Genomic DNA, 57,671 nt, shown 5'->3' on the forward strand with positions numbered 1-57,671 from the left:
TCTTTTATCTTGGATTGACTATATCTCTTTGTTTGTGATTTATTCTTGGTATCTTAAAAACAATGGTTGTTATATTGAACACGATATAGACTTCAACACAGATAAAAATGCAAGTGCAATGTGGAAAAAAATGGGAGCTCTTGATACATTTGAAATATTAGACGAGAAATCCTTACAGTTCCGATATAAAAAATATAAACATAAGCCTCTCTTTGCTTTGAGGAATGATGAAAACAATAAAGATTTTAAAAAAATATTAAATGAGACCGTAGAGTATACCAATAGCTTTGATATATCTTATATAAAAACATTAAGGTATGTACTAAGTGAATTAATGTATAACACCCTTGAGCATGGTTCTGTATACAATAGAAATATCCCAGGACTCGTTCAGACCAATTGGTACAGAAAAAAAGAAGTCATCAATTTTATTATATAGTCAGTTCAAAATAAAACTGTTATGGTTAGGACAAACATCATAAAACAATTTGGATAAGTCGTTTTCCATCCAGCCTTGGCGTAGAAACTTCACCTGAGCCCATTTCTTTTCAATAGGGTTCAAGTCTGGGCTGTAAGGCGGCAGCCATAATATACGATGACCATGTCTGTTGAGTAGTTTTTGGATACGTCTGCTTTTATGAAACCGAGCGTTATCCATGACAATCACACATCTGGTTTTAAGGCTTGGGATGAGGGTTTGTTTGCACCAGCCGTAGAATATGCTGCTGTTAATGTTGTACTTAAAATAATCAAGCGCAAACAACATCTTCTCATAAAGAGCAGCAATGACATTGGTTCGCTTTTTACCTTGCCAGTTGTAGCGATCAATACAAGGTTTGCCTATCGGTGCATAGCCATGAGAGCGGATGGTTTCAGCCTCAAAGCCACTCTCATCCATATAAATAATGGGATAGCCTTGCTGCTTAAAATGATCAAGCTTACTGTGATATATCGCTCTTTTTATCGGACATGCCTTTGGATGCTCTAAGGTCTTTTTTTTGACTGATACCTAGGCGCTTTAGGGCATGATAAATGCCTGTTTTACTACAGTTTAGACGACGTGCTCGCTCATACTGGTAATCATCAGGATGCTCTTTGACATCATTAAGTAGCACGTCATCTGGTATTTTATAGGGCTTGGTTTGCCTGGTTGTTTTGCTATGAACACGCCGCTTCCAGTTCTGTATGGTGGTTGGGCTCAGATTGTAAAACTCAGCCGCCTCGGCAAAGGTCATACCCTCGTCTATACTTTTAAGAACTTGTTTACGAAAATCTAGGGAGTAAGTCATGGTTTTTATAATAACTATTAAGTTTGATAATTAGTTTATAACACTTTTACTTGGACTTTGCTATAGTAGACTTAGGCATAGGAATTAAGGAACACCTACAACAAGCTTATCCATCAATAGAAACAGACGAAGAAGCCATAAAGATAGCTATTGAGCCTGAAAGATCTGGAACGTTTAACAGTAACAAAAATGCTTATTCCGCTAAAAACAATGCAGGTATGGGATTATTTTTATCATCCAACATTATTCGTAGATTGAAAGGGGATTTATATATAATCTCTGGAAACGGACAAGTTCATGTTTCTCCTACAGATACAACATCTAAAACTCTAAAAAACAAATGGAATGGTACGATAGCTTTTTTATCCATAAGGATTGGGAAAAACAGTAAAGCAGACTTACACTCAATATTGCAAGATCTTAGAAGTGAAGCAGAAAGTGAAAGAAACATACGTGATAACAAGATAGAACAAGAGAACTTTGAATTAAATATGAATGATTATTTTGGCGATTACGCTGAAATAAAGCAGGAAGCTATTAATTTTAGAGATAAATATTTACTACCTAAATTAGCTGAAGGTAAGAAAATAACTATTAACTGTAAAGATATTAAGAGTGCGCCTCATAGCTTTCTAAATGCCTTACTCGCTACTCCTATTCAAAATCTTGGTCTTGCTGCGTACAAGAGAATAAAAATAGTGAATGCGAACCCTAACATTAGAGAAACTATAGACTTTATTTTTGAAGATAATACCTAGCAATCTTTGAATAAGATTTTCACTATAGTTAATTGATGATATATGTACAAGATACATTGTGCTTTATCAACTAATGCAATTTAGCTTTACCATCATAACCGTAACACAAAGACAGAATAAAACGACGGAGGTCATGTGCACTATACCGCAATCATCAAAGACGGTGGTTTGTTTATCCCAAACGTATTTTCAGACCTAAACGATGGTGGCTCGCATATCGTACAAGTCGAGGTTGATATTGCAGCGGTGCGTCAGCAGTTAGGTGTAGACGAAGCACCAAAGACAACGGTCGCCAAAAAAAGCGTGGCAAAAGCAGCCAAAAAGCCAGTATCGAGAGCGGCTAAAAAAGACACAAAAATAGCAGCGGAAGAGTCTGATGTAAGTACCCTACGCAAAAGCGCGCTTGATGAATTAGAAGCACTCGATGATAGTGAGCTGAGCGAGATATTCAAAGCCTATATGAATGACGGGCAAGAGTCTTCACAGATATCACTAGAGAACCTCTAATCTAAAAATCTATCAACCAAAAATTTGTAATATAATCACATCAAATCCATTTAAATCAATAACTGTAACAATGATAAAGGTAGTCCCATGACTTACTCGATTTTTTCTCAAACGCCAAACAATGCGCTAAAAGAGCCGATGTTCTTTGGTCAGCCCGTCAACGTGGCGCGCTATGACCAACAAAAGCACCCAATCTTTGAGCAATTGATTGAAAAGCAGCTGTCGTTTTTTTGGCGTCCAGAAGAAGTCGATGTATCACGTGATCGTATCGACTTTAGCAACCTGTCATCGCATGAGCAGCATATATTTTTGAGCAATCTTAAATACCAGACGCTACTTGACTCTATCCAAGGTCGTAGTCCCAACGTGGTGCTACTGCCGCTGGTGTCTATTCCTGAGCTTGAGACGTGGATTGAGACGTGGTCGTTTAGCGAGACCATTCACTCGCGCAGTTATACCCACATCATTCGTAATATCGTCAATGACCCCAATATTATCTTTGATGACATCATGCAAAACGAACACATTCTAGAGCGTGCCTCTGATATCGCTCAGTACTATGACGAGCTGTACCGCAACTCGCAGCTATATAGCTTGTACGGTGCGGGCACGCACAACATCAATGGCGTGCAAGTCACCGTCGATCTAAAGTCTCTGAAAAAACAGATGTACCTGTGCATCATGGCAGTCAACGTTTTAGAAGCCATCCGTTTTTATGTGTCGTTTGCTTGCTCGTTTGCCTTTGCTGAGCGTAAGCTGATGGAAGGCAATGCCAAGATCATCAAACTCATCGCGCGTGACGAAGCGCTACATTTGACAGGCACGCAGCATATGCTAAACCTCATGCGCAACGGCCGTGACGATCCTGAGATGGTTGAGATTGCCAATGAGTGCTACGGAGAAAGTATTGAGATCTTCCGTAAGGCCGCCGAGCAAGAAAAAGAATGGGCAGGTTATCTGTTCAAAGATGGCTCGATGATTGGTCTAAACAAAGATATTCTGTGCCAGTATATTGAGTACATCACCAACTTACGTATGGAAGCAGTCGGCTTGCCAGCGGCATTCCCGAACTCAAAATCAAACCCGATTCCATGGATCAATACCTGGTTGTCTTCTGATAACGTGCAAGTGGCGCCGCAAGAGACAGAGATTAGCTCGTACTTGGTGGGTCAGATTGACTCTGATTTATCAGACAGCGATTTTGATGACTTTGAACTATAAGAGCTTTGAATTATAAGAGCATAGGACTAACACTATGACTTGGGTAATGACCAGTAAAAAGCAATTTTACTTGCACGATGATGAAAGTCTGCTCGATGGGCTACTACGCACAGGCCACGAGGTCAATTATCAATGCCGCGAGGGCTACTGCGGTAGTTGCCGTGTCAAGCGTATTGCCAGCTCACACACCATTGATTATCCATTTGCGCCGCTTGCCATGATTGAAGAAGATGAGATCCTTCCTTGCTGTTGCCGCGTGCGAGGGGTGATTTACATCAATCATGAGCCAATTATAGAATAAGGCTAAAAACAAAAGCGCGTTATCTTAGAGATAACGCGCTTTTTTCTTGTCTATAAAACGCTCAGCGTCCTATTGATTACAACAGTCTTTATAAGGGTGCGCCATTTCTTTCAAATAACTGTAGTAGCTCTTCGCGCATACGGTCACGCTCTGCTTCTGACATCATAGGCACCTCTTGTCTCTGATCTTGTAGATTTGGTTGACCTACGCCCCCAAGCGTTTCGTCATGAATCACCACTGGCCGCTCAACAGGCTCTTGCTCTGGTCGCTCTTCTAACAAAATAGTGACCTGCTTATTTTTACCATTACGCAATACCTGAGCATCAAGTTCAGTATCTGGTGATTTACGAGCAACGTATTGGATTAGCGTATTGGCATCCGTCATCTCAACACCATCAATAGTCAAAATGATATCGCCAACTCTTAGACCACTTTTGGCAGCAGGGCCTTGCTCAATCACGTGTAGCACCTCTACACCTGTTGACGTTTCAAGTTGTGTCGGATCGCGCAATTGTGACTGTATCTCAATACCCAGCCAACCACGACTGACTCGGCCATCTTTAATTAAGGCGTTCATCACTTGTTCAACCAGTGCCGTTGGAATGGCAAAACCAATACCCATCGAGCCACCAGAGCGGGAGAATATGACGGTATTAATGCCGACCAATTCACCACGAGCATCAACCAGCGCCCCACCCGAATTACCTGGGTTAATCGCCGCATCGGTTTGAATGAAATCCTCAAACTTATTGACACCAAGTCCCGTACGCCCAGTCGCCGAGATAATACCTTGGGTCACCGTTTGACCCACACCGAAAGGATTACCAATCGCTAGGGCCAAATCACCCACACGAATAGGATTTTCACGGAAACCCAGCGGCGTTAGCCCCGTCATATCGACTTTGATGACGGCCAAATCACTATCAGGATCGGTACCAATAATACTGGCGCGGCTTTTACGGCCATCATTAAAGGCGACGGTAATCTCATCTGCCTTTTCGATGACATGAGCGTTGGTCACGATATACCCATCCTCTGACACAATCACACCAGAGCCTAAGTTAGTATTGCCCTGCTCTTGTGACGGACCACCATGAAATTCAAAAAAACGGCGTAAAACCGGATCATCCATATAAGGGTGCTCTGCCATCGTTTGCGTGGTATAGATATTCACGACCGACTGCGACGCACGGGCGACCGCATTATGATAAGAAGAGATAGGCGCTGGCGTATCAGCCACAGGCTTCGATGCTTGCTGTTCAGCAGTCGAGGTCCTCGGCGGCTCCCACGTGGCCTCCGATGTCGTCTTCATACTCGTAAACAACCAGATAAATGCTGCAACCAGTATCAGCAATAAAATCCAAGGTAACCATTTTAATAAAGACGCCTTGTTGCTGGTGTTCCGAGATGACGACATATAAAACCTCTATAAATTTGAGACAAACAGACGAAGATAAAGACGGCAAACAGCGTGTTATTGACTAAATATAACGCAACCAGTCTAACACTTAACTAAATACCTACGGTTTACCGATTTGACAGGCTCGCGCTCTTAAATTATAACGCCCCGCACGGCTAAGTGGTAACGTATCGTGTACCATTTCAGTTATTCGCTTTCTCTCCTCTTTTACAGCACCATGTTAAAATAGCGCTATAAAGACCATTCATTATGAGCAACCATCTATAATTTTTGATGTTTGCTCCAGTACCATCACAACAAGAACATAACGACAAAAAAAGGGAAAACCATGAGCGCCACTCGTATTTTAACCGAATCCACCCCTTCTACCATTAGCGTACAAGAATTAACGCGATTTTGCGACGATTACTTATCGGCTGATGCTTTTAGAGACTACGCGCCAAATGGTTTACAAGTCGATGGTGGACGCGCTATTCAGCGTATCGTCACTGGTGTCACTGCTTGTGAAGCGTTGATTGACGCGGCCATTGCCGACAAAGCAGACGCCATTATGGTGCATCATGGTTATTTTTGGAAAGGCGAACCTGCGCCCATCACCGGCATGAAAGGCCGGCGTATACGCAAACTCATGCAGCACGGTATCTCTATGATTGGCTACCACCTACCGCTTGATGCCCATCCGCTGATCGGTAACAATGCCAAACTGGCCGACATGCTAGGCATGACCATCACGGGTGCCCTATATCCTAATGAGGCGCATCCTGTTGGTAACATAGCCACTTGCCCACCGCAGAGCGCTCAAAATCTCATTGCCCACATCACCCAGGCCCTAGGACGTGTACCACTACATATTTCTGCTAACGATAGCGCCCACAACAGTACAGACGCTAACATGGAGCATAACAGACTGATCGAACGTGTGGGTATTTGTACTGGCGGGGCCCAAGACATGATTGAGCAAGCCGCATTGATGGGCTGTGATGCGTTTATCTCGGGTGAGATATCTGAGCGTACCACTCATATTGCACGAGAGCTTGGCATTGATTATTTTGCTTGTGGGCACCATGCAACAGAACGGGGCGGTATAAAGGCGCTAGGAGATCTTATTGCCCAGCAGTTTGGGTTGCCAGTGACTTTCATTGATATTGACAACCCCGCCTAACAGGACTCCCCCACACCGCTATTTTTGCCTTTATTGTTTAGATATTTACGCCAAACTTATTTAGTTTATTACCTATATTAGACAACTTTGACTGGTTTTTGCCATTTCTACTTATTAATAATAGCGCTATTTTTAACCGTCTATAGTGCTATTGTTAAGTTTTATCGCTAATTTCTTAACCACACTTGAATAATCTAGGGAGTATCCGCATATTATTACCTGAAGAAAGAATGTCTTGTCATGAGACTTCCCATTTATTACAGCCTCCGGTTATGGCGCTTAAATGATGGTAAATATCCAAAACGCCTTGTTTTAAAAGGTACAAGAGATTTTGGATTGTCTGCCAAATAGTGTGTTGTGTTTGCACAATATGTGGTTAATAGCATAGTACACCTTCGTTTTAGTAGCTCAATAACGGTATTGCATCACTTGATTGATAGCTTATTTTATAAGCATTTTTTCACTATCAAACAAGATTCCTTGCCTGCCCTTATTGCGGAACAATGCAGTGTTAGTACCTGTTTATTCAGTTATAAATGAATGAGTCGGCAGGTACTGACGTTAGCGTAGTAATGATTGAACGACTGTCTAACGAGTATGAATAAAAAATTACTGTGTCGCTCAATTTATCTACGGCTTTGTTTTGTTAACTTATTCATGACCTTACCTGTGTTTAATCTGACGTTGTTTTACTATTAGCAGTATCTACCATCGATGAAGGAATCATCTGATTTATACCCTTCGCGTTGTTTTGCACCCAAATTTTGGTATTGGTGCTTTGAGAGCCGTATTTTCGCCCTCTTAAGTGACACGCCAGTAGATAATGAGCTAATACAATACGCCACCGCTGCCTTTTATAAAGGGTTTATGAGCGGCACTAGGGTTAAACAAAGGATGTCACGCTTTTATTATGAATGAAGCAGCGTGATGTTCTCTAAAATGTAACAGTGATGTGTGTGTCTCTAGTAAACGTACACTCATTCGCATTTTACGGTAAGCAGGATGGCTAAAATCAGGAGACATCCATGCAGCGTATTACTTATCGTGTAAAAGTATCTGCGCAAGGGGCAAAACGCCGTATTTCTTATTTACTGCGTCCATCTAAGCGCCTACTGAACACTAAAAGTAACATCGTTTCATCCGTTACCCCGACGACATCGTCGCGTTTTGCCCGAACCAAAAAGCTGGCGCAGGTCTCTAGTATCGCGCTGCTTTCTCTACCTGCCCAAAGTCTCACGACAATGGGAACGCAGGTGCGAACCTATGACAATGTCATGCTACAAAACACCTTAACCGTAGCCGCGGTTCCAGGCGACAGTACTTATTTTGCCACTGATGGTTTCCAACATGGTTTTGGCTTTGATTTGGTACGTACTTATGCGGACGAGCTTGGTGTTGATATCGATCTAAAAGCTTATGCCAATGAGGAAGCGGCCCTAAAAGCCATAAGATCAGGTGAAGCAGATATGGCTTTGACCACGGCCAGTACCAAATTAAAAAGCCAGCTTAATTTGTCGTCTATTAATGTCAGTTGTGGTTATGATGCCAGCTTAACAAAGAACGGCTTGCACCCAAAGGTTAGCTGGACATTTAGCTCATCCAATGACCCACTCTCAAAAAAAGCCAGTTATTTCTTGTGTGATAGCATCAAATTACAAAACACGCAAAAGCTGGCTGCCTTCTATAATCAAAACTTATTGAAAGACGCTTACAGTCAAGATCATTTCCAAAGAACACTGACAGAAAAGCTGCCTGATTATCAGTCTTCTTTTGAAGAACAAGCCCGCAATTACAATCATGACTGGGAGTTGCTGGTCGCCATGGGCTATCAAGAGTCTCATCTTGATGCCAATGCGGTATCACCCACTGGGGTGCGCGGCTTAATGATGCTGACCAATAACACGGCCAAAGCGATGGGCGTCTCAGACCGCGTCGACCCTTATCAAAGCATCGGCGGCGGTGCGCGCTATTTAGAACAAATGAAAGGTGAGTTTGCTGATGTGCCAAAGACTGACCGTATTTGGTTTGCGCTTGCTGGCTACAATATGGGGCCAAACGCCGTAAAAAGCATTCAGCGTAAATTAAGAGATCAAGGTATCGATGATAAAAGCTGGGCCAACGTCTATGCTTATTTAGCTGACAATAGAGCCTCTAATAGCCGCTATGGTCAAGCGATGCATTATGTGAGTAACATCAGAAGCTACCTTGAGACGATAAAGACTCAAACCGTTTAATCAACAAACACTGTGACATGTTTTTAGCTAAAAAAAGCAGCTCTTATAAAGAGCCGCTTTTTTGTGCGGGTTGATTGACTATTGATCAGTTTACACTGACTATCCCCATCACGCGCTTATTAGCGATTGGGGACGGTGAGACGCTGACCACGTTGTAACATAGTATCAGCCGCTATATTGTTCATCTCAGCCAGCTCTTGCGTAGACACGCCATATTTACGCGCTAGTCCAATCAGGCTATCCCCTGAACCAACGGTATAGCTGACAGTCACTTTTGGTACTTTAAGCGTTTGTCCACGCTGTAGTTGTGCATTGGTCGCCAAGTTGTTGGTCGCAGCCAAGTCTTCTACCGAAACACCAAATTGACGTGCTAGCGCTATCAAACCATCGCCTGATTGCACTTTGTAATTTTCTGTATTGCCCAGTTTTTTGCCACTATTACTCGCTGTGCTAGCAGAGCTGCTACTGCTTTGAGTGCTACTAGATGCCACAGCAGTGCTACCACTAGCAGGAATAGTAATGGTACGACCAAGTATCAGATTGGAGTTCGTTGTTAGATTGTTTGCGGTTGCTAAATCACTTAAGCCAATATTATAGCGTTTCGCAACACCTGTTAAAGTATCCCCTGATTTTACTTTATAACTGACTTCTTTGTCATTTAGTTGACGGTCTACCAACTCTTTAGAGGCTGGTACCTTGATGGTTTGTCCACGTTGCAAGCGAGCTTTGGCACCAAAGTTGCTATTCACTGCCGCAAGCTCTGTTGGGCTGACTCCCACACTATTCGCAATTCCGATTAAGGTATCGCCTGCTTTTACTTTATAGTTGGTCGTCGCCACCGAGCCTGAATTACTCGAGCTACTCGTGCTTGTCGCCGAATTAAAGTCAACGCTAGCAGGTACTTTTAGGGTTTGACCGACGTACAATGAGTCTGTGGCACCAATTCCATTTAGACTAGCTAACGTAGCTGTGGGAACATTAAACTGACGTGCTAACGCTATCAAACCATCGCCTGCTTTTACTTTATAGTTTTTAGTGGCCGTGGTCGATTTGCTTGGTTTAGTGGACGGTGCGGCAGGTGTCGTCGCAGGCGCCGTCACTTTGCCTGGTATTAACCATAGCTTTTGCCCTCTAAGTAAGTCGGCACGGCTGCTTAAATTATTGTAGCTGGCGAGCTGAGTGACGGACAAACCAAAGCGATTCGCCGTACCAATCAGCGTATCGCCGCCTTGTACGACATAGCTATCTGGCTGCTTTGCCGCTGCATTATTGGCATTACTTAATGGCTCAATAGTTTTGGCATTATACAAATACAAGGTGCTACCAGATAACAGCTTGGCACTGGCATCTATTTGGTTCCACTCTGCGATATCACGCCAATTCACACCCGCACGACTGGCTATATTAGACAACGTATCCCCACGTTTTACCGTGTAAGTGGTACGCGTACCTTGCGGTTTTGGCTTACTTACCGATGTCTTCGCAAAGCTAAGTCTCTTCTCTTCGCCACTGGCTTCTAGAATCGACTGCTGTGTCTGTACGGCTGATAAATTGATATTACCATCCGCATTGACCACGTTGGTCTCAGACGTGTTGTTTCGAATTTGGGTGGCAATAAAGTCGCGCTCTTCTTTGCTTAGCGGCGGTTCTTGGACAATGGTATTGTTCTGTGTGATCTGCGCAGAGGTAGTCGGTAGACTGTTGCTGCTTTTAAGTTCAGCGTTGATTTTACTCGTTTCCGCCGTCGTCAATGGTGGCTCAGTACGGACCGAGGCATTGTTGCTATAAACAGAGCTGCTCGTCTGTGTGGCGGATGGTGAGATATAACTTGTCGTTTGCTGAGGTACGCTAGCGTTAGCGGCATACTCAGCCAGAGCACTACCAGTCGTTGGCAATGACGAGCTACTGTACGGTTTGCTATTGTAACTTGGCGTTGTCGTTGGGCTGCTCGTGTTACTAGACGCGAGTACATTGCCTGTACCGTTCCCTCTTAATAAGCTCAGTTTGGCGTCAGCATTGAGGCTAACATCGTTAGGAATAATAACACGCTGCGGCCCTGAAGAATCGACGCGTCCTGATGTGAGCGCTGTGTTTAATCTTTCTAGCTCATCATAAGTCACGCCAGTGAGCTGTGCCACCTCAGACAAGCTGACACCATAGTTAACTGGTACGCTACGGAAATGCTGTCGGTTGGCAATGGCTGGTAGATACACGCCATACTGTTCAGGTTTGGCAACGATTTCGGCAACAGCCAAAAAGCGCGGCACATAGTTCATGGTTTCAGTCGGTAATCTAAGTGACCAATAGTCAGTGGGTAAGCCTTGGGCTTTGTTGGCATCAATCGCCCTTTGCACACGACCTGGGCCAGCATTATAGGCGGCTAATGCCAACTCCCAACTCCCAAACTGATTGTGTAGCGCAGTTAAAAAGTCATAAGCGGCACGCGTTGATTCAATCACATCACGGCGACCATCGTAGGTACTGCTTTGATTCAAACCATAAATTCGACCAGTACTTGGAATAAATTGCCACAAACCTGCGGCGGCAGCACTACTGGTACCACTTGGATCGTAAGAGCTCTCAATCACTGGTAACAAAGCCAGCTCTGTTGGAATATTACGACGTTCAGCTTCTCGTACAGTGTGATAGATATAGCGACTGGCACGCGCAGTCAAACGGTTGAGATAGTCCTGCCTGCTGGTAAACCAACTTTTTTGTCCCTCGATACGCTGATTATAAATCGGCTGACCACCATTCATACGATACCCAGCACGCAGACGATTCCATAAATCACCGTACTGCTGAATGGCAAGTTTATTGCCTTCTACCATCGTCATGTCAGTGGCTTCTAGTAAGTCGGCCAACTCGTCCAGACTGTCCGCATCCAAAAACGCAGTCGAGTAATCATTACTACTTGACGTAGTGGCTTGAGTAGCAGGACGTTTGGTAATGACAGATGAGCTATTGGTCGCACCCTTTTTTACCGCTGACGTGTTACTACAAGCACTGATAAGTAAAGTGGATACCGCAAGCGTCAACGGCAACGCAATAAATGAGCGAGAATTTGATAGCACAGTAGACATGATATTGAAAGTTTCCTAACGACAAGAAGTGATAAGATAAAAGTGTTTGATAGTACAGTACTCAATGTAAAGCAAAGCCCAATTTAATACAAACAGATAATCGCCATCAGTTGAGTCAGCATTCTAATTACTCACCTAAGAGAACTAACGGTTCGATATATTGAGCCGATAATAACTATTGAGAGCTGCTTATTGGCTTTACGACAAGCCTTGTTAAGGGATCAACCGTGTTTAATTAATAGAAGATAAATACCGTTTTGATTAGGGCTTGATTAATATTTAATTAATCGTTACTTGTGATACCGCACGCAGTAGCACGGCATTGCCCGTTGATGCCGACAGTGTCACTCTTGATGTGGTGATAAATGAGACTTTTTGGCCATCCTTGACCCAGCTTTCATTGGTTGTGACATTGGCTTTGGCCTGCGCCCCTGTAATGACGATGTTATCTACCGAGATATCATAGCGATAATTAGAAGTGTTACTCCAGCTGTTTTGCAACAATCTCAAATAAGCATCTTTATCTAAGCTGGTAGATTTCCCTTTTCTAGACATCGAAATGAGCGCATCATCAGCCACAAGACTAGCGACTTGGTTGATATTTTGGTTATTTGCTGATGTCTTCATGGCCGCGACATAATTTTGCACCAAAGCTTCGGTCATGGTTGCAGCTTGCGCACTGATACTGACAGTACTCGCCACGGCAACTACCGCAGCCACACTAGCACTTTTCACTAATAGCGCCAAAAGCCCTTTTCCCCACAATCGTTTCATGATTATCCTTAGTGATACTGTTTTCGTTATTGTCACTCATTGTTGACACGTGCATTGTTGACACATGGTCACATCGTGACGATTAGCGCGCTTTTCTCAGTTGAGCCAGTCAGTTGAGTCAGTAGTTTACATTTTGGCCGTCATGAGCAATCGATTGAATGCTTTTACGACCATGCTACCTTAATGCTACCTTCCGTTTAAACGACAGGTTTTTAACCATCACTCTTTTAACAGTCACGATAGCTTATGTGTATCATAGAGTGAGACTATCATTCAATTCTCACAGTTATGTGACACCCTGTGTAATTATTGCGTATACCGACCCATAAGTGGTGGAGGCTCCAAAGATAGCAATAATATCCTACTTTTCTATTTACTATGGGTCATCCACGCCATTCTAAAAGTAAATGACTCTAAAACCAAGCCTACCTAAAACTTAGTATCAGCACTATTATCTTCATAGTGCTCATCATCACTGAGCTTCATGCCCAGACGCTCTACCCGTCTGTCCATCATTTGTCGAGCTAAGGCCTGCATATCTTCAACGCGATCTATTTCATCGACAATCTCAAGGCCCAATAACGTTTCAAACACATCCTCTAAAGTCACCAAACCTTTGACCTCGCCATACTCACCAACCGTAATCGCAATATGAATGCGGTTTTTTAACATAAGCTCTAATAAGTCAAACAGTTTCATTTTTGAGAATACAAACGTAATGTCGCGCTTAAACTGGGTCAAAGGCTTATGCATCGCATGATTAACTTTTGCTAATAACATGTCTGTTTTTAACACAAAGCCTGTAATATTGTCTAAATCACCATCATAAATGGGCAACCGTGAAAACGTAAGTTTGGGGCGATCCACCAGTAATTCAGCAACGGTTTTGTTCTCTTCAAACGCTAGCATGACCGAACGCGGGGTCATGATGTCCTCGACCTTAATAGCGCCAAACGCCAGTAAGTTACGAATAATACGCGATTCTAATGGGTCGATTTGACCTGACTCTTCACCAATACTAGCAAGCGCCGCAAACTCACGACGGCTAAACGTTTGTGGTTCTTTGCCGCGCACAAGCAGCTTCGTTAGCCGCTCTGAGACCCAAATGAGCGGATACAGTAGTAGAATAATACCGCGAACGAAGTAGGCAACGATACCGCTAAGCTGACGCCAATACATAGTTCCGAGTGTCTTTGGAATAATCTCGGATAAGAATAAAATAGCCAACGTCATAATCGCAGAAAACAGCCCAAACCAAGCACTCCCAAATACAATCGTAGCTTGGGCGCCCGCGCCAATAGAACCTAAGGTATGAGCCACTGTATTCAAGGTCAAAATAGCCGCTAACGACTGATCGATGTTATCAACCTTTAATTGTCTTAGCATGTTTGCTTTTTTTGGATTTTGTTCTTGCACATCAGCGATATAAGACGGTGTCATACTGAGTAGTGAGGACTCTGCTAAAGAACAGACAAACGAGATGCCGATGGCGACCACCACAAACAATATCAGTAGCAGTACACTGATAGCCGTTGGCTCTGCGAGGGCTTCTGTGGTTGCTACGCCCCCCGCTGCAAAGGCAGGATAAGGCAATAGCGTCATGAGCATGGCAAACAATGCCGCTAGCCGCGAGACGGGACTCCTACGATCAAGACGCTTGCAATGGCGCGTTGTCGGAGGAGGTTTAGCAGACGCTTCTTTATGAGCGCGCGCACGACACAAACGAGGGAAAAGCATAAAAGTGGTGAACAAGTTCGGTAACCTAAACAAATAAGAGGAAAAAGGGACAGTAGTCTAATAAACAAAGACGACTAAACACAAATAACTACTGCCATTTGATAGTAGCACTGATGCTACTATTTCACAATAAGACACTGTTTTTATGTCTTTATTTTTTGATACCCTTTATTTCCCTACGATGACCTATCAGCCTGTTAATAGGTGAAGTTTGCTCCACTTTCAGCGCTTTGCCAGTAGAAAAACATTCTCAGCCTATTATTAACAGTTACCAAGTCTGGGATTTTTTGTTACTATGCGTTTAATTTTATTATTGTCCATGACTTACTGAGAGAAACTATGAGCTTATTTATCCAAGCTGCCCATGCTGCCCCAGAAACTGCAGGTGCTGCGTCCCTATTTGGTCAAATCCTACTGCCTGTCGCTTTTTTTGCAATTTTCTATTTTTTGGTGATTCGCCCGCAGTCTAAGCGTACCAAGGAGCACCGTGCCATGGTCAACTCACTGACTGTGGGTAGTGAAATCATCTTTGCTGGTGGTTTAATGGGTCGTATTAAAGACTTAGAAGGCGACTATGCAGTGGTTAGCCTAAATAACAACACAGATGTAAAGGTACAACGTGCTTCAGTTATTTCAGTATTGCCGGCTGGCACTATCGAAAGCGTTTAATTATTACTAGCTTTTTAGTAGTGATTTTTTAACAGTCGTATCCTTAATGGATATAACGACTAAAAAATGACCGTACATTGTTTACGGTCATTTTTCGCTATTAAAGCAGTGAAGGAAAGTGGCGATAGTCAGCTTACTTTTCCAACACACTGTCCTTATCAGTTTCCTCTATAAGATTTATGGTGACTAGATAAAGATACCTCTGTATTATTTGCTTTACTGTTTTACGCGTTACTATCATCGCGGATGATCGCAATGGTGCATTACCATGAGTGCTGAATACGGCATTCGACCATCGCTATCGCTAACTTCCCATCTGCTAACGTGTGGCCCACGTCGCCAGTCGTTTATCAACCTAAAGAAGTGATTATGCAATATCCCGCTTGGAAATACTTACTTATTGCCGTCGTGCTAATCATTGCCGGTCTATATGCTGCCCCGAACCTCTACCCTGACGAACCTGCCGTGCAGATTACTAGCGCAGCCGCAGGTACACAGCTGTCTGAAGGTATCTTGACCCAGTCTCAGAGCTTGCTTGAAGAGGCTGGACTGAACAATCATGATGGCACGTTTGAGGGCAACAGTGCGCTAGTACGCCTTGACAATCCAGTCGACCAGCTAAAAGCACAAGAAGTGCTACGTCAGAACTTAGGCGAAGACTATGTGGTCGCGCTTAACTTGGCGCAGACGACCCCGCAGTGGCTACGTGATATCGGGGCAAAACCGATGAAACTGGGTCTTGATTTACGGGGCGGTGTACGTTTTGTGCTAGAAGTCGATATGGATAAGGCGCTTGAGCAGCGTTTGACCAGTGCTAGCCGTGATATGCGTCGTGAGCTACGATCTGAGCGAATTGCGATTAAAGGCATTAAAACTGAAGAACGAAGTGTGGTACTACATTTTGCAGATACAGACACGCGTAACCGTGCACAGAACGTGCTACAAGGTTCGATGGGCAACACGTTTAGCTTGCAATCTTCAATAGATGCCCAAGGTCCTGCGTTAATTCTAGCCTACAACGATGCCACACTCGATGAAATCAACAGTTATGCGGTCAATCAAAACTTAACGACCTTACGTAACCGTATTGCCGAGCTCGGTGTGACTGAAGCTTTAGTACAATCACAAGGTGCTAGTCGTATCGTCGTTGAGCTACCAGGTGTACAAGATACCGCAGAAGCCAAGCGTGTCCTTGGACGTACTGCCAACCTTGAGTTCCGTATGGTCGCTGAAGACAGCGAAAACTACATGGGTGGTATTCCGCCTGCAGGGACTGAAGCCTTCCCATTTGAAACACTCGATGGCCCCCCTGTATTGCTTGAGCGCCAAGCGATTGTGACTGGTGATAAAGTGACCAATGCGCAAACTGGCGTTGACGAAAGCGGCTCTCCTGAAGTGAGTATTACCTTGGATAGTGCTGGCGGTAAGCTCATGCAGAACGCCACACGTACTGCTGTTGGTAAGCAGATGGCCGTATTGTTTATCGAAAACAAGCAAAGAATCACTTATGAAGAAGACCCAGCAACTGGCGAGACTGTTGAAGTTAGAACGCCTTATGCTGAAACCAAAGTCATCAACCGTGCCAACATTCAAGCGGTACTTGGCTCATCATTTCGTATTACTGGTCTTGACAGCAGTGCGGAAGCCGCCGAGCTTGCCCTTTTGTTACGCTCAGGCGCACTTGCTGCACCGATGTACTTTGTAGAAGAACGCACCATCGGCCCATCATTAGGTCAAGAAAATATTGATAAAGGCTTGTTCTCTACTCAGGTCGGTTATCTTTTAGTCTTTGTCTTTATGATTATTTTCTATCGTCTGTTTGGTGTCATTGCTAACGTGGCGCTAGCTGTGAACGTTATTATCATCATTGCCATTATGTCCATCTTAGGTTCCTCACTGACCCTGCCTGGTATCGCTGGTATCGTCTTAACCATCGGTATGGCGGTCGATGCCAACGTGCTGATCTTTGAGCGAATACGTGAGGAGATTGCAAACGGGGTACGGCCAAAATCGGCTATCGTGGCAGGTTTTGACCGAGCATTTAGTAGTATTTTCGATGCCAACATTACCACCTTATTGGTCGCATTTATTCTATTTGCAATTGGTACTGGCCCGATTAAAGGCTTTGCGATTACGCTAGCTATTGGTATTGTCAGCTCACTATTTACCGCTATTTTGGTCACACGTGCGCTGGTACAAATTGCTTACGGTAAGCGTAAATCTATCAAACGTTTGAGCATCGGTTAGGAGAACACTATGGCGATCGATAAGAACAATCCTCTAGAACAGCAAAATACCCCAGATCGAAATGGTTCAGGTGGCTCAGACACTACTAATGCCAGCACGCGCCGACGCAAAAAACCACGCCGCGATGGTAAAGGCAGTAACACCCAAACCAATAACCCGGCCACGGCAGAAACGAGTAAAAATAAGACTCGCCGTAGTGGTAAAAACAGCGGGAAAACCAGTCAAGCATTGGCCACACAAACCCTTAATACCAACACCGCTATTGACCCTGATTTAGCACTGGGTGATGCAGCTGACGACGCAGCCGCACAAGCTGAAGGTGGTATCAAAGCCGTTGGTAACCAACGCATCATTCCATTTATGAAGATAGAAAAGCCAATGGCGATTTTGTCTTTACTGATGGTCATTGCTAGTATTATTGCTATCGCAGTAAACGGTCTGAACCTAGGGCTTGATTTTACTGGCGGTGTCTCCGCAGACGTGCGTTACGAGCAGCCTGTTGAGCAGGTTGAAGTCGTGCAAGCATTGGCTGATAACGGTTTTGATGATGCAGTGGTGCAATACCTTGGTACGCGAGAAGAGCTACTGGTACGTCTGCCGCCTCAGTCTGACAACATCGATGGACTTAGTGCCAGCCTGACTCAAGCTTTAGCCCTGCCTAATAATACCGCCGAGATCAGTAACGTTAATATTATCGGTAGCCAAGTTGGTAATGAAGTTTACTTAAACTCAGTCATGGCGTTAGTATTGGCACTCCTTTGTATGCTCGGTTACGTTGCCCTACGCTTTCAGTTTAAACTGTCTCTTGGCGCGGTTCTGTCGCTGTTCCATGATGCTATCGTGACTATCGGCGTTTTTGCCTTATTTGGCTTCCCATTTGATTTGACCGTCTTAGCAGCTATTTTGGCGTTGATTGGTTACTCATTGAACGATACTATCGTCGTTTATGATCGTATTCGTGAAAACTTCCGCCGTGTCCGGGGTATCACACCGCGCCAGACCATTGATTTATCGTTAACAGAAACCCTGCGCCGTACGATTATGACCATCTCAACCGTCCTATTGGTTGTACTTGCTATGATGTTCTTAGGCGGTGATGGCCTGTACTGGTTCTCAGTGGCACTTTTCATTGGTTTACTTGCTGGTACTTACTCATCTACTTATATTGCAAGTTCAATCCCACTGCGTATGGGTCTATCGCGTGATGACTTTATCGTAAAAGTAAAACCAGAGTTTGAAGAAGAAATTGTCACTTTTAATGATCCAAAAATGTTTGAATAGAATAATGATCAATAATACCCAATCGTGATTCGTTAAACGGTTGATTGAACGGTAATGACGTTTAATAAAGGCACCTGACTCGTGAATAATGAGTCTAGGTGCTTTTGTCTTTGTAGCTGTTTTTTGCTGAATGAGCAAAAATGCTACGCTTGCCTCGTGGCGTCAATTAACGAACCGCACTCTCTTTATTGTTTAAGCATAAACGAGTCGAAAATACCAATGACTATCTCGCCGCCATCTAGTACGATGCCACCGATTGATACCCGATATACCCGTATCATTGCTATTGCTTTGCCCGTATTATTGGCCAACTTGGCCATGCCGTTACAAAGCGTTATCGATACAGCGATCGTGGGCAATATGAACGATACCGCCAAACTTGCGGGTATGGGCTTGGCCATACAGTTGTTGTCCTTGGTACTCGTCAGTTTTAACTTTTTACAGTACGCCTCGTCTGGGCTGTCGGCGCAAGCGCTGGGAGAATTGGCCAACCACGTTGATAGTTCTATAAACGCCACGGCAACATCATCACCTTTGACGCCATCCCCCCTACTGTCTATTTTGCAACGTGCCTTACTATTGGCCTTTGTTATCGGGGCTATTTTGCTACTCGCAAAGCCTTGGCTGATTGACGTCGGTTTACAAGCTTTATCAGCCAACCCTGCCAGTGGTCTTGCGGCAAAGACCTATTTAGACGTACGCTTTTGGGGGGTTATCGCTGAGCTGATGAACTTTGCCTTTATTGGTTGGTTTGCCGGTCAAGGCAAAACACGTTATATGCTCTATCAGCAGGGCTTTATTGCCATCCTTAACGTTGGACTAACTTTGTTCTTTGTCTTTGTGATGCAGATGGGGTTGGTTGGTGTGGCACTGGGCACCACCATCGCATTTTGGTTGGGTGTGTTATTGGCTTTATGGCTCAGTCGTCAACATCTGCAAATATCTTGGTTGGCACTGTTTGAGGCTGATCGGCAACATTTCACTAAAGAAAAGATGCTTAGGCTATTTTCACTTAATAAAGATATTTTTATCCGTACGCTTATCTTAACGTTAAGCTTTGCTTGGATTACGCGTCTTTCCGCCCAAGGTGGCGACGTCATACTGGCTGCCAATGCCATTTTACTGCAAGTACTTAGTATCTCAGCCTTTGCCCTTGATGGCGTGGCAGTATCCGCTGAAACCTTGAGCGGTCAAGCTGCGGGACGCCGCGATTGGACGCGTTTTCGTGTTATCGTGATGCGCACAGGTGTGGTCAGTTATGGGCTGGCCGTGTCGTTAAGTGCGACATGGTGGCTTGCCATGCCAACGTACTTGCAATTTATGACCAATATCGACTCCGTCTTTGCGCTTGCTTATGATTACCATCTTTATGCAGTACTGCTACCCATCGTCGGGGTCGGCGCCTATTGGTTGGACGGCATATTTTTTGGCTTAACTGCTGGTAGTGTGATCCGCAATGCTGCTCTGATACTAGCCGCTATATTTTTCCCCCTTAGCTGGCTGCTCTATCAGCAGTGGGACATGACAGGCATTTGGCTAAGTGTCTGGTGTTTATTGTTATTGAGAATGATTATTTTAGGTGGCTTCTTGTACCGCGCTCAGCAAACAGGTCGCTATGAAAAATTACAGTAATAAAGGTTAGGATATTACGTGACGACGCATTCAAATGAATTAAATCAGCAGTTTGAAGCCCGATATGACTGGGCTGAAGGCTTCAAAAAAAGCTTGCCAGTAGCCATGGGCTATTTACCGGCAGGCATTGCCTTTGGGGTGCTGGCACAAGTTGCTGGACTCCCTATATGGGCAGTCATTATGCTTAGTGTCATTCTATATGCAGGCGCTGCTCAATACGCTTGTTTGCCGATGCTAAGCGCTGGTTTACCGATTGGCAATATCGCAACCAACATTGCCGCTATTAATTTGCGCCATGTGTTTTATGGTATGCCATTACTGCAGTATCTACCAACACGCAAACTTGCCCGAACCTATTGCTTGTTTGCACTGACGGACGAGACCTTTTCGGTCATGACCAGTTTGCCGAATGAGGTACGGTCAGCTTTGATACTGCCGATCAGTCTTTTTAACCAAAGCTGGTGGGTGCTAGCAAGTGTGATTGGCGTAATGATCGGCAGTACACTCAGCGATTTGGTCCCACACTTGGATTTTGCCTTGGTTTGTCTGTTTGTCATTTTGGCTTATGAGCAGTTTCAAAGTATCAAACGTTATTTTCCCATTGGCATTGCTGTAATCTCTTTAGCCGTAGCTTCTATTTTCACTAGCAACTGGCTGTTGTTGGTAGCGATTACCATTTGTATGCTATTAATTTTAGCCCGTGGTTTTTGGACACAGCACAGCTTGCTAGGAGAAACCGATGAGTAGTAGCTATCTTATTTTTGCCACTTTTGCGATGGCCGCTGTTACCTTTATGATTCGCGCCCTTCCCGCTTTGATCCCTAAGCAGCTTTTGGACACGCCTTGGCTCCATCGACTGAATGAGAGCTTACCGCTATCAGTCATGGTCTTGCTTATGTTAACCAGCCTCTCTTATCAGGACTTGTCTGCGTCTACTGATCTAAATAGCGCAGATTTACATTTGCTAATGGCACAAGTTGGCGCGCTACTTTTGGTGTTATTAATTTATCATATCAGCCGTCAGCTACTGGTAAGTATGGTCGTCGGTATCGCTGCGATTAACGGCTTGCTGTGGATATTCACCAATTTTCTAAGCTAACAGCAGTACCAATCATTAAGACCAATCGATAGTGCCAATTCACCATCATAATCAATCGTCCTATCTAAAAAAGGCTGCATTCTAATAAGAATACAGCCTTTTTCTGAAAACGTAAGAAGGTTTAATTGGTTACATCTCTTCGACACCCATCATATCGACTGGGGTATCCGCAACGATTTGTACGCCTTTTTTGCCTGTCTTAGCGGTGTCATTACGCTGTTCTTGTAGATGATCAAGATAGGCTTCATTAATCTGACCAGTAATGTAGCAGCCATTAAATACTGCACAGTCAAAGCCTTCAACTTTGCTATGTTTGGTATCTTTTACGGCATCAATCAAATCGTCCAAGTCTTGGAAAATCAACCGATCAGCGCCGATAATGTCACGCACTTCTTCCACCGTATGACCAGAGGCAATAAGCTCACTACGCACTGGCATATCAATACCATAGACGTTTGGATATTTTACTGGTGGCGCCGCACTCGCAAAGAAGACTTTATTAGCCCCTGCATCGCGTGCCATTTGGATGATTTCATGACACGTCGTACCACGAACGATAGAATCATCAACCAACAACACGTTTTTGCCTTTAAACTCTAATGGTACAGCGCTGAGCTTTTGGCGCACCGATTTTTTACGTTGTTGCTGACCTGGCATGATGAAGGTACGACCGATATAGCGGTTTTTCATAAAACCTTCACGGTATTTAACATTCATCTTAAGGGCTAACTCCATCGCTGACGTCCGCGAGGTATCAGGAATAGGAATGACCACATCGATATCATGATCTTCGCCCCAGTCTGCAAGGATTTTATCTGCCAGTTTTTCACCCATCCGTAAGCGGGATTTGTACACTGAGATGTTATCCATGATTGAATCTGGACGGGCAAAATAGACGTATTCAAAGATACAAGGCGTGTACTCTTGCTGTTCTACGCACTGGTGAGTGTGTAGATTATGATCCAAATCAATAAAAATAGCTTCGCCTGGTTTGACATCACGAACGATACTAAACCCTGACCCTGTCAATGCCACCGACTCTGACGCGACCATATATTCGGTGCCGCCGTTTTCTGCCATGCGTTTGCCAAAAATAAGCGGACGAATACCATTTGGGTCACGAAATGCAAGCAAACCATGGCCAGTAATCAAGGCAACCACACCATACGCACCTTCACAGCGACTATAGACAGCCGTGACGGCTTTAAAGATATCATCAGCTGTTGGATGGGTTTTGTCTAGATTCTGCATTTCATGAGCCAGTACGTTTAATAGTACTTCAGAATCTGAGTCGGTATTAAGATGGCGGCGATCTTCGATGTACAATGACTTAGCCAAGCTCTCAGCGTTGGTCAAGTTACCATTGTGCGCAAGCGTGATGCCGTAAGGCGAGTTGACATAAAAAGGCTGAGCCTCGGCGCTGCTAGAGGTACCAGCCGTTGGATAACGAACATGACCAATACCAAACTTGCCGACCAGCTTCATCATATGGCGATTCATGAAAACGTCACGTACCATACCGTTTTCTTTACGCAGATAGAGTCGTCCATCCTGTAAAGTGACAATACCAGCTGCATCTTGCCCGCGATGCTGTAGCATCGTCAAGCCATCATAAAGAATCTGATTGACTGGCTCATGAGCGGCAACCCCAATGACTCCACACATAGTTATATCCTATTTTGACCTACACATTAGTACTACAATGACGGTAAAATTTCTGGCAGTACTATTAAAAACACTAGCTACCACTCACCGCCTACCTGATGACGTTTGTTAGAGATTTAACGAATGATTGTCTTTTTGATATTGTTTTTTTGATGATGGGCAAACTAATCTGTTAATAATTCAGTGTTTGTCCTTTATCACCCCATACTGCTGCTCAATAAAATAATATCAAGGATGAATTACAAAGAAGATGCTATAAAAGTCAGACTCAAAAAATAAAAGTGACAAGAAGTGCCATATTAAGTTTAGAGGTATGAATATTTATGACTGGTTGACTTGATTCCATGCTACCCCTAACACATCTGAAACCAACTCTTTACCCATCGGTGCATAAGGCAGTAGTTCAGGGGCAAGTACTGACGTTTGCCACTGTGGTAGCTGCACCAATAACGGGGCACTGACACTCAGAATAACCAACACCATCAACACATTTTTGGCCGCACCCAGCACACCACCTGCCATCTTGTCCACGAGACCCAAACGAAGGGTTTTAAGCACGCCTGAGAAAACAAAAGCCACTAAGTGCATGACAGCCAATATGGCAATCACCACCAATAAAAAAGCCATGGCCATTTGCAACACAGGGTTTTGCACAATGCCGGATAACTGAGGCGAGACTGAGCCTGCCAAACGCGTAGCGGCAATCAGCGCAATAAACCAACCCACCAAGCCAACTGCTGTCTTAATCAGTCCTACTTGAAAGCCGCGCCATAAGCCAATTAAGACAACAACAGCAATCACGATATCCAGACCACTCATGTTTACGCCTCATACTCAATTCATTCTTAGCGAGTGTTTACTTCGGGTTTTATACTAAAGTTAATCATTGATTATTCAACTTATCACCACGCCCTTTTACTCATTTTGTGACAATTAATGGCAATGGTTTGACGGACGGGTTAGCTTTCCATCGCATCATAGTAGCCACCGATTGCCTGAATACAAGACTGTACCAGTCCAGGCCCACGGTAGATAAGCCCAGTATAGAGCTGCACCATGTCGGCACCCGCTTCAATTTTTTTAACCGCCTTAGCGCCACTATCAATGCCGCCTACTCCTATCAATGTTACTTTATCATCTAGCTGATCAGAGAACTGTTGTAAAATCTGAGTACTAATGTGGCTCACTGGTCGACCGGATAGACCGCCCATCTGATCACCATCGGGCAAGTCTTCGACACCCACGCGGCTCAATGTCGTATTGGTGGCAATCAAACCATCAATCTCAAAATCCAATAACTGCTGCGAGATATAGTCTACTTGTAGCGGTTCTAAATCAGGGGCAACTTTAAGTACCAATGGCACATAAAAACCATATTCAGTTGCCAATTGACTATGGCGGTTTTTAATCGTATCCAAGAGTTGTGTTAATGCGTCCCCACTCTGCAAATCACGTAAATTTTTGGTGTTTGGAGAGGAGATATTGACAGTGATATATGAGGCGTGCGGATAGGCACGCTCTAAACAGTAGACATAATCATCCGCGGCTTGTTCCACTGGCGTATCGGCATTTTTACCGATATTAATGCCAATATTGCCCTTATATTTACAGCGTTTGACGTTTTCAATCAGATAATCAATACCCTGATTATTAAAACCCATACGATTAATGATGGCATCTGCTTGTTTGATTCTAAACAATCTTGGCTTGTCATTACCGACTTGTGGCCTTGGGGTGACCGTACCCACTTCTATAAAACCAAAGCCCAGCTCAGCGAGTGCATCAATATAGTCACCGTTTTTATCCAAACCTGCTGCTAGACCAACTGGATTAGAAAACTGCAACCCCATACAGTCTGTTGGCTGCATCGACTGACCGTATACCAAACCCAAAGCACGCGCTTTATGAGCTTTATCCAATAAGGATAAGGTCATCTCGTGAGCGTGTTCAGGATCCATTTTAAACAAAAAAGGGCGAAGTAAGGCATAAGACATAGTAATGGCAGACCCTGCTCGAAAGAAATAGTGAATGGAGAATGTGAATAAAATCAGGCGCTGCGATTATATCAGCTTAACTGAAATAAGAGCAAAGTTTCATGCGGTAAATTTTCACATCAAAACAGCAGCCAGCCTGTATAAACGAACCCTGAACTGCTGATATAAATCGCACTCCCACTTAGCTAAATGCCGCGATTTATAAGCAGTAATTACGGCACAGGACGACCATCAGTCAAGGCTATCCAGCCGCGAATGATACGATAAAGGTGCCAGACAAAAGTGAAGATCATAACCAGCAAGCCAAACCCAGCCAGTAGCACTGAGCCGATGGCGACATTTCCGCTATCAGCTAGCATACTGACGCCAAAACCGCCCAACGCAAAGGTAATAATGAGAAAACCTAAGAAAAACCAGACGATACTGTACCAAAAGGTCTTAATCTGCCAGTCAAAATGTGTGGCCAACCATGAGCCATCAGCGTCATGTCGTTTCGCATAGTTCATCACAATCGGCACAATCCACAGCAAACCAGCGGTAAAATAACTGATCACGTACAAGAAGTACGTAATGTGATTATAAGTGATTAAAGAACGGCGCTTATTGTCGCTCATCATACTATTCTGTCCTCGTTGGGCAACCTCAACTTCATAGTCAGCCATTGTATCAATAGAATCACGATCACGGCGGTCAGCAGTTTTGGTGTGATGCTGTACACGCTCATCAGGATTTTGATCAGTAGAGTGATCCATCATAAGTATCTCGGTCTGATAATGACTAATAACTGTTTGATTGTGCCAGACAAGCCGTTTTTCAATGAGGCTCATGCCAAATCATTATTTTAATAACTCGGTATAAGGTGTCGGCTATGACGTAACCGTCGCTTGTACTTGAATAGATTTGTTGGTCAGATCTTGCTGCATAGACAGCTGAGTAAACTGCCAGCCCTGCTGTTCAAGTTTGCCAAGCGCTCCACTAACCACTGCTTGACTGGCATGACTAAAGCTCAATTGCACAGCATCACCAACCGCGACTACTTGAGCATTTGCGATACCTGCATCGTTTAACAACGCACTGACAGTAGTAGCAGGTGGCATTACCGTGTCATCACCGTTGGCCGCGTTCAGCTCACTGCGATCAATATTATCCGCTTGAGCACGCAACCAAAAATAATCAGCGACTTGCTCTTGATAGTTACTCTTACTATGATTTGCCGCTTGATGGAGACTATAGCCACCGTAGCCCCCAATAAATAACAATAAAAATATGGACAATATGGTCAACGCCAATTGATCGCGTGAAGACAATGCTCGCCAGCGCGCTGATAACACACTTTGAAAACGGTTCATGTGTCCTGATAAGACAATGGAGCCATTGCTGGTCGTATTATCAGAGGTGACGGTATTACGTTTTGCGCGGCGCTGTAATGGTTTCATCTTCTGACCTTCTCTAAACTTACTGCTACTAAATAAATGGCTAATAGATTATGATGCCGCCATATTTGCTTGCTTATCGCTACTATCTACGACATTCACAGTAACTTGACCACTAAATTGTCCTTGCTCATTACCATTCACTTGCTCCAGTTTGGCATGTAAACCCTCTGCAGTCAGTGTACTTGCAAATTTATCAAGACTACCGCGGTCAGGCGCAATCAACGTAAAACTAAGGGTCGATGGCTGCATGACTAATGCTTGCGCGCGCAGTGAGGATTGTTTGATTAAAGGCGACACTCGAGCCAAGGCTGCCATATGAGAGGCCGTGGCTTGGCTATCGCTACGCAGCTTAGGCTGCAACTGTACCTGCAATTTTGTACGGCTGCTCAGTGGCTCATCCGCAAACCAAGATTGATATTGCCTAGCAATCTCGTTCTTGGTCGCCGCTGTCGCTTGATTATACTGATACCATTGCACACCATCGGTCGCCATCTGTAGTACCAACGCTGACAGTGCTACCATGATCGCCACACGCAAATATGGTGATAGCTGTGAATCCGTAGATTTAACAAAGAAATTAAGCGCATGACGGTCAGGGTTTTCAAGAGGCGTTGGCGTCGACGTAGGAGATTTGGTTAACAACAACTGGTGCTCAGTAATAAGCCTTTCTGTTTGCGCCATAAAGTCAGCGCTCGTTGATAATTTCTGTAAATCGTTACCATCATCAGTTTCCATCCTGTCAGTAAAGCTGTCACTGATAGACTGGGTGAGCGAGAAACCAGAGGCGTCAATAGGCGACAAGACGCTAACTTCATTCAAACGCGAGAAGCGCTCAAAAATTAATGGCAAATAGCTGACAGCCATGCCCTGATGCAACGACTGGCGCAGTAGCGTTGTGTACGTATCTTGATAAAGTGTTACTTGCTGACCGGCGGGATCGTTTGGCGTTGGCAGTAATAAAAAGTCAGGAAGTAGTGCCACTATGCTCATACCAGCCAGCTTAGCACCTTGCTGCCATGACTCAATATCACTCTGCGCCAGTGCATACAGTTGGTGACTGTCAGCATGACTGATTTGACGAATGGCCAACTGCTCCACAGGGGTTAAGGAAGTCTCTTCAAACAGATACTGCTTGCCACTGTGGCCCAGCTGCTTAAGCTGAGCGGCACTCAGCTCAGTATCTACCTGTAGTACATGACTGGAAGGAAAGTATAGACACACCGTCTTTCGCGTATTGGATTTATAACTACCATAGATAGCTTGCAGCTGTTGCCAACCATCGACTGACTGCCATCTTTGTACATCTTCATGCCAGACAGCTAGCGGGCTATGCTGCGCTCGTAACCAAACGTGTAACACTAAGCGTGTCCTTAATTAAATAAAAGCGGTGATAAAAGAGCGACTACCCTCAATACGGCTGATCAGGAACGAAACGATCAATTTCACTGGCCATCCCGCTCATCACAAAGTCCATCTCAAGCACCCTTGCTTCTGCTAAAGAAAACGACTCAGGATACTCCCCTGTTAGCAGTCCAGCAAGGTGGGCAATAATAGACATATGGCAAACCACCACAAGGCACTCTGCTTCTACATTAGCAAGGTCTACTAACGCCTTACGAGCTTCATCAGAGGGTGTAATATTGTCCTGTATAGTTACTGGCACTTCAGACGCTCGCGATTGAAACTCTGCTAGGGTTTGCTGCGCCCGTTCATAAGGACTCACGATAAAACGATCTGGATGATAGTGAGTCGTCACATATTCTGCGGTTTGTGCCGCTTGCTGTTGCCCAAATTTCGTCAACTGACGCGCACTATCTGGACGCGTCTCATCTTCTGCTTGACCATGACGTACTAATATAATTTTCATAACCGTCCTTGTCCTATCTTTTTTGGTACATTTTTTGGTATGTTTTTTTATTGTGACTTTGTATCATTACTGCCCTATCGACATCATTACTGCCCTGTAGGCTAATAACAGCATAGTATTGTCTGAGGTGCTTTATTTATGGTCACCATCGTCTTTTTTATCGTCAGGGCTGTTATTTGACGTTTTCATGTGGGCAGTAAGCGCCGCATTACTATGATCATGAGCCATGACAAACTCAACATCACTGCGGAAACCTGCTTCCATTAAGTGTAGCGCGACTCCTAGGGCAGCTTTATCTTCATAAATAACCGCGTAAAGGGCGTGGGTAATTGGCATATATATGCCTTCTTTGGTGGCTTTTTCGTGCACCTGCTGAATGGTGTTTACCCCTTCAGCGGTCTGACCCAGCTTTTTCACTGCTGCATCGATACTCATACCACGACCAAGCATCGTACCGATACGGTAGTTGCGACTCAACTCTGAGCTACAGGTGGCGTATAAATCTCCAACACCAGACAGTCCTAAAAATGTGAGCGGATTCGCGCCTGCTTCCACGCCAAAACGACTCATCTCTGCTAACGCACGCGTTAATATCATTGCTTTGGTATTTTCACCGACATCATAGGCTGACGCCATCCCCATGGCTATCGCGTAAATGTTTTTGAGGGCACCACCGAGCTCTACGCCTTTCACATCATCGCTGGCAAAAACTCTAAAGAAGGCACTGTGTAGTGCCGCTTGAACTGCATGACGCAGTGGCTCAGACTCACTAGCAATCACTGTCGCAGACGGCATGTTTTTCATAATTTCGATAGCCAGATTTGGACCTGACATCACGCCAAAATTTACTTCTGGCAGCTCGTCTTTAATAATGTCACTCATCAAAGCAAAAGTATCTTTTTCCATCCCTTTGGTCAATGACACGATAGACTGACCGCTGATAAAAGGAGCGATATTTTTTAAAGTCTCACGAAAAGCCAAACCAGGTACAGCGATAAACACAATGTCCTTGTCTTTAACCGTGGCTGCTAAGTCATGGCTGTACTTTAAACGATCATCAAGCTTATAACTTGGCAGATATTTTTTATTGGTTTGGGTCTTTATCATGGCTTTTACCGTACGTTTATTCCGTACCCACAGCGTGGTATCACAGCCATTACGAGCGGCTAAGTTTGCCATGGCCGTACCAAAACTACCACCACCTAAAAATGCCAAACGCAGCTTGGTGGGCCTACTGTGTATCTCTGCCATGTTTTTTGCCACCGATGATTCTACCGCACTAGGATTCAATTTCTTACGGCCGATACCTGATTTGCTAGCACGTTCGATGATACCTGCCAGCAGGCTGTTTTGCTTTTCAGGAGCACTCTTACTCATCTCACTGTCATCATTGCCGATGTCTGTATTGCTATCATTAGAGCTGGTCATGTTCTTTTATCCGTGTTGACTGACTTATTATTAGTAGAATTTATCATGGTTAAATTTTGAGATTTTCTGGCTTTTTAACGATCATTTTATTGAACGGGCAGCGTTCAGCCATATTATGACTCAAATCTGACTAATGGCTCGATATCAATCGGTTTACGTGCGGGTTCATCTTTTGGACTGGTACCAGTATAAACAAAAGCCGTCACATAATCATCTGGACCGACGTCAAAATACGCTTTGACAGCGGGCTCATTACACAATAGACCCGTACGCCATACCGTACTAAAACCTTGAGCCTTTAGTGCCAAAATAAGATTTTGTACAGCAGCACCAGTACTGAGCAGTTGTTCAAAAGGAGGGACTTTTTTGTGTGCTTGTATTTTAGTGACCACCGTGATGATAAGGGGCGCCCGTAACGGCATGGTCTGGGCCTTTTTGAGGTCTTTTTCAGACAAGTCTTCTCCTTCTCGCACCGCTTTTGCTTGAGCAGCGTCGACCAAAGCACGACCCAAATCATGACGAGCATCACCCTGTGTCACGATGAAGCGCCACGGAGACAACTTTTTGTGGTCAGGTGCCGTTGCTGCGCACTCAATCGCCGTTTCGATCTGGGCGCGCGTCGGTGCGGGGGTGTCCAAATTGCCCATACTGCGTCTTGAATTAATCCAACCGATCAACGCTTCAGCAGACAATGGCGGATACTCTGTTATCCTATGTTTTAGGGGCAACTTGTTCCCATTTTTTACTTTGTCATTTTCATCAAATACCGTCATCGTCTATCCTTATTTATTATTGTCTCTTACTTTTTTTTCATGCAAAAAACCAAATTTTTTATGTCATATAGTTAATTCACCATGAATCACCCGCTACCTGAGAAGTAAAGGTTTTTGAGAGGTGGTTAACACGAACTTTTACGCCGCATCTTCTACCCGATGGTCCATGCGCAAATAATCTTCTGACTGCATCTCAAGCAGGCGTGAGCGTGTACGCTCAATCTCAAACGCCAGCTTCTCTCCTTGATACAGATTTAAAATCGACTGCTCTGCTCGTACCAGAAGCTTTACGCGGCGATCATAGAACTCATCAACAAGGTAAATAAAACGGCGCGTCGGATCACGCAAGTCATCGTCTAGCGCTGGTACGGCATTGACCAGCACTGTGTTAAACCGCTTAGCGATTTCAATAAAGTCAGCGGCTGAGCGCGGCTCCATACATAGATGGCGGAAATCACAAAATAGAATGTCTTCAGTGCGAGCGTTGATCCGAATTTCACGGCCGTTAACCGTAATAGGCTCATTACTGATTTTTTGATTGGTAGATAAGCTAGCAAATCGGTTGGCGAGCCAGTGATGATTTGCCTTTGTCAAGGGCGATTCATATAACTCCGCTTGCTGCAAGACACGCAAACGATAGTCAATACCTGAATCGATATTCATCACCGTGGTATGGCGCTCAACTTCAGCAATAGCAGGCAAAAAACGGTCACGATGCAACCCGTCTTTATAAAGTCCGGACGGTTCAATGTTTGAGGTGGCAACCAAAGTGATACCGCGATTGAACAGCATGGTAAACAGATCACCTAAGATCATGGCATCAGAGACATTAGAGACAAAGAACTCATCAAAACAAATGATGACCGCTTCTTCATAGATAATGTCAGCGACTTTCTCTAATGGGTCACTCTCACCTTGCAGCTTGTTTAGTTCTTGATGTACCCGCTGCATAAAATGATGAAAATGCAGACGCATCTTGCGCGGGGTAGTGAGAGAATCGTAAAACATATCCATCATCCATGTTTTACCGCGGCCCACTCCTCCCCACATGTATAAACCTTTTGGAGCGGTAGGCTTAGACTTTAAAAAGCTAAAAAAACCCTTTTTTTGTTCCACACGGTTGACGAGCTGATGATAAATCTCATCAAGATAGCTCATGGCCTTGAACTGCTGCTCATCTCGAGTAAAGTCGTCCGTACTGACGGCTTGCTCGTAACGTTGCAATGGAGATAAACTCATAATACGACTCATCGTTAGATAAATAAATGGTAAATAAGGGACTGATATTGACTTATATTATCAGGACAAAATCTTATCAGTAACCTCAGCTCTGCCTATCAAAACTGTGTTTTTCTAATAAACCCTTCAGCTCTGACAATCGACCGTGAAAAAAATGCCCTGCACCATCCACGACGCTGACCGCAATTCCCAATCGTTCAGCAAATTCCTGCATGTTATCAGGATCAATGACCTCATCCGCATTACCATAAATCTCAAAGGTTTTATCAGCGGGCAAGCTTAAATCACGACTGTCGTTTTTTTCGACTGAGGGAGCGATAAGCGCAATTTTAGAGATCTCAAAATCGCTCAATCCCCATACATGAGAGGCCTCAAGCACCTGTTCAGCCACGCGTGCCGTCACATAACCACCAAAAGAGAAACCACCCAGCCATAGCTTACGCGCATTGGTTTGTTCAGCAATCCATTGTAACACGGTCATTGCGTCCACGACTTCACCTTCAGCATAATCGTGCTCGCCAGTTGACTGACCCACTCCGCGAAAGTTAAAACGCACCACATGCATACCGTGATCACGGGCAAAACGGTACATAGTCGTGACCACTTTATTATTCATCGTACCGTCAAACAACGGGTTCGGGTGACAAAGCAACGCCACTGTATCGGTCTGCGGATCGTTAGGGTTGTCTTGTTGCCATAACGCGTCGACTTCGAGCACGCCAGCAGGAGCAGGAATCAATTGCATAAAGTTACTTACTAATTAAGAATGAATAGGTCAATTATCCTAGATATGGTTTATATTTCAAGTGATTTGCTGTGTCAATGTGACAGATGAACGGGTAAGGTTGCGATAAGATAGAACACAATAACCGCCTAGACACCGAAGAGAGGAATGGGTTAGGTTTATAAAGGGGTTGAGCAACATATTCACTGATGCGATACACCTGTAGCATGATGCACTTGTAGCATATAGTAACGACTTAGCTTTGATATTCAATTTTTATGTTCAATAGACAAAAATTAGGAATCACTTATGAATACTATGAATAAAACTGTCACATTCACAGCCACTTTAGCGGCGGCACTTGCCTTGAGTGCTTGCCAAAGTACGCCTTCATCACCAGTCATCCAACGTGCTAACTCTGTGTATGAAACGACTGGCATCGCAGACACCAAAGTTAAAGCACAACAAAATGCCATAGACAGCGCGCAAAAAACCTGCGGCCGTAAACAAGTGATTATCGTCGAGGACACGGTCAAATACAACGGTATTTTAGATGAGCGCACGGGCCGTATGGTTGGTCAAGTTGGTGCGGTGGTTGGTTCAATTTTCGGTACTGGCTCACCAGACTTATCACGTAGCGATGATTACGAATACACCATTAGTTTTCGCTGTCAGTAATTCGTTGTCAGTCACATGAATGAATGGTATAAAAACTAGAAAACCAGCACGCTTCAAGTAGTCGATTTTATTTTTAACTGACTATATGTCGCCAACCAGACGGTGGGAAGGATTCTCATGCAACTTGTTGGCTTCGCTTTTTGTGCATGTGCTTTTAAGGTAAACTACCCCATCTAGGGCTGCTTATGTCCCAACCAACCTCCCAGCTTTACTCACATGGTCTACTACTATGCGCAAACCCAATCTCTCAAACGCAACCCAAGCTAAAGTATTGGCGCCTGCCAAAGACTTGGCCACCTTGGAGGCTGAATTGGCGGAACAAGAAGACCATTTGGAAGACACTGTCTTGCGTCTTAGTGATTACTTGTCAGCGGTTGAGATGGTCATCAAACAAACCTTTGACCACCGTGTCTGGGTAAAGGCAGAGATTCGCAACCTGTCTAGCAAAGGCGGCCACTATTACTTTGAGTTAGCGGAAAAAGATGACGACGGGAAAGTCGTTGCCAGCTGCCGTGGTAACCTTTGGCGCTTTAAAGCCACACGCGTTTTAGCGAAGTTTGAGCGCGCAACCGGTATGCCACTTGACCGCGATTTAACGGTACTACTAAAAGTGTCGGCAGGTTTTCATGCTCAGTATGGCTTTTCGCTGACCATTGAAGATATTGACCCCAGCTACACGTTAGGGGATTTGGCAAAACAATATGCGCAAATGGTCGACCGCTTGACAGGTGAAGGACTACTAAACCTCAATCAGCAACTACCTGCTCCCTTTGACATCGAGCATGTGCTGGTCATTGCACCCGAAAAAGCCGCTGGACTGGGAGACTTTCAAGCCGATGCGAATCGCTTAGCGCGCACAGGTGCTTGTCATTTTCATTACCATCACGCCACTTTTCAAGGCAATCATGCACCCGCTGAGATACGACACGCCATCATCAGCGCTCAGCAGCAATTTCAAGACACCTACCAGCGTTTGCCAGATTTATTAGTCATTATTCGCGGTGGCGGTGCTGTCGGTGATTTGGCTTATCTAAACGACTATGAGCTTGCCGCTTTGGTGGCCGAACAGCCCATCCCTGTCTGGGTCGGGATTGGACATGAACGTGACAAAGTTGTCCTAGATGAAGTTGCCCATACCAGCTTTGATACACCGTCAAAAGTCATCGCCGCCATTAGTAGCCATTTAGCACAATTGATCGCTCAGACACTACAGTATCAAGCACAAATCAAGCAAGCCGCCCAGCGCCAACTCAATACGGCAGAGCAACAAACAGCGCGCCAACTAAGCCGCGTACAGTCGCAAACAACTGGCCGATTAACCGCACTACAAAAAGACAGTGACTATGCGTGGCGCAGTATTCAGCAAAGTGCTCAACGTCAAGTAAAGCAAGCTGCCAGACTAACCCATGAGCTGGGCACACAGATGCAGGCCTCGGCTTATCAACAGTTATCTATGGCTTCTAATGATAGCCAAAATTATAAAAAGACAATTATGCAAAGTAGTCAGCAACAGCTGATTCAAGCCCAGCGAGACAGCGTACATCTGCGTGACATTGTGCTGCTACATCGACCCTCTCGTGTGCTGAAGCAAGGCTATGCCATACTTATGGATGAAAAAGACAAACAAATACTTACCAGTAGCGCCCAGCTCCATCCTCAGCAAACGGTACATATTGTCTTAAAAGACGGTAAGGCCAAGGCGCAGATCATAGATATAGTTAACACACTTTAAAATAGGTACAGTGCTACGGGTATTAATTTCCCTTGCATGCTGTGCCTACGCCGACAGAGGCTGCGCGAAATCAATACCCGTAGCATGAGGCATAGTGTGTGCTATTTTTATTTAGGATTGACTATATCAAAGCCACATAAGTGGTTGACTATAGACCCCATTAAGATTGTGAGCTCAAAATATTTCACGTCTGTTTATTTACTTCATTTTTTACTCAACCATAATTTTGAACATTAGGACACGCTATGACCACCCCTACTCGCAAACGTAAAAAAGCCGCCCCAAAAACCTTTAAGGCGGCTTATGATATTCTAAAAACCAACGCGGCTGAACTACAGCAGCAAGACGAACCGGATATTGACAATCTCATGACCACGGTTGAAGAATCTATTGCTGCTTATCGCGTTTGCGAGACGCGCATTAATGCGGTACAACAGGCATTAGACGCCGCTTTCGCTGAAGAAAACAAAGTAGAAAATAGCGACAGCTAAGCACTTTATTCCAGCTCATCCACTTCAAAGACTTGGCGTAAATAGGCAAGATACGTGTCATTATTGATCATGGTCTTGCCTGGGCTGTCAGACAATTTAGCGACAGGCTGTCCATTACACTCAACCAGTTTTAGTACGATATTAATTGGCGTGATACCCATGTCATTGGTCAAATTGGTACCAATGCCAAAGCTGGTTTTAATACGGCCTCGGAAATACTGATGCAACTCCCACGCTTTCTCAAGATTCAGGCCATCACTAAAGGTCAGCACCTTTGTTTTGGGATCTATCTTTAATTTTTCATAATGGGCAATCGCCTTATCGCCCCAAATATAGGGGTCACCGCTATCATGACGCAGCCCATCAAACAGTTTGGCAAAATATAAATCAAAATCACGTAAGAACGCATCCATCCCAACGACATCAGTCAGCGCAATACCTAAGTCACCGCGATACTCGTGCACCCACGCTTCAAGCGCCGCTTTTTGTGAATCACGTAAACGCACATCCAATGCTTGGAAAGCTTGCATAAACTCATGCGCCATGGTGCCAATTGGCGTCATCCCCAGCTGTTTTGCCAAATAAACGTTAGACGTGCCGCCCACTATTTTTGGTTCAGCGTTGTGCAAGGTCTCAACCACATGCGCTTGCCACGCTTTACTAAAGCGCCTACGGGTACCAAAATCAGCAACAATAAACGGCGGCGTATCCCGGCCTTCTTTTGCTTGTTCGGCTGCATAGTGATGCAACAAAGCTACTTTTTCATCCAGTCTGCGCTGTCCTTCTTCGATGACACTCTCATTTGATAGAGCACTAAAGTAGAGCTCATTGACAATGGCCAAAACAAAGACCTCAAAGAACATGGCTTGAATCATTGGGCCTTCAATATCGATAAATAAGCGACCTTTACTATCCGTACTGACAGTGATAAAACGACGCTTAAGTTTAAACAACTCAAGGTAGTCAACGAAGTCTGAACGCATAAAGCGCAAACCACGCAAATACGCCAATTCATCTTCTAAAAAACGTAATTCGCATAAGCTGTCTAGTTGTTTTTCAAGCGGCTCTTTGATATCAGCCAGCGGATAGAGCGCCTCTTTATTATTACGGCAGCGGAAGCGATAAACACCATGCGTCTGCGGAAACTGATGCAGCATCGCTTGTAACATTGTAAATTTGTACAAATCGTTATCAAGTAAGGAGGTAATAATAGGAACATGGGTAACGGTCATACTATGGCCTTAAAAAAACGCAAAAATAAAAAATAAACGTCACCCAATACTCAAAGCGACATCATATATGGACAAGCAAATGAGAGTACTCACGAATAATGAGTCATCAATAACCATTCAGTATAACGAAGTTTGTTGTTTATTTCACAGCTCGCTACTGCTTGCCGCAAAATTACTACGATTGATGGCTTTTTCTAAAAAATTACCGCCAAAAACTGATGATAAAAAAAGACGCTAAGAGCCCTCTTAACGTCTTTTTAATCAATCACATAAAAACTTTAGAACCCTTACGATTTCACCAATTTAACTAATGGCGCATAGCCTGACTGCGGCATCACATCGACTGGAATAAACTGCAAAGCCCCGCCATTGATGCAGTAACGCAGGCCACCACGATCTTTGGGACCATCAGGGAATACATGACCGAGATGCGAATCTGCGACACGTGAGCGAACCTCCGTACGCACCATATTAAAGGCCTTATCTTCATGCTGCGTAATCACCTGCATGTCAATCGGCTTAGTAAAGCTTGGCCAACCGCAACCAGATTGGTATTTATCGGTTGATAAAAAGAGTGGCTCTCCGCTCACCACATCGACATAAATCCCAGGCGCAAACAAATCATCATATTCGTGACTGAATGCACGCTCAGTACCTGCATCTTGGGTAATATTATACTGAGCTTTGGTCAGTGTATTCTTCAGCGCCCCTTTATCAAAACCCGCATAACGTTTAGGATCTAATGTTTCAGCGATTGTGGAGACAGGAGCAAGCTTAGCGCGCGCAGTACCTTCAGGTTTATCATCCGCAAGACTTAAGTCAATGTGGCAATAACCATTTGGATTTTTTGCCAAATAATCTTGATGATACATCTCAGCCAAGTAAAAATTGTCTAGCGGCTCGTTTTCCACCACGATTTTTTGTTCATATTGACTTTGTACACGCTTTAAGGCCGCCTCTATCACAGCTTTGTCTTCTTTATCGGTGTAATAGACGCCAGAGCGGTACTGCACGCCGCGATCGTTGCCTTGCTTATTTAGGCTGGTTGGATCAATCACGCGAAAGTAATACTTTAAGACTGTATCAAGATCGATTTTATCTGCATCGTAAGTAACCTTGACGGTTTCAGCGTGTCCCGAACCGCGAATGACCTGCTCATAGCTTGGATTGGTGGTATCGCCATTGGCATAGCCCGATACGGCATCCACGACACCATCGACCCGCTCCATATAAGCTTCTACGCCCCAAAAACAACCGCCCGCCAGATAGATTGAGCGCGTGTTAATCGCACGACCTTTATCATTGTAGTAAACGCCATTTTTTTGCTCAATGGACTCAATCTTATTGTTGTTATCTAATGCTTGCACGTTTGTAGGTTTGGCGCTGCCGGCTTTAAGCTCAGCAAAACCGTTATCGGCATTCTCTGCGAGTGCATAGGCTTGCTCTGTCGATATACTGCCTTTGACTAAATGTACCAAATTGCCATTTTTATCAAGTATTGCCCAGCTTGGATAAACTTGCACGCCAAGCTTGTTAATCAATTCGCCTGATGTATCCGACAATACAGGCAGCTGTGGATAATCTGCTTGGACGCCAGCGTACCAATGACGAAACTCGCTATCGTCTTTTTCATTCAAATGACCTGGGCTTACCACAGTAACAACATTCAAATCAGCAAATTTAGGATCTGTACGCCATTCTTCTGTTTCCTCCAGCGTGCCCAAACACAGCGGACACCAGCTTGCCCAAAACTTTACCAAAGTTGGCTTGTTAGGGTCTATCACTGCTGCGCCTGTGTCACCCAAGCCTTTCGTCAATTGCGGCAACGCTTGCATCTGCTGGAGCATACCGGACGGCAACATGTCACGGGAGCTCGTCACCCCGCTGTTTTGCTTACCGACTTTAGTACTACTACTCGCGTCATTATCCGCGCTGCTCATTTGACCACAAGCAACCAATATACCCGCACTCAGTACTGTCGTGACACCAAAGGCACGGACATTTTTGAACCAACGCGATGGGCTAGCTGTGAGTACACTGGCACTTTTTTTGTAATCACTCTTACGAATTTTTTTATGTGGCATTGTGTGTCCTTTTTACGAATTCTCGCGATCATCATAAGCTGCGGTGACATAGTCGCTTATGGTCTTATTACTCTGTTAGACAAAATAAAGACAGGGATATGTTAAGAAAAGCAGAGGTAGTACCTAGATCTTAGCTGCGGGGAAATAAATGGTTATAACCTGATGATGAGTTAGCTTGTTCATTAAAAAGTCTGTCAATATTTTGAAGCTGTTGTAACTTGAAGCTATTATAAAGAACACCTTGTCTATATTAGGCTGCCTTAACAGTATACATCTAAGATGGAGTCTATTTTAATAGTAATGAATGGGTTGCTACACTTTTTTAACAACGCAGTAAGAGTAGCGAGATAGAGCAACCCTACGCCATTGGCTCATGCTGGGACACACCCATATGTGAAGCTAGATTGGAGAAAAGACACCATATTGGACACAAACAATGACCAGTAAGTATGAACCTATTCAGATATTAGAGCCAGTACGCCCATCACAAAATAGCCTGAATTAATTTTTAGCGCTCATAAATTGTGCCACATAATCATCAGCTGGATTGTGACGTAATTCTTGTGGCGTGCCCGTTTGCACCAAACGCCCCCCATTTAAGATACTAATGCGTTGGCCTACTTTGACTGCCTCGTCAATGTCGTGGGTAATAAAGACAATGGTTTTCTGCAGACGCTCTTGCAGTGCCAGCAGTTGGTCTTGTAATTGAGCACGAATGAGAGGATCAAGGGCAGAAAACGCCTCATCCATCAGCAAAATTGGATTGTCTGTTGCCAGCGCACGCGCCAACCCGACACGCTGCTGCATCCCACCTGACAGCTCATCCGGATAGCTGCGCTCCAAGTTTGACAAACCAACCTCATTGAGCCAGTGCCGGGCCAATTCACGACGCTCCTTTACACTCATTTTGCGCACACGCAAACCGTAAGCGACGTTTTGTATGACGGTCATATGTGGCACGAGACCAAAATGCTGAAACACCATACTGACCGTCTGCTGGCGATAATGTTGCAACTCTTTGTCGTTAAACTCTAATACATTGACAGCAGAAGATGGAAGTTTAGTATCTGCTACCTTTGTAGTGTCTATCGGCGCTTGGTTCACACTGGTCGTACTGATGATAGACTGTGTGTCATTGGTAGAGTTTGACCCATTCATAGATGTATCAACCCATATCTTGCCACTGGTGGGATCAATCAAGCGATTAATGTGACGTATCAATGTCGATTTGCCAGAGCCTGACAGTCCCATAATACAATGCAGCTCACCTGCCTTAACCGCGAGGTTAATATCATAAAGACCGACTGAGTAGCCCGTTTGTTCCTTGACCTTGATGCTGTCCATACCTTCTGCCAACAGTGTCAACGCAGACTGTGCTTGCGAGCTACTGGCATTATAGATTTTACTGATATTCTCTAGCTGAATATGATTCATCGTTGTTCTCGCTATTTACCTGACGTTATGGGCATCGTTATCATGATTGTCGTTCAGACTTTCATGATGAAGCAAATGATTAGACAAATTGCTATCCAATCGTATGTCTACCAGCATCGATGGTTTTTTGCCGTGCGCGTTTGCCTTGCCCAAACGCTTGAGTAATACGGTCAATAATAATCGCTACAATGACAATAGCCGTACCTGCTTGTAGTCCCTGCCCAATATTGAGGGTTTGTATAGACTGCAATACATCTTCACCCAGACCGGGCGCGCCAATCATAGAGGCCAGTACCACCATAGAGAGCGACATCATCACCGCTTGATTGACACCCGCCATGATACTGGGTAGCGCTTGTGGCAATTTGATCCAAATGAGCAACTGCAAATGTGTGCTGCCAAATGAGCGTCCTGCCTCCACCATTTCGTGATTCACTTGCGTGATACCTAACGTTGTCAGACGAATGAGGGGCGGCAAAGCATATATAATGGTGGCAAACAACGCAGGCACTTTACCAATACCAAATAGCATCAGCACTGGTATCAGATACACAAAGCTAGGCATGGTCTGCATCACATCCAATATAGGCGTCACAATCTGACGAAGCAGCTTACTACCTGACATAGCAATACCAATCGGTATACCAATAACCACCGTGACCAATACTGAGACGATGAGCAGCGCTAAGGTATCAACCAATGCACCCCAAAGCCCAAATGCACCAATTAAAAACAGCCCTGCGCCGCATGCCAGCGCAAACCAAATCTTGCGTACGCCAAACCACGCCAATACCGTGACCAGCGCAATAATCAACCAGGGAGGAATGACCGTTAATAGGCGCTCAATCGGTAGCAATAAGTACGTGAGTGCGAACGTACTGATAGTACGAAACACCTCACCATAATTTTGCACGGTGCTTGCTAGGGTGTTATTCAGCGGGGTCTCAAGTGACCATGACGGGAATTTAGAAGTTAGCGCTGTTTGATTAACGCTAGAGGCTACGGTATCAGCAGTGATGTTGGCACCAGTTAAGCCAATACCCAATTTATCAGCAAGGTTGGTCGCCGCTTCATCAGTCAGCCACGCTTGCCAAACGTTTGGATGTTCACGCAAAAATACTAAGGCTTGCTCCTCCCCGCTGCGTTTATTTTCACTCATCTCTAAGATAGCACCATTGAGCTCATCCGAGGTAAATTGTACTTTTTTGAAGGCCTCTACCAACTCAGGGTTGTTATCGATAAATGGCGTAGATACCGCGATACCTAAAGGCGATACAGGAAACCCAGAGACACAGCTGGCGGTGCCATCGGCTCGTAACAAGTCTTGCCAACAGGCGTCATCATGATCGGGAAACTTGAGTGGGGCAAAATCATACTTTGCCATCAATCCTGTGGGTTGCCAATAATAAAACAATAGGGGTTTGTGTTGCTCAAAAGCGGAAGCAATCTCGGCATCAAGCGCAGCACCAGTCCCAGGATGAACGTTGTTAAATACTCTGTCCAGACCTGTGTTTTTTAACAACCGAGTATTAAAAATCTCGCACGTCCAACCAGAGGGACAGTTCATGAAGCGTGACTTGCTAGGGTCTTCTGGATCTTTAAAAAGATCCGCGTATTTAGGTAGATCTTGATAACTGCGTAGCCCAGGGTTCTCTTCTAGGACGTATTTAGGGACATACCAACCTTGAGTCGCTCCGCCCTTGAGCGTATCCCCAATGACTGCTACTTTGTCGTCTTCAATGGCCTGCTCCATGATTGGCGAGCGCCCAACCCACTGCTCACCAATAACCTGAATGTCATTTTGTGACAAGGCTGTCTCAAGCGCGGGCCCTGCTCCTGGCACCTCCTCTATCGTACAGCCATAACCGTCCTCTGCGATATGCTTGAGCACACCAGAGATGAATTGACCGCTCTCCCACGTTAGCGCCCCAAACTTGATGGGTGACGCGCAAGCGGCGGATGCCGATATGGGCAGTAAAAACGCACTCATACACAGTAAACTTAACGCAATCCATTGGCGCATGCTCTGTCCTATTTATTATCTTTATCAACATTAAAAACGTTGTTCAAAAAACAGACTGTTAGTCATACGCCTCCTACTCTGTGTAAGTTCACATTCCTACAGAGTAAACCTTGTATATTACTCAAACAGTATTCTACGGTTGTTTAGCCTTTTTATAAAGTGTAGCGATTTATAAGGGTGATCACAAACACTTATTTATCAATTATCTGGACGGTTTTTACACTACCCTACGCACAGACAGTCACCGTGAGCGCTTATCATCCGTTAATATCGATTTCTTGAGTAAAAAAATAGCACCCACTTGCGTAGGTGCTATCTAGGTGCTATCACTAATCAGACCACTAATTCGAGCCAACCATTTTAAGACGGTTATTTTAAATCATGCATTTTAAAAGTTTTACTTTAAAACAATTATTTCAAAAACAGGGCCATGGCTTTTTTAAACAGCCCGCCATAAGGCGGCAGCAACAGATTCATGCCATTTAGCTTGGCTTGTACAAAGACAGGTTTCATGTGGCTTAGACGCTCAAATCCAGCTTTGCCATGGTAAGCACCTGTACCAGAATCTCCGACGCCACCAAACGGCAAATCATGCTGCGCAACATGCATAATCACCTCATTAATACACAGACCACCAGAGACCGTATTGTGACGTATTTTTTCTAACCCACTGTGGTTATCGCCAAAAACGTATAGCGCCAACGGCCGTGGACGTGAGTTTACGAAGTGAATCGCGTCATCAAGCACCTCATAATGCACGAGTGGTAAAATGGGGGCAAAAATCTCCTCTTGCATCACCTCACTATCAGGAGCAGGCTCACTCACTATGACTGGTGGCATCAGGCGCGTTTCAATATGAGACTCGGCAGTGGTCAATGCATGTATTTGATCCGCTGACAGCGCGTCAAGATAGCCTTTGACGCGCTTGAATTGCTCAGCGTTGATAATGCGTGAATAATCTGGGTTATTTTCGATATTAGGATAGTGCTTTGCCATCCACTCTTTTGCCAGCTGGATAAATTGCTCATGATAGTGCCGCTGAATCAATACATAGTCCGGTGCGATACAGGTTTGACCCGCGTTTAATGTTTTACCCATCATCACCCGATTGACCACAGACTCTAAGTTGGCATCATCTAGTACAATTACTGGTGATTTACCACCAAGCTCAAGTGTCACAGGCGTTAAGTTAGGAGCAGCGGCAGCCATGACTTTTTTGCCCACGGCAGTGGAGCCTGTGTAAAGCAGATGGTCAAAGGGTAGCTCGCTAAAGGCCGCAGCAATCTCAACCTCGCCCAGCACCACACAGATCATATCTGGTGAGAAATAACGAGCAATCGTATCGGCAAACGTCTGGGCAAATTGCGGTGCTGCCTCACTCATTTTGATCATGATTCGATTACCCGCCGTAAGCGCATCAATCATCGGTCCGATTGCCAAAAACAGCGGGTAGTTCCAAGGCACCATGATACCGACCACACCGAGCGGCTGTGGCTGAACTTCATTATGAGCTGGCATATACAATGGTGAAATAGAAACACGCTGTGCTTTCATCCACTTTTTGCCGTGTTTTTTGGCATGGCTGATTCCAGTGAAGCTAGGAAACAGCTCGGCAAATTGGGTCTCTGATTCGCTACGGTAACCGAAGTCCTCGCTAATCGCTTTTGCAAAACTGGCTTGGTTATCGCTAAGCATGATCTCTAGGTTGTCCAGCTGGGTCTCACGAGTGCCCCAGTCATTTATTGGCTGCGTACGACTCAATGTTTGTAGGCGGGAAAACTGCGCTTTCATCTCATCGATTGTTGTTACTGTACTAAGCGCGTCAGGCAGACGTTGCGACGCAAGATCAGTAGCGCTTGAGGCTTGCTCATTGATGGCTTGGGTATTATCTGTCATTTTTCTTCCTTGTTATATGCGTTGGTGTGAACAGGCGACGCTGGATAAAAGACGCTAAATTTTTAGTCCAACACTTACTTTAATAGCCTGTCCTGACCACAAAATTCATCAGATTCCGTTCATTATACTTTAATGTAGCGCATCGCCTGTTCAATGAACAGCACATTAAGTTGACTGCCGCGTTTGTATGGGTGAAGGGTCTATTCAAGGTGATGATATGCAGCCTAGTTTGTGCTATTTATAACTTTCTTCGTTATTCGTATTGAGAGATTTGTACAATGGCAAGAGATAGTTTTGTGTGACTGTCTTTAAAACTGCTACACTGCTTACCAGTAATGAAGACCCTTAAACCCAACAAGAATAAGACACAACTCTCATGCAAAATGCCACGCAACCGCTTAATGACACGCTAATCAGCAAATCCCTGTCAGCAGCCGATTATGTTCCTACTCTCGATGCGATGCTCTCGCGCACCCTAGCGCGTATTGATTTAAAAAAACAACAAGGTCTGCGCACCCCTGATGAACTATGGATCGTCGATCATAATGATGTCTATACCCTTGGGCAAGCCGGCAAAGAAGAGCACATATTACAACGTACCAATACGCCTATTATCAAGACCGATCGCGGTGGTCAGGTGACATGGCACGGTCACGGACAATTGGTGGTTTACTGGTTGTTTGATTTAGACAGTCTTAAGTGGAGTGTCCGCAATTTGGTCTCCCACGCTGAGCAAGCCATTGAAGATGTCATTAATGACTGCTTGCGTAGCTCGTCTTTACCCAACACGGACAATATCAGCGCACATGCACGCCGTGATGCACCAGGTGTTTACTTATACGCTGATGCTTCTGCAGCAGATAATGACGCCAATACGGACACTAACAACCTATCCTTTGATAACACAATTATGCTGGGCAAAATGGCTTCCCTAGGTTTTAAGATCAAGCATGGCTTTAGCTATCATGGCATCGCGATTAATTTAAATTGTGACTTATCAGCATTTAATGCCATCAACCCTTGCGGTTATGCTGGTATGCAAATGTTACGGCTATCAGACTTTGTGACCATGCAAAAAGAGCCCGCGGCACAAACAGTGCAGCCAATAAGCGAGTCATTAAGCTATGAGACAATCACCCAAAAGCTCATCGATAATATCGCCAAACGTCATGCTGGACTGATTGAGTTGCGAGCGATAACGCCAAAATAATGTCTTGAGTCTTTTTTTGCATAATATCTTGCACGCTTAGACTTAAGCATTATGAGAAAATTCAACCCAAACTTGTTATAATCGCATTCAGCATAAATCGGACGCAGCAACAGCCTTGCAGCATCCCAAGCTTAACCCCTTATTCAAACACCTAAAACAAAAGAAAATTGGAGTATTTTATGGCAGATTTTAACAAAATTTTAGATGCAGGCGACGTAGACGGCGGCGTTATCAACGTGGTAGTCGAAATCCCAACTGGCAGCAGCCATAAAATCGAATGGAATCGCGAACTGGCCGTATTTGAGCTTGATCGTATTGATCCACAGATTTTTGCTAAGCCTTGTAACTACGGTTTTATCCCGCAAACGCTTGACGAAGATGGTGATGAGCTTGACGCGTTGATTTTAACTGAACAGCCTCTACCCACTGGTATCTTCCTAAAAGCCAAGGTCATTGGTGTGATGAAATTCGTCGATGATGGCGAAGTCGATGACAAAATCGTTGTGGTACCTGCTGACGACCGCGATACAGGCAATGCTTACAACAGCCTAGATGATTTACCAAAGCAGCTTATCAACCAGTTAGAGTTCCATTTCAGCCACTACAAAGACCTGAAAAAAGCGGGCACAACTGTGGTTGAGTCTTGGGGTGACGTGAGTGAGGCCAAAGAAGTGATCAAAGAATCTATCCAACGTTGGAAAGATTTATAATCCACCGAAGGTTGGTACTTGTGCTCATAAAGGTAAGTACCCCTCAAATACCGCAGTCACTATCGTGATTGCGGTATTTTTTTGCTTGAATACGACGGGTTTAAATTGGTTATAATGAGCCATACTACCCATTCTTAAAATACGCCGTATTAAGGACAGACATGTTTAATCCCGACCCTAGCACAAAGGCGGTCAACACCAAGTTGCCAAAAGAGGTCATCATGATGATCGAAAAAAACAACTTAGTGATGGCCATCAAAACATTGGCCACAGACCAAAACATCAGTATGGATGAAGCCAAGAATAGGATCGATGCTTATGAGACGGTATTAAAGGTAAAACAACAACAAAAACTCAATACTATCGCCAGTAAACAAGGTATTCCTAATCAAGCTATCAGTTTTGATAGAGAGCAAGAATCTGACGCCTCCGGCCCACTCATAAAAAACCGTGTCAAGACGACTGAAGGGAGCCAAGGTTTCAAAGGCTTACAGGATGGTGTTGATAGCCAGCTCAATCATTTGGGCTATAAAAAACCCTTTCTACCTTATTGGTTAAAACGACTGCTCGTTATTGCCGTGGTGATGGCAGGGCTGTTCTGGATATTGTGGCAGGTATTTGGCTAAGTGATTCAACGAGAGGTTGGAATAGCACTTAAAAAGTGTCTCTAGTTTATCAAGTAGTGAGAGAGGCAATAACAAAGCAATACCGACATATCTGTTTTTTATTACCCTCTCAGCAAAAATATTGGCTCACTGTATGCTAGTGGTGCTCACCTGGTAGAATTCTGGCAAAGGCGCGCTGCGCAAAGTTTGGTTTACTATCCGTCGTTTGGGCTGCTGTCGAACTTGGAAAAATACGATAGCCAATGGACTGTATACCCACGTTAAACGCTGGCACCAATGAGTAAGTTGCCGACGCAAATTTACCCATATTACTGGCGATACTGTTTGGTTTATGGACGATGGCTTTTGCGACCATCATTGCCGCTTCATCAGGCATCAAGGCTGGCATGTAACGATACAGCTTGGTTGGTGCAATCATCGGCGTACGTACCAATGGCATAAAGATATTGGTCACTTTAATATTATCCCCTTTGACCTCAGCCGCCAAACAACGACTAAAAGCGTCTAGCGCGGATTTTGATGCGACATAGGCCGCAAAACGTGGACTGTTTGCCAATACGCCAATGGAGGAGATATTGACGATTTGACCGGTTTGGCGTCCAATCATCGTTGGGAGAAAACCAAGAATAATTTTGACCGCACCAAAGTAGTTAACCTCCATGGTGCGCTCAAAATCGTGAAACCGATTGACCGACTCATGCACTGAGCGGCGAATTGAGCGCCCAGCGTTATTGACCAATACATCGATGTGCCCAAAATCCTCAAGAATTTTTTGACTGGTTTCTTCAATATCATCCATATCAGTGAGATCACATGGGTAGTAACTGGCCCGACCACCAAGCGCTTCAATGTTTTCTTTGACGGTTTTTAATTTGTCTTCGGTACGTGCCAATAAAATAACATGAGCACCGCATTCACTGAGCAAAAAGGCGGTACGCTCACCGATACCACTTGAGGCACCTGTGATGATAATATGTTTATCTTGCACTGTTTTCGTTATTGTCTTTTTCGAGGGATTCGCCATAAAAAGTCCTTTTTTTTGTTCTATGCCTATGAAGGTTCGGTTATAGCATAGCAAAAAAGCATGCGATGAAGGGGATAAAACAGTGGTCTCAGCCAGTTAATTTGACGATTTTAGACGCTCATGTTTAGACGCTCATAGCTTTACAATAGCGTTTCTAGTGGAATGACGCTTTTTGCCTATTATTGATGTATTGATGTATTGATGTATTGATGAGGAGAATACGTTTTGATACCAACTCTGGCCCACTATATTGACTTAATTGCTAAAATAGTCGAAGTCATTGGCGTGCTTATTATGTTTGTTGGACTGTTTTTTGCTTTTTATCGAGGCATACGTTCATCGTCAGGTTTCAGTCATGACACCTACGTCGAGATAAGACAAACGGTTGGCAAGTCTATCTTACTAGGGTTAGAGGTATTGATTGCTGCTGACATCATGGCCACTGTCGTGACAGAACCAACACTACGCAGCATCCTTGTCTTGGGTTTTATCGTTCTCATTCGCACTTTTTTAAGCTTGTCTCTACAAGTCGAACTAGAAGGCCGCTTCCCGTGGCAAAGCAAGCAATCTGCCACTAAAAAATCAGGTCCCAATTCAGTCGAAAAACATTAGCGTGTTCTGAATGAGTGAGCACTGAGTAATTTTTATTCATGCGCGTGTAAGAAGTCCTCAACCACCCGAAACTGTCCAGCGGTGCTCTCTTCACCATACATCGCTTGGCGAAAAGCATTAGAGTTCGGAATGCCTGTCGTGTACCAAGCGATGTGCTTACGAGCGATCCGGCAGCCAGAGTACTCTCCATAAAAATCATACAGCTCTTGCAGATGCGCCAGTACAATGTCTTTTATCTCACCCACACTAGGAGCAGCATGGCTCTCACCAGTCCGTAAGAAGTGCTCGATATCACGAAATATCCATGGCTGTCCTTGCGCCGCACGTCCAATCATCACCGCATCACATCCTGTCAACTCGTAGACGCGCTGCGCTTTTTGCGCACTATCAATATCACCATTGGCGATCACTGGGATACTGATGCTTTCTTTGACCTCACGTATCAACTCGTAGCGCGCCTCGCCAGTATACATATCCTCACGTGTGCGCCCATGAATGGCAATCGCAGCAATGCCTGCTTGTTCAGCACGGCGCGCCACACGCAAAATGTTTTCTTGGCCATTCTCGAACCCCAAGCGTGTCTTTAACGTCACGGGCACATCCACGGCATTGACAGCGGCATCTAGCAAGCGTGCGACCAAATCTTCATCTTGTAGTAATGCAGACCCTGCCAGCTTACGACAGACTTTTTTGGCCGGACAGCCCATATTGATATCGATAATCTGCGCGCCATTATCAACCTGATAACGGGCAGCTTCGGCCAGCTTGTCTGGCTCCGCTCCTGCGATCTGTGCAGAAATAGGCGCGATCTCGTTATCAAAATTGGCCCGATAGAGAGACTTTTTGCGGGCATAGAGTGCCGTATCGGCAATAATCATTTCGCTGACCGCGTGGCCTGCGCCAAACGACTTACACAATCGACGAAAGGGATTGTCTGTCACACCTGCCATAGGCGCAACCATAAGACGATTTTCTATCGTCAGACCGCCGATATTTAACGGCTGCAATAATGGATGGTCAGATACTGACAAAGAGGAAGATAAGACTGAAGAATCGGTAGGCATAGAAAACGGCTTGCAGTTAATTAAAGTAAGTCAATGAAAACAAGCCGTTATTCTAAGGGTTCGTACACATATTGCAAGCTATTCGCGCGAATAACTTGCATCGACAAGCATTAATTTTTGATCATGGAATGCATCATTTATCAAACACACTACCCTGCTCCAATGTGATGTCTTCATCATGTTCTTGCATACGCCACGGTAAACTATCAGGTGAGACGTTTAAGAAGTGTAGATATTTTTCGAACTGATCAATAATGTCATTAATGACCGACTCTGGCTGATAACCGTATAGATCATAAGTTTGTCCACCACGGCGCAGATAAACCTCTGCACGATGATGATGCTCTTGGGGCAAATCGCTTGCCTTGTCTTCGGTATAATAATCAGGCGCATCGTGCTCAGACAAGCGCACTTCGTACCAGAAATCCACATCATCGCCACGTTGTAGCTCTAATATCGCACGGTTATTAAGCTCATCATAGTTCACCGAAGGCTGCCAACCAGTCTCAGCGAATTTCTCTGACACCTCTATCATTGAGGGCATGACTACCTGTTTAATATAGCTTAAGACCTTGTCACGTGTAGGTTGATCGGTTATATAGTCAATCCGATCACGCCACGCTGAAGATTTGAGCAGGTGCGGCGGCAGTTTGTTGTTATTGCCCAAGCTTTGGTTGCGATGGCCTTCGATACGTAACGCACGCCACATACCAAACATCGCAATCAACATAATAATGGCAAACGGTAAAGCACTAACGATAGCCGCTGTTTGTAAGGCTTCTAAGCCACCAGCCAGCAATAACGCTGAAGCCACTGCACCTTCAGTGACCACCCAAAATGTTCGCTGCCACCAAGGCGTGTCACTACGACCACCGGCTGCTAACGCATCAATGACCAATGACCCTGAATCCGATGACGTCACAAAAAAAGTGATGATCAATAAAACCGTTAATGAAGATACGATCTGGGTAAAAGGCAAATTCTCTAGTAACTTAAACAATGCGATTGCTTGGTTGTTTTGAACTTCACCAATGAGTGAGTTATAGCCATCGACCATAATCATGTTCAGTGCAGTGTCACCAAACACCGCAAACCAAAAGAAAGTAAAGAAGGTTGGCACCAACATCACACCAAGTACAAACTCACGGATGGTACGCCCACGACTGATCTTAGCGATAAACAAACCGACAAATGGGGCCCAAGCAATGGTCCACGCAAAGATAAACAACGTCCAGTTACCAATCCAGTCATTGTGCTCATAGGCTTGTAAACTAAAGGTACGCTCAACGATATTACCTAAATAACTGCCCGTATTTTCCATAAAGGCATTGAGGATGAAGACTGTGGGGCCAACGATAAACACAAATAACATCAGTGCTGTCGCTAACACCATGTTTAAAATAGATAACCGTTTTACGCCTTTGTCCATACCCGCTAATACTGATATCAATGCTGCAGCGGTAATCACCGCAATGGCAATCACTTGAATCCCCGTACTGACTGGGATCATATCTGGCAGTAGATAGTTTAAACCTGCATTAATTTGCGATACTGAGAGACCTAGGCTGGTTGCGATACCAAACATTGTCCCTACAATGGCAAACACATCAACGGCATGACCGATAGGGCCATGGATTTTATCACCGATAAGCGGATAGAGCGTCGAGCGCATGGAGAGAGGAAGACCATGGCGAAAAGAGAAATAGGCCAACGACAACCCTACCACCGCATAAATCGCCCAAATATGAAAACCCCAATGAAAATAAGCAATTTGCATCGCCTCTTTTGCTGCCGCAATAGTCTCTGGTGCCGAGATGGGTGGACTCGCAAAATGCATGACCGGCTCTGCCACGCCAAAGAACAATAAAGCAATCCCGTAACCGGCCGAAAATAGCATGGCAAACCACTCAAGAAACTTATACTCCGCCTCAGCATGATCAGGACCAAGCTTAATTCCACCATAAGGTGAAAATGCTAATACAATAATGAACAATAAAAAAAGCGCCACTGCCAACATATAAAACCACCCAAATGTTTCAGTGGTAAAATTGAGCACGTCGCTAAATAATGCGCCTGCAGCATCTGGATTGATGGCCGTACCAATCACCAACAGCAGCATAATAATGGCCGCTGGGACAAACACTGGCAGCAAAATAGTAGAGCGAGGTAATTTAGTCATAAAAAATGATTCCCTCAAAAAGTGATAATAAAAATAACTGTGCCTTTTTAAACAAAATTATTGTTTATTAAATTTGTTTAAAAAGGCAAAAATGTGGGCAAGTTTAGGTAAGTAGTCATAATATTTATCACAAACTTTCCCAAAACCCTAGATAAGCCTTGTATTTGTAACACTACTTTAACTAACATTACATGACTGTTACCAAAAAATAAAAAAGACAGCCATAGGCTGCCTTTTCTCACACTGAAAATTAAGCAAAATTAAGCGTTAAGAAGTAATCAAAAACGACGCCTTTAGCTCCCGTTAAAGGAACTAAGCAGTAATAGCAGCAGCGAGTTGCTTTGCCATGTCTGCAAGTTTAGCGCTTTCTACTTGGGTCACCGCATGGCGACCTAGCTCATGGATACTTGAGGGTATCAGGTGCACATGATAGTGAAAAACCGTTTGCCCTGCTTGCGCGCCATTTAACTGCATTTGAATGACACCTTCACGCTCAAACACTTGACGCTGCGCCTGCATGACCTTTTTAGAAGTCATCAAAACAGCCGCTGCATAGTCAGGATCAAGATCTGCTAAATCAACGGCTTTTTGTTTGGGTATAACCAGCACATGACCTTCTGCTTGCGGCATGATATCCATAAAAGCAAGGGTTTTATCGTCTTCATAGACTTTATGATAAGGAATATCACCATTTAGCATTTTGGCAAAAATATTGTTGTCATCATAAGTGGTTTGTTGCTCGTTTTGGCTCATTTTTGTTCCTTTGAATGGTTATGAAATGAATAATACATGTATATTGAAACTATCCTCTATAATATACTGGACGAAATGGGGTTTAAGTACAAGCCGGGCAAGCATTGGTACGATAAATTAACAAGTCTAGGCTCACCGCTATCGCTCACTAATTTATTGGCGAGTCAGGCGCTTTAAATGTTATATTAATAGTCTATTTTAATAACGCTATGTCTATGGATTTGCCTACTTTTTCGACCCGCGCGTCAGATAACAACGACACTTACTCAACGCTTAATGATACGGCACCAACGTCAGTGTCCAATACCTCTCCGCCTAGTAATGGTATTGGCTCAGAACACCCTAACGCTACCAGCGAAGAGCATACTCAAACCATTGACCCAAACGCTATCATTTTAGCTGAAGCGTTGACAGACAAAACCATCAGTTGGCAGATACACAACTGTAAAATCATCAAAAAAACCGTAACGCAGGATTTGCCTCTACCTTTTTTATATCATTATGACAGCTTGAGTGATGCCGTGAAACAAACCCATCCGCTGACCCCTGCATTGCTGGCTTCCTTTAACACTCCCATGACACCAAACGATGCGGCACAGCTGATCGGTATTGAGGAAGGGCTGATAAGTAGCCCATGGCATGTAAAAGTGATTGGTTCGTTAGTGGTGTTTAGTGAAGCATTGCAGTTAGCGGTACGGCTACATTGGACGAACACAGGCAAAGAGACACAGCAGGTTTATGTTAAGGAGGCCGCTGATGCGATCGCCGCTGCTTTTAAAGACTGGCAGTTTTTTGGCCGTGTCGATGTCCTCTATAAAAACGACAAACAAACACTAATCAGTATTGACGAACAAGATAGCAGCGCTCAAACACCATCACCTGAGTCGTTATTGACGATAGACGCTAATGGCGAGTATCAATTGCTGTTGGCCACCCATGCGTTGGCCGTCATAACAAAGCTAGAAGCGGACAAAGTCGACTTGCCATGGTTTGATAAGGCGATATTAGAGCGCCTTGATTAGCACCTTACATACATGTCTTTTACTGTGTTAAAAGCCGTGACGATCCACCAATTATTTTTAGTTACTCATATCTAATGGTATGGTAAAGACCTAGTATTATTCACTAGTCCTCGCCCTATATAAAAAGCACACTATCAGTACCACAGCTGAGGACGAACATTTTCACCACCCTCGCCTATTTGTAAGGAATATCACATGGATTATCGCTCAAAAACCTCTACCGGCGGTCGTAATATGGCAGGTGCCCGCGCTCTATGGCGTGCAACGGGCATGACTGATGGCGACTTTGGCAAACCAATTATTGCTATTGCCAACTCATTTACCCAGTTTGTACCGGGTCACGTGCATCTCAAAGATCTTGGACAGATGGTCGCACGTGAGATTGAAAAGGTTGGCGGTGTGGCAAAAGAGTTTAATACTATTGCAGTCGATGACGGTATTGCCATGGGCCACAGCGGCATGTTGTATTCACTACCAAGCCGCGACTTAATTGCGGATTCAGTGGAGTATATGGTCAATGCTCACTGCGCCGATGCCCTAGTGTGTATCTCCAACTGTGACAAGATCACCCCAGGTATGCTAATGGCGGCAATGCGCCTAAATATTCCAGTGGTGTTTGTCTCGGGCGGTCCGATGGAAGCAGGTAAAGTGATTGCCAGTACCGTGGGCCACAGTCATAACAACGATGGCGGCAGCGACGTCCACACCACTGACAGTAAAGGCAATGCCATTCGTAAGCTTGATCTTGTGGATGCGATGATGGATGCCGCTGATGACAGCATCAGTGATGAAGATGTGTTGGCTATTGAAAGCTCAGCCTGCCCAACCTGTGGCTCATGCTCTGGTATGTTTACCGCCAACTCCATGAACTGTTTGACCGAAGCACTGGGTTTATCATTGCCAGGCAATGGCTCACTATTGGCGACTCATGCCATGCGCCGTGAGCTGTTTTTAGAAGCAGGACGGACCATCGTTTCATTGGCCAAACGTCGCTATGAGCAAAATGACGACTCTGTGCTACCACGTTCTATTGCTACCAAAGCGGCTTTTGAAAACGCCATGAGCTTAGACATCGCCATGGGCGGCTCAACCAATACTATCTTGCATTTGCTGGCGGCGGCCAATGAAGCAGAAGTTGGTTTTAAAATGGCTGATATCGACCGTTTGAGTCGCGGTGTGCCTTGCCTGTCTAAAGTTGCTCCCGCCTCGCAGAAGTACCATATGGAAGACGTGCATCGTGCAGGCGGTGTGATGGCTTTACTCGCTGAGCTTGATCGGGCAGATCTACTCACTACCGACTTGCCAACCATTCATAGTGCCACGATGAAAGAAGCCATCGACAAATGGGATATCATGAATCCGGACAATACCGAAGCACGAGCGTTGTATATTGCAGCGCCTGGTGGTGTTCGTACGACTCAAGCATTCTCGCAGTCAAAAGAGTGGTCTAATCTCGATGTCAATCGTGAGTCAGGTTGTATCCGTAGTGCTAAACATGCCTATTCAGAAGATGGCGGTTTGGCAGTGCTTTACGGGAATATCGCCGAGCGCGGCTGCGTGGTCAAAACCGCAGGCGTCGATGAAAGTATCTTAACCTTCACTGGTCGTGCGCGCATCTTTGAATCACAAGATGACGCAGTCGCTGCTGTGTTAGACGACAAGATCGTGGCCGGTGATGTGGTCATCATTCGCTTTGAAGGGCCGAAAGGTGGTCCTGGCATGCAAGAGATGCTTTATCCCACGACTTACCTTAAATCAAAAGGTTTGGGGAAAGAGTGCGCCCTACTCACAGATGGGCGCTTCTCTGGCGGTACGTCAGGGTTATCCATTGGTCACGCCAGCCCTGAAGCGGCTGAAGGCGGTGCGATTGGCTTGGTTGAAGAAGGAGATACCATTCACATCGACATCCCAAATCGTACCATCAATATGCTGGTGAGCGATGCCGATCTGGCCGCTCGCCGAGAAGCAATGGACGCGCGCGGTCGTGATGCATGGAAGCCTGTCAGTCGTGAGCGTCATGTCACGCCTGCCCTACGTGCCTACGCGGCTATGACCACCAGTGCCGATACTGGCGCGGTACGTGACGTCAGTCAGGTTGAACGTTAAGCCTTAGCTTCAATCATAATTTCATAAAATACTTCTATAACATCCTATTAAGCCTGCACTATGCAGGCTTTTTTTCACCAAAAAACAACACAGCTGTCGTTTTGATAACGATTTTTTGCGGTAATAAAATTTTTCTGGCGTCATGATAGGGTTTGTTGATAGCTGCTCTTTTTATCCTTCATACAGATAGTTATTGAATCCATTCATATTCCGTCTCACAGAATAGTCTTTTACCAAAATAGCAGCGTGCATAAAAACTATGATTGAAAACTACAATTTATTCTTATTGATCTGCGGTATCGCTTTTTTGCTCGGGGCGCTATTTCCTATCCTCTTTAAGCGCACCCCTGTCTCCTTGCCCATGCTCCAAGTCACGTTGGGGGCGATAGTGGGCTACTTTTGGATAACACTCGATTTTTTAAATCCCATTGAAAACGGTGTGGTGATTGAAAAACTGACTGAAATTGTGGTGTTGGTCTCATTAGTGGGTGCAGGTATCAAGATTGATACCGAGCTATCTTGGCAGTTATGGCGGCCTACCGCTCGCCTTTTGCTGATTACCATGCCGATTGGTATTTTTGCGATGGCAATATTGGGTTATTACGCGTTTGGCCTAAGTCTAGGTGCCGCCATCTTGTTAGGTGCTGTCCTGGCACCCACTGATCCAGTCTTGGCATCCAGCATCCAAGTCGGGCCTCCCAATACGGGCGGCGAGGACACACCGCGCTTTATTTTAACCTCAGAAGCAGGATTGAACGATGGATTGGCTTTTCCATTTGTTTACTTGGCGATAAAGACAGCAGAAGCCTTTAGTGAAGGCGATCGTCTTACTAGCGAGTTGCTTTGGTCGTGGTTTACCCATGATGTACTATGGAAAATTGGTGCAGGCTTATTGGTGGGGATTTTTGTCGGAAAAATCATGGCTAAGCTGGTATTTTCAAAATACAGCAAAGAGACCACCATCTCCCAAGGTTATGTAGTCATTGCCCTGACATTGGTGGCTTACGGTCTAGCGGAATTTGTCCATAGTTATGGCTTTATCGCAGTATTTGTAGCAGCGTTTGTCTTTCGCCGCTCAGAACATCAACATTCTTACCATCAAAAACTGCATGATTTCGCTGAACAATCAGAAGGATTATTGATGTCATTGGTTCTGGTCACGTTCGGCATGTTCCTTGGGCAAGGTTTACAGTCTGGGGTCGAGCTAACTTGGCGAGTCTATATCGTCAGCTTTACGTTTTTGTTATTGATACGCCCTCTTGGCGGTTTTATAGCGCTAACAGGGTTGAAACTCCCGCGTACCGAAAAATATGCGATCTCAGCCTTAGGTATTCGCGGGATTGGTACACTGTACTATTTGTCTTACGCACTCAATCAAGGTTTTTTTGGTGAGGAAGACGCGCTCAAATTATGGGTGGTCTGCTCCATTGTCATTTTGGCCTCAATTTTTATTCATGGTCTTAGCGCCCCAAGGCTGCTTAAAATGACGCCAAATAAAAATGATTAATAATAGGCTTGCTGTACATTCGCTTGAATGATGTATCAAACCATTTTTTTAGCTTTTTGCCAGCGCCTCATCTACCAAATCAAGTACGGCTTCTGTTAGGGCAAACTGACGGACATCATTTAGCATGGTGGCATCAAAGTTATGGATAAAGGCAAATGACAGTTGCCGCGCAGGGTCACACCAAGCCACCGAGCCGTTATAACCCATATGTCCAAACCCTTGCTTGCGCGTATCTCCTACCTCGTTATCGGTTTTTTGACACAGACTAAATAACCGATGATAGCCCAAGCGCCACTGCATGGGGGCTGGCATGACTGCATCTAAACCTGTAACTTGCGGTGTGGATAGCTGCTCAAAAGTTGCTTTATCAATAAGCACTCGCCCCTGCCACGTACCGCCATTGGCTAACATCGCATAGATGACGGCCAACGCCTGAGCGGAAGCGACACCATTGGCCGCGGGAATAATGGCCTGTAGTGTCTCACGACTGTGATAATCAATAGGCTGTTTACCAGCAGGTATGAGCGCCGCCTTATAATTTTTTAGGTTAAGCTGGCTGGTGTTGAAGTACAAGCGATTAATACCAGCCGTGTCTAATACAGGCAGATTATTTTTCTCATTATTAGATGAGCCTTCTACTTTTTTAGCATCGACACTACGCTGCTGCCAACAAGCCGCATTGGGTAAATTTGCATAAGTATGTAAGGTACGTTGCGAATCGACTTTCAAGGTAGGTTTATGGCGCTTG

General features: G+C 44.8%; 50 protein-coding genes (1 of these 50 running past the window's edge). 23 read left to right on the forward strand and 27 right to left on the reverse strand.

The window, feature by feature from the left end; translation table 11 throughout:
- Window positions 1-439: hypothetical protein (locus B2P60_RS03965; RefSeq protein WP_286739558.1), on the forward strand; the 439-nt coding region annotated here is incomplete at its 5' end.
- Here B2P60_RS03965 and B2P60_RS03970 read toward each other — a convergent pair.
- A complete protein-coding gene (locus B2P60_RS03970; protein WP_349678345.1) occupies window positions 440-964 on the reverse strand; it encodes an IS630 family transposase in 525 nt (174 codons plus the stop codon).
- A complete protein-coding gene (locus B2P60_RS03975; protein ID WP_349678344.1) occupies window positions 939-1,235 on the reverse strand; it encodes an IS630 transposase-related protein in 297 nt (98 codons plus the stop codon). The genes B2P60_RS03970 and B2P60_RS03975 overlap by 26 nt, the downstream gene beginning before the upstream one ends.
- A 104-nt stretch (window positions 1,236-1,339) precedes the next feature.
- Between B2P60_RS03975 and B2P60_RS03980 the strand changes: the two genes are divergently transcribed.
- The 4 genes from B2P60_RS03980 to yfaE all read left to right on the forward strand — a co-directional run bounded on the left by B2P60_RS03980 (window position 1,340) and on the right by yfaE (window position 4,076).
- The gene (locus B2P60_RS03980; protein WP_286739561.1) at window positions 1,340-2,047 is read left to right on the forward strand and encodes an STAS-like domain-containing protein; all 708 of its coding nucleotides are present in this window, start codon (window positions 1,340-1,342) and stop codon (window positions 2,045-2,047) included.
- Between the two features lie 135 nt (window positions 2,048-2,182).
- Window positions 2,183-2,554, forward strand: a complete 372-nt coding sequence (locus B2P60_RS03985) for a hypothetical protein (RefSeq protein WP_286739562.1) — start codon at window positions 2,183-2,185, stop codon at window positions 2,552-2,554.
- 87 nt (window positions 2,555-2,641) lie between these two features.
- Complete coding sequence (gene nrdB, locus B2P60_RS03990; protein ID WP_193004823.1) at window positions 2,642-3,775, forward strand: class Ia ribonucleoside-diphosphate reductase subunit beta; 1,134 nt, start codon at window positions 2,642-2,644, stop codon at window positions 3,773-3,775.
- 34 nt (window positions 3,776-3,809) lie between these two features.
- Window positions 3,810-4,076, forward strand: coding sequence for a class I ribonucleotide reductase maintenance protein YfaE (yfaE, locus tag B2P60_RS03995; RefSeq protein WP_193004824.1), 267 nt, complete (start codon window positions 3,810-3,812; stop codon window positions 4,074-4,076).
- Window positions 4,077-4,164: 88 nt separating this feature from the next.
- On the opposite strand, the gene B2P60_RS04000 is transcribed toward yfaE, so the two are convergent.
- The gene (locus tag B2P60_RS04000; RefSeq protein ID WP_198334702.1) at window positions 4,165-5,493 is read right to left on the reverse strand and encodes a S1C family serine protease; all 1,329 of its coding nucleotides are present in this window, start codon (window positions 5,491-5,493) and stop codon (window positions 4,165-4,167) included.
- Window positions 5,494-5,824: 331 nt separating this feature from the next.
- Between B2P60_RS04000 and B2P60_RS04005 the strand changes: the two genes are divergently transcribed.
- Window positions 5,825-6,658 (forward strand): Nif3-like dinuclear metal center hexameric protein, encoded by an 834-nt coding sequence (locus B2P60_RS04005; RefSeq protein WP_193004826.1) that lies wholly within the window; start codon window positions 5,825-5,827, stop codon window positions 6,656-6,658.
- A gap of 1,025 nt (window positions 6,659-7,683) precedes the next feature.
- Complete coding sequence (locus tag B2P60_RS04010) at window positions 7,684-8,892, forward strand: transglycosylase SLT domain-containing protein (RefSeq protein WP_230709703.1); 1,209 nt, start codon at window positions 7,684-7,686, stop codon at window positions 8,890-8,892.
- A gap of 119 nt (window positions 8,893-9,011) precedes the next feature.
- Here B2P60_RS04010 and B2P60_RS04015 read toward each other — a convergent pair whose 3' ends face one another.
- The 3 genes from B2P60_RS04015 to B2P60_RS04025 form a co-directional block, all read right to left on the reverse strand.
- Window positions 9,012-11,975 (reverse strand): LysM peptidoglycan-binding domain-containing protein, encoded by a 2,964-nt coding sequence (locus B2P60_RS04015; RefSeq protein ID WP_286739567.1) that lies wholly within the window; start codon window positions 11,973-11,975, stop codon window positions 9,012-9,014.
- A 279-nt stretch (window positions 11,976-12,254) separates the two neighbouring features.
- Window positions 12,255-12,749 (reverse strand): nuclear transport factor 2 family protein, encoded by a 495-nt coding sequence (locus tag B2P60_RS04020; protein ID WP_193004829.1) that lies wholly within the window; start codon window positions 12,747-12,749, stop codon window positions 12,255-12,257.
- Window positions 12,750-13,178: 429 nt separating this feature from the next.
- Window positions 13,179-14,357, reverse strand: a complete 1,179-nt coding sequence (locus B2P60_RS04025) for a CNNM domain-containing protein (protein WP_414706622.1) — start codon at window positions 14,355-14,357, stop codon at window positions 13,179-13,181.
- A 468-nt stretch (window positions 14,358-14,825) separates the two neighbouring features.
- Here B2P60_RS04025 and yajC point away from each other — a divergent pair, with 468 nt between their 5' ends.
- From yajC to B2P60_RS04055, 6 genes are all read left to right on the forward strand, one after another.
- Complete coding sequence (gene yajC / locus B2P60_RS04030) at window positions 14,826-15,155, forward strand: preprotein translocase subunit YajC (RefSeq protein ID WP_193004830.1); 330 nt, start codon at window positions 14,826-14,828, stop codon at window positions 15,153-15,155.
- Window positions 15,156-15,524: 369 nt separating this feature from the next.
- The gene (gene secD / locus B2P60_RS04035; RefSeq protein WP_193004831.1) at window positions 15,525-17,402 is read left to right on the forward strand and encodes a protein translocase subunit SecD; all 1,878 of its coding nucleotides are present in this window, start codon (window positions 15,525-15,527) and stop codon (window positions 17,400-17,402) included.
- 9 nt (window positions 17,403-17,411) lie between these two features.
- Entirely contained in the window at window positions 17,412-18,683 is a 1,272-nt protein-coding gene (secF, locus tag B2P60_RS04040; protein ID WP_286739571.1) for a protein translocase subunit SecF, read from the forward strand.
- A gap of 219 nt (window positions 18,684-18,902) precedes the next feature.
- Window positions 18,903-20,315 carry an MATE family efflux transporter gene (locus B2P60_RS04045; protein ID WP_286739573.1) on the forward strand — a complete coding sequence of 471 codons (1,413 nt, stop codon included), beginning with the start codon at window positions 18,903-18,905 and terminating at the stop codon, window positions 20,313-20,315.
- 18 nt (window positions 20,316-20,333) lie between these two features.
- Entirely contained in the window at window positions 20,334-21,062 is a 729-nt protein-coding gene (locus tag B2P60_RS04050) for an AzlC family ABC transporter permease (protein WP_227670173.1), read from the forward strand.
- Window positions 21,055-21,414 carry an AzlD domain-containing protein gene (locus B2P60_RS04055; RefSeq protein WP_193004834.1) on the forward strand — a complete coding sequence of 120 codons (360 nt, stop codon included), beginning with the start codon at window positions 21,055-21,057 and terminating at the stop codon, window positions 21,412-21,414. Before B2P60_RS04050 ends, B2P60_RS04055 begins: the two co-directional genes overlap by 8 nt.
- A gap of 129 nt (window positions 21,415-21,543) precedes the next feature.
- Here the strand turns inward: B2P60_RS04055 and purF are convergent, their stop codons facing one another.
- From purF to B2P60_RS04110, 11 genes are all read right to left on the reverse strand, one after another.
- Window positions 21,544-23,079 carry an amidophosphoribosyltransferase gene (gene purF, locus B2P60_RS04060; protein ID WP_193004835.1) on the reverse strand — a complete coding sequence of 512 codons (1,536 nt, stop codon included), beginning with the start codon at window positions 23,077-23,079 and terminating at the stop codon, window positions 21,544-21,546.
- 321 nt (window positions 23,080-23,400) lie between these two features.
- Complete coding sequence (locus B2P60_RS04065; RefSeq protein ID WP_193004836.1) at window positions 23,401-23,898, reverse strand: CvpA family protein; 498 nt, start codon at window positions 23,896-23,898, stop codon at window positions 23,401-23,403.
- Between the two features lie 140 nt (window positions 23,899-24,038).
- On the reverse strand, window positions 24,039-25,073 hold the full coding sequence (locus B2P60_RS04070; protein WP_193004837.1) for a quinone-dependent dihydroorotate dehydrogenase: 1,035 nt from the start codon (window positions 25,071-25,073) through the stop codon (window positions 24,039-24,041).
- Between the two features lie 212 nt (window positions 25,074-25,285).
- Window positions 25,286-25,900 carry a DUF4870 family protein gene (locus B2P60_RS04075; RefSeq protein ID WP_226949364.1) on the reverse strand — a complete coding sequence of 205 codons (615 nt, stop codon included), beginning with the start codon at window positions 25,898-25,900 and terminating at the stop codon, window positions 25,286-25,288.
- A 39-nt stretch (window positions 25,901-25,939) separates the two neighbouring features.
- Entirely contained in the window at window positions 25,940-26,509 is a 570-nt protein-coding gene (gene gspM / locus B2P60_RS04080; protein WP_230709709.1) for a type II secretion system protein GspM, read from the reverse strand.
- A gap of 48 nt (window positions 26,510-26,557) precedes the next feature.
- Window positions 26,558-27,868, reverse strand: coding sequence for a type II secretion system protein GspL (gene gspL, locus B2P60_RS04085; protein ID WP_193004839.1), 1,311 nt, complete (start codon window positions 27,866-27,868; stop codon window positions 26,558-26,560).
- A 49-nt stretch (window positions 27,869-27,917) separates the two neighbouring features.
- Window positions 27,918-28,376, reverse strand: coding sequence for a phosphohistidine phosphatase SixA (sixA, locus tag B2P60_RS04090; RefSeq protein WP_286739580.1), 459 nt, complete (start codon window positions 28,374-28,376; stop codon window positions 27,918-27,920).
- 132 nt (window positions 28,377-28,508) lie between these two features.
- Window positions 28,509-29,804, reverse strand: a complete 1,296-nt coding sequence (locus B2P60_RS04095; protein ID WP_286739582.1) for an NAD(P)H-dependent glycerol-3-phosphate dehydrogenase — start codon at window positions 29,802-29,804, stop codon at window positions 28,509-28,511.
- Between the two features lie 113 nt (window positions 29,805-29,917).
- Entirely contained in the window at window positions 29,918-30,577 is a 660-nt protein-coding gene (locus B2P60_RS04100; RefSeq protein WP_286739583.1) for a nitroreductase family protein, read from the reverse strand.
- 138 nt (window positions 30,578-30,715) lie between these two features.
- The gene (gene zapE / locus B2P60_RS04105) at window positions 30,716-31,816 is read right to left on the reverse strand and encodes a cell division protein ZapE (protein ID WP_286739585.1); all 1,101 of its coding nucleotides are present in this window, start codon (window positions 31,814-31,816) and stop codon (window positions 30,716-30,718) included.
- An 85-nt stretch (window positions 31,817-31,901) separates the two neighbouring features.
- Window positions 31,902-32,561 carry an alpha/beta hydrolase gene (locus B2P60_RS04110; protein ID WP_286739587.1) on the reverse strand — a complete coding sequence of 220 codons (660 nt, stop codon included), beginning with the start codon at window positions 32,559-32,561 and terminating at the stop codon, window positions 31,902-31,904.
- A gap of 288 nt (window positions 32,562-32,849) precedes the next feature.
- Here B2P60_RS04110 and B2P60_RS04115 point away from each other — a divergent pair, with 288 nt between their 5' ends.
- The 3 genes from B2P60_RS04115 (at window position 32,850) to xseB (ending at window position 35,441) form a co-directional block, all read left to right on the forward strand.
- Window positions 32,850-33,218 carry a hypothetical protein gene (locus tag B2P60_RS04115; RefSeq protein WP_286739589.1) on the forward strand — a complete coding sequence of 123 codons (369 nt, stop codon included), beginning with the start codon at window positions 32,850-32,852 and terminating at the stop codon, window positions 33,216-33,218.
- A gap of 229 nt (window positions 33,219-33,447) precedes the next feature.
- Window positions 33,448-34,950: an exodeoxyribonuclease VII large subunit gene (gene xseA, locus B2P60_RS04120; RefSeq protein ID WP_286739591.1), complete on the forward strand. Its 1,503-nt coding sequence runs from the start codon at window positions 33,448-33,450 to the stop codon at window positions 34,948-34,950.
- Window positions 34,951-35,195: 245 nt separating this feature from the next.
- The gene (xseB, locus tag B2P60_RS04125; RefSeq protein WP_193004847.1) at window positions 35,196-35,441 is read left to right on the forward strand and encodes an exodeoxyribonuclease VII small subunit; all 246 of its coding nucleotides are present in this window, start codon (window positions 35,196-35,198) and stop codon (window positions 35,439-35,441) included.
- 5 nt (window positions 35,442-35,446) lie between these two features.
- Here xseB and pncB read toward each other — a convergent pair whose 3' ends face one another.
- From pncB to B2P60_RS04150, 5 genes are all read right to left on the reverse strand, one after another.
- On the reverse strand, window positions 35,447-36,673 hold the full coding sequence (gene pncB, locus B2P60_RS04130) for a nicotinate phosphoribosyltransferase (protein WP_193004848.1): 1,227 nt from the start codon (window positions 36,671-36,673) through the stop codon (window positions 35,447-35,449).
- Window positions 36,674-36,960: 287 nt separating this feature from the next.
- The gene (gene msrAB, locus B2P60_RS04135) at window positions 36,961-38,757 is read right to left on the reverse strand and encodes a bifunctional peptide-methionine (S)-S-oxide reductase MsrA/peptide-methionine (R)-S-oxide reductase MsrB (RefSeq protein WP_286739594.1); all 1,797 of its coding nucleotides are present in this window, start codon (window positions 38,755-38,757) and stop codon (window positions 36,961-36,963) included.
- Window positions 38,758-39,258: 501 nt separating this feature from the next.
- A complete protein-coding gene (locus B2P60_RS04140; protein WP_193004850.1) occupies window positions 39,259-40,191 on the reverse strand; it encodes an ATP-binding cassette domain-containing protein in 933 nt (310 codons plus the stop codon).
- Window positions 40,192-40,282: 91 nt separating this feature from the next.
- A complete protein-coding gene (locus B2P60_RS04145) occupies window positions 40,283-42,214 on the reverse strand; it encodes a glycine betaine ABC transporter substrate-binding protein (RefSeq protein WP_286739597.1) in 1,932 nt (643 codons plus the stop codon).
- Between the two features lie 411 nt (window positions 42,215-42,625).
- Complete coding sequence (locus B2P60_RS04150) at window positions 42,626-44,005, reverse strand: coniferyl aldehyde dehydrogenase (RefSeq protein ID WP_226949480.1); 1,380 nt, start codon at window positions 44,003-44,005, stop codon at window positions 42,626-42,628.
- Window positions 44,006-44,486: 481 nt separating this feature from the next.
- Between B2P60_RS04150 and lipB the strand changes: the two genes are divergently transcribed.
- The 3 genes from lipB (at window position 44,487) to B2P60_RS04165 (ending at window position 46,656) form a co-directional block, all read left to right on the forward strand.
- Window positions 44,487-45,320 (forward strand): lipoyl(octanoyl) transferase LipB, encoded by an 834-nt coding sequence (lipB, locus tag B2P60_RS04155; protein ID WP_286739599.1) that lies wholly within the window; start codon window positions 44,487-44,489, stop codon window positions 45,318-45,320.
- Between the two features lie 179 nt (window positions 45,321-45,499).
- Window positions 45,500-46,030 carry an inorganic diphosphatase gene (locus tag B2P60_RS04160; RefSeq protein ID WP_193006087.1) on the forward strand — a complete coding sequence of 177 codons (531 nt, stop codon included), beginning with the start codon at window positions 45,500-45,502 and terminating at the stop codon, window positions 46,028-46,030.
- Window positions 46,031-46,191: 161 nt separating this feature from the next.
- Complete coding sequence (locus B2P60_RS04165) at window positions 46,192-46,656, forward strand: hypothetical protein (RefSeq protein WP_193006086.1); 465 nt, start codon at window positions 46,192-46,194, stop codon at window positions 46,654-46,656.
- Window positions 46,657-46,792: 136 nt separating this feature from the next.
- On the opposite strand, the gene B2P60_RS04170 is transcribed toward B2P60_RS04165, so the two are convergent.
- Entirely contained in the window at window positions 46,793-47,680 is an 888-nt protein-coding gene (locus B2P60_RS04170) for an SDR family NAD(P)-dependent oxidoreductase (protein ID WP_198334052.1), read from the reverse strand.
- A 225-nt stretch (window positions 47,681-47,905) separates the two neighbouring features.
- On the opposite strand from B2P60_RS04170, the gene B2P60_RS04175 reads away from it, so the two are divergent.
- Entirely contained in the window at window positions 47,906-48,292 is a 387-nt protein-coding gene (locus B2P60_RS04175; protein ID WP_286739601.1) for a DUF1622 domain-containing protein, read from the forward strand.
- A 32-nt stretch (window positions 48,293-48,324) separates the two neighbouring features.
- On the opposite strand, the gene dusB is transcribed toward B2P60_RS04175, so the two are convergent.
- The 3 genes from dusB to B2P60_RS04190 all read right to left on the reverse strand — a co-directional run bounded on the left by dusB (window position 48,325) and on the right by B2P60_RS04190 (window position 52,288).
- Window positions 48,325-49,356, reverse strand: a complete 1,032-nt coding sequence (gene dusB / locus B2P60_RS04180) for a tRNA dihydrouridine synthase DusB (protein WP_286739603.1) — start codon at window positions 49,354-49,356, stop codon at window positions 48,325-48,327.
- A 133-nt stretch (window positions 49,357-49,489) separates the two neighbouring features.
- Entirely contained in the window at window positions 49,490-51,535 is a 2,046-nt protein-coding gene (locus B2P60_RS04185) for a BCCT family transporter (protein WP_230709728.1), read from the reverse strand.
- A gap of 312 nt (window positions 51,536-51,847) precedes the next feature.
- Entirely contained in the window at window positions 51,848-52,288 is a 441-nt protein-coding gene (locus tag B2P60_RS04190; protein ID WP_286739606.1) for an HIT family protein, read from the reverse strand.
- 215 nt (window positions 52,289-52,503) lie between these two features.
- Between B2P60_RS04190 and B2P60_RS04195 the strand changes: the two genes are divergently transcribed.
- The 3 genes from B2P60_RS04195 to B2P60_RS04205 all read left to right on the forward strand — a co-directional run bounded on the left by B2P60_RS04195 (window position 52,504) and on the right by B2P60_RS04205 (window position 56,923).
- Window positions 52,504-53,310 (forward strand): hypothetical protein, encoded by an 807-nt coding sequence (locus tag B2P60_RS04195; protein ID WP_193006135.1) that lies wholly within the window; start codon window positions 52,504-52,506, stop codon window positions 53,308-53,310.
- 195 nt (window positions 53,311-53,505) lie between these two features.
- A complete protein-coding gene (gene ilvD, locus B2P60_RS04200; protein ID WP_286739608.1) occupies window positions 53,506-55,416 on the forward strand; it encodes a dihydroxy-acid dehydratase in 1,911 nt (636 codons plus the stop codon).
- Window positions 55,417-55,675: 259 nt separating this feature from the next.
- Entirely contained in the window at window positions 55,676-56,923 is a 1,248-nt protein-coding gene (locus tag B2P60_RS04205; RefSeq protein WP_286739610.1) for a cation:proton antiporter, read from the forward strand.
- 48 nt (window positions 56,924-56,971) lie between these two features.
- Here the strand turns inward: B2P60_RS04205 and B2P60_RS04210 are convergent, their stop codons facing one another.
- Window positions 56,972-57,671, reverse strand: partial view of a serine hydrolase domain-containing protein gene (locus tag B2P60_RS04210; RefSeq protein ID WP_286739611.1) — the final stretch only. It continues 713 nt past the right edge of the window; only the last 700 of its 1,413 coding nucleotides appear in the window; its start codon lies off the right edge, out of view; it ends in the stop codon at window positions 56,972-56,974.

It is taken from the genome of Psychrobacter sp. UBA3068, assembly GCF_002366815.1.
GTDB lineage: Bacteria > Pseudomonadota > Gammaproteobacteria > Pseudomonadales > Moraxellaceae > Psychrobacter > Psychrobacter namhaensis.

Bases quoted from the DNA above. Each gene is read 5' to 3' on its own strand.
- gspM (WP_230709709.1), bottom strand. From the start codon at position 26,509: ATGAAACCATTACAGCGCCGCGCAAAACGTAATACCGTCACCTCTGAT.
- B2P60_RS04110 (WP_286739587.1), bottom strand. From the start codon at position 32,561: ATGCAATTGATTCCTGCTCCTGCTGGCGTGCTCGAAGTCGACGCGTTA.
- B2P60_RS04065 (WP_193004836.1), bottom strand. From the start codon at position 23,898: ATGAGTGGTCTGGATATCGTGATTGCTGTTGTTGTCTTAATTGGCTTA.
- dusB (WP_286739603.1), bottom strand. From the start codon at position 49,356: ATGCCTACCGATTCTTCAGTCTTATCTTCCTCTTTGTCAGTATCTGAC.
- pncB (WP_193004848.1), bottom strand. From the start codon at position 36,673: ATGACCGTTACCCATGTTCCTATTATTACCTCCTTACTTGATAACGAT.
- B2P60_RS04205 (WP_286739610.1), top strand. From the start codon at position 55,676: ATGATTGAAAACTACAATTTATTCTTATTGATCTGCGGTATCGCTTTT.
- secD (WP_193004831.1), top strand. From the start codon at position 15,525: ATGCAATATCCCGCTTGGAAATACTTACTTATTGCCGTCGTGCTAATC.
- purF (WP_193004835.1), bottom strand. From the start codon at position 23,079: ATGTGTGGAGTCATTGGGGTTGCCGCTCATGAGCCAGTCAATCAGATT.
- sixA (WP_286739580.1), bottom strand. From the start codon at position 28,376: ATGAAAATTATATTAGTACGTCATGGTCAAGCAGAAGATGAGACGCGT.
- yajC (WP_193004830.1), top strand. From the start codon at position 14,826: ATGAGCTTATTTATCCAAGCTGCCCATGCTGCCCCAGAAACTGCAGGT.
- B2P60_RS04045 (WP_286739573.1), top strand. From the start codon at position 18,903: ATGACTATCTCGCCGCCATCTAGTACGATGCCACCGATTGATACCCGA.
- B2P60_RS04165 (WP_193006086.1), top strand. From the start codon at position 46,192: ATGTTTAATCCCGACCCTAGCACAAAGGCGGTCAACACCAAGTTGCCA.
- B2P60_RS04115 (WP_286739589.1), top strand. From the start codon at position 32,850: ATGAATACTATGAATAAAACTGTCACATTCACAGCCACTTTAGCGGCG.
- B2P60_RS04160 (WP_193006087.1), top strand. From the start codon at position 45,500: ATGGCAGATTTTAACAAAATTTTAGATGCAGGCGACGTAGACGGCGGC.
- nrdB (WP_193004823.1), top strand. From the start codon at position 2,642: ATGACTTACTCGATTTTTTCTCAAACGCCAAACAATGCGCTAAAAGAG.
- ilvD (WP_286739608.1), top strand. From the start codon at position 53,506: ATGGATTATCGCTCAAAAACCTCTACCGGCGGTCGTAATATGGCAGGT.
- zapE (WP_286739585.1), bottom strand. From the start codon at position 31,816: ATGAGTTTATCTCCATTGCAACGTTACGAGCAAGCCGTCAGTACGGAC.
- B2P60_RS04150 (WP_226949480.1), bottom strand. From the start codon at position 44,005: ATGAAAGCGCAGTTTTCCCGCCTACAAACATTGAGTCGTACGCAGCCA.
- B2P60_RS04005 (WP_193004826.1), top strand. From the start codon at position 5,825: ATGAGCGCCACTCGTATTTTAACCGAATCCACCCCTTCTACCATTAGC.
- secF (WP_286739571.1), top strand. From the start codon at position 17,412: ATGGCGATCGATAAGAACAATCCTCTAGAACAGCAAAATACCCCAGAT.
- B2P60_RS04020 (WP_193004829.1), bottom strand. From the start codon at position 12,749: ATGAAACGATTGTGGGGAAAAGGGCTTTTGGCGCTATTAGTGAAAAGT.
- B2P60_RS04095 (WP_286739582.1), bottom strand. From the start codon at position 29,804: ATGACCAGCTCTAATGATAGCAATACAGACATCGGCAATGATGACAGT.
- xseA (WP_286739591.1), top strand. From the start codon at position 33,448: ATGCGCAAACCCAATCTCTCAAACGCAACCCAAGCTAAAGTATTGGCG.
- B2P60_RS04015 (WP_286739567.1), bottom strand. From the start codon at position 11,975: ATGTCTACTGTGCTATCAAATTCTCGCTCATTTATTGCGTTGCCGTTG.
- B2P60_RS04140 (WP_193004850.1), bottom strand. From the start codon at position 40,191: ATGAATCATATTCAGCTAGAGAATATCAGTAAAATCTATAATGCCAGT.
- B2P60_RS04170 (WP_198334052.1), bottom strand. From the start codon at position 47,680: ATGGCGAATCCCTCGAAAAAGACAATAACGAAAACAGTGCAAGATAAA.
- B2P60_RS04025 (WP_414706622.1), bottom strand. From the start codon at position 14,357: ATGCTCATGACGCTATTGCCTTATCCTGCCTTTGCAGCGGGGGGCGTA.
- yfaE (WP_193004824.1), top strand. From the start codon at position 3,810: ATGACTTGGGTAATGACCAGTAAAAAGCAATTTTACTTGCACGATGAT.
- B2P60_RS04075 (WP_226949364.1), bottom strand. From the start codon at position 25,900: ATGAGCCTCATTGAAAAACGGCTTGTCTGGCACAATCAAACAGTTATT.
- B2P60_RS04055 (WP_193004834.1), top strand. From the start codon at position 21,055: ATGAGTAGTAGCTATCTTATTTTTGCCACTTTTGCGATGGCCGCTGTT.
- B2P60_RS04195 (WP_193006135.1), top strand. From the start codon at position 52,504: ATGGATTTGCCTACTTTTTCGACCCGCGCGTCAGATAACAACGACACT.
- B2P60_RS03975 (WP_349678344.1), bottom strand. From the start codon at position 1,235: ATGACCTTTGCCGAGGCGGCTGAGTTTTACAATCTGAGCCCAACCACC.
- B2P60_RS04010 (WP_230709703.1), top strand. From the start codon at position 7,684: ATGCAGCGTATTACTTATCGTGTAAAAGTATCTGCGCAAGGGGCAAAA.
- xseB (WP_193004847.1), top strand. From the start codon at position 35,196: ATGACCACCCCTACTCGCAAACGTAAAAAAGCCGCCCCAAAAACCTTT.
- B2P60_RS04185 (WP_230709728.1), bottom strand. From the start codon at position 51,535: ATGACTAAATTACCTCGCTCTACTATTTTGCTGCCAGTGTTTGTCCCA.
- B2P60_RS04100 (WP_286739583.1), bottom strand. From the start codon at position 30,577: ATGACGGTATTTGATGAAAATGACAAAGTAAAAAATGGGAACAAGTTG.
- B2P60_RS04070 (WP_193004837.1), bottom strand. From the start codon at position 25,073: ATGTCTTATGCCTTACTTCGCCCTTTTTTGTTTAAAATGGATCCTGAA.
- B2P60_RS04190 (WP_286739606.1), bottom strand. From the start codon at position 52,288: ATGAGCCAAAACGAGCAACAAACCACTTATGATGACAACAATATTTTT.
- lipB (WP_286739599.1), top strand. From the start codon at position 44,487: ATGCAAAATGCCACGCAACCGCTTAATGACACGCTAATCAGCAAATCC.
- B2P60_RS04145 (WP_286739597.1), bottom strand. From the start codon at position 42,214: ATGCGCCAATGGATTGCGTTAAGTTTACTGTGTATGAGTGCGTTTTTA.
- msrAB (WP_286739594.1), bottom strand. From the start codon at position 38,757: ATGCCACATAAAAAAATTCGTAAGAGTGATTACAAAAAAAGTGCCAGT.
- B2P60_RS04000 (WP_198334702.1), bottom strand. From the start codon at position 5,493: ATGTCGTCATCTCGGAACACCAGCAACAAGGCGTCTTTATTAAAATGG.